Genomic DNA, 56,378 nt, shown 5'->3' with positions numbered 1-56,378 from the left:
ACCGCGACGTCGTCGTCGGTGACGACCGCGCGGACCGTGATGCCGTCCATGCCCGCGAGCTCGGCCGCGGTCTCGAAGTTGAGCACGTCGCCCGTGTAGTTCTTCACGATGTGCAGCACCCCGGCGCCGCCGTCGACGGCCTTGGTGGCTGCGAGGATCGGATCGGGCGTCGGCGAGGTGAACACCGCGCCGGGCACCGCGGCATCGAGCATGCCGAATCCGACGTATCCCGCGTGCAGGGGCTCGTGTCCGCTGCCGCCGCCGCTGACGATGCCGACCTTGCCGGCGATGGGCGCATCGGCGCGCACGACGTGCACCGGGTCGAGCTCGACGCGCACCAGGTCCGCGTGCGCCCGTCCGAATCCGGCGACCGATTCCTCGACCACCTGCCTCGGATCGTTGATGATCTTCTTCACGCTCATCCTCTCCCCCGGGCTGCAGGATGCCGAGCGACCGTGCATCGGCCCCGACGCAGCACTCCCTTCGCAAACCTACGCCAGCAGGTGTCCGGCGTGGAAGAGTCCCGGCCAACTCCCGCGCGGCCATTCCCTGCGAACGTGCCACAGGGATATGGTGACAACTGCACCGCAACGCTGCGGCGCACGCGAAGGGGGTAGCAATGAATCTCGGGATCATCTTCCTTTCGGAGATGGTGGGCACGGCCATGCTGGTCCTGCTCGGTTGCGGTGTCGTCGCGAACGTCGCGCTCGCGAAGAACAAGGGTCACAACGGCGGGTTCCTGATGGTGAACATCGGCTGGGGCCTCGCGGTCTTCGCCGGCGTCATCGTCTCCTACGCGTCGGGTGCCCACCTGAACCCGGCCGTCACGCTCGGCCTCACGGCGAACTTCCTCGGCAAGGGCGAGACGGAGTTCGTACCCGGCATCCCGATCGACGGCGCGTCGATCTTCACCTACATCGGAGCGCAGTTCGTCGGTGCGTTCATCGGAGCGGTGTTCTGCTGGCTCGCCTACAAGCAGCACTTCGACGGCGAGCCCGAACCCGCCAACAAGCTCGGCGTGTTCTCGACGGGCCCCGCGATCCGCTCCTACGGCTGGAACCTCGTCACCGAGATCGTCGGCACGTTCGTGCTCGTGTTCGTGATCCTCGGCTTCTCCTACGGCGGCACGCCCGCCGAACTGGGCGCGATCCCCGTCGCGTTCCTCGTGATCGCGATCGGTGCGTCCCTCGGTGGACCGACCGGCTACGCGATCAACCCCGCGCGCGACCTCGGTCCGCGCATCGCGCACGCCGTGCTGCCCATCAAGGGCAAGGGCGGCAGCGACTGGGGCTACTCGTGGGTCCCGGTGGTCGGTCCGGTCATCGGCGGTCTCCTCGCAGGATGGGCTGCGCTCGTCCTCCTGCCCGTACTCGGCTGAGCGGTCGCCGCTCCTCGCGAGCGGATGAACAGGGCGGCCCGCGCCCACTCGGCGCGGGCCCGCGATCACGTATTCGCGCGCCTCGCGGAGCGGGGCCGCACGCAGAGAGGAAGTCATGGCCGACTACATCCTGGCGATCGACCAGGGAACCACGAGCACCCGCTCGATCATCTTCGACAAGAAGGGGTCGATCATCGCGACGGGGCAGCTCGAGCACGAGCAGATCTTCCCCAAGGCCGGCTGGGTCGAGCACGATCCGATGGAGATCTGGCGCAACACCCGAGAGGTGATCGGCCAAGCCCTCGGCAAGGCGGACCTGACCCGTCACGACATCGCCGCGGTCGGCATCACCAACCAGCGCGAGACCGCGGTGGTCTGGGACAAGAACACCGGCGAGCCCGTCTACAACGCCATCGTCTGGCAGGACACGCGCACGCAGCCGATCGTCGACCGCCTCGCAGCCGACGGCGGGGTCGAGCGCTTCAAGCAGGATGTCGGGCTGCCGCTGGCCACGTACTTCTCGGGCACCAAGATCGTGTGGATCCTCGAGAACGTCGAGGGTGCGCGGGCGAAGGCCGAGGCCGGCGACCTGCTGTTCGGCACGACCGACTGCTGGGTGCTCTGGAACCTGACCGGCGGCGTCGAGGGCGGCGTGCACGCGACCGACGTCACGAACGCCAGCCGCACGCTCTTCATGGACCTCGAGACGCTCCAGTGGCGCGACGACATCCTCGCGGCGTTCGACGTGCCGAAGTCGATGCTCCCCGAGATCCGTTCCTCCTCCGAGGTCTACGGCACCGTCGAGCCGTCGAGCCTCCTGCGGGAGGTCCCGGTCGCCGGCATCCTGGGCGATCAACAGGCCGCGACCTTCGGCCAGGCGGCGTTCGGCCCCGGCGAGTCGAAGAACACCTACGGCACGGGCAACTTCCTGATCTTCAACACCGACACCGAGATCGTGCACTCGAAGAACGGGTTGCTGACCACGCTGGGCTACAAGCTCGGCGACGAGCCCGCCCATTACGCGCTCGAAGGGTCGATCGCCGTCACCGGATCGCTGATCCAATGGCTCCGCGACAACCTCGGCCTCATCTCGAGCGCCCCCGAGGTCGAGGAGCTGGCGAAGACGGTCGACGACAACGGCGGTGCGTACTTCGTGCCCGCCTTCTCCGGCCTGTTCGCGCCCTACTGGCGGCCCGACGCGCGCGGTGCGCTCGTCGGCCTCACGAGGTTCGTGAACAAGGGGCACATCGCCCGGGCCGCGCTCGAGGCGACGGCGTTCCAGACCCGCGAGGTGCTCGACGCGGTGAACGCCGACTCCGGCGTCGACCTCACCGAGCTCAAGGTCGACGGCGGCATGATCGCCAACAACACCCTGATGCAGTTCCAGGCCGACATCCTCGGCGTGCCGGTCGTGCGACCGGTCGTCGCCGAGACCACGGCCCTCGGTGCCGCCTACGCCGCCGGCCTCGCCGTCGGCTTCTGGTCCGATCTCGACGAACTCCGCGCCAACTGGCAGGAGGACTCGCGGTGGGAGCCGAAGATGGACGCCGATGAGCGCGACCGCCAGATCCGGCTCTGGAAGAAGGCCGTCACGAAGACCTTCGACTGGGTCGACTCCGACGTGACCTGATCCCGTCCACGCACGAACTCGGGCCCCGCGGATGCCGCGGGGCCCGAGTCGTGCGTCAAGACGTGCGGGGCGCGCTCACCGTTCGGTCGCAGCGATCCACTCGTCGAGCTTGCGGGCCGCGGCGCCGCTGTCGATCGTCTCGGCCGCGACGACCATCTGCTCGGCGAACCGATCGAGGATCGAGCGCTGCACCTGCGAGGGGTCCTTCGCGAGCTGGAACGACACGAGCCCGGCGGCCGCGTTCAGCACGACGATGTCGCGTACGGGGCCGGTCTCGCCGGCGAACACGCGATGCACGACCGCGGCGTTGGATGCGGCGTCGCCGCCCTTCAGCTGGTCGATCTTCGCGCGGGCGATGCCGAGGTCGCGCGGATCGAGGTCGTGCTCCTTGACGGTGCCGCGGGACACCTCCCACACGTGGCTGTGACCGGTCGTCGTGAGCTCGTCGAGCCCGTCGTCGCCGCGGAACACGAGCGCCGTTGCGCCCCGGGTCTGGAAGACGCCGACGATGAGCGGCACGCGGTCGAGATGCGCGACGCCGACGGCTGATGCCTCGGGCCTCGCCGGGTTGCAGAGCGGGCCCAGGAAGTTGAACACCGTCGGCACGCCGAGCTGCGCCCGCACCGCACCCGCGTGACGGAAGCCGGGGTGGAACGCCGAGGCGAACGCGAACGTGATGCCGGCCTCGTCGAGCACCTGCCCGACGCGTTCCGCGGGCAGCGCGAGGTCGAGCCCGAGGGCGGCGAGCACGTCGGACGACCCGGAGGCCGAGCTCGCCGCGCGGTTGCCGTGCTTGATGACCGGGACACCGGATGCCGCGGCCACGACGGAGGCCATGGTCGACACGTTCACCGTGCCGAAGCGGTCGCCCCCGGTGCCGACGATGTCGAGCGCCATCGGATCGACGTCGAGCGGCACGGCGTGCTCGAGCACGGCGTCGCGGAAGCCGACGACCTCGTCGACCGTCTCGCCCTTCGCACGGAGCGCGACGAGGAAGGCGGCGAGCTGGGCCTCGGTGGCGACGCCCGTCATCACCTGCTCCATGCACCACGCGGCATCCGACACGCTGAGGTCCTCTCCGTTGAGGAGGGCGGTCAGGATCGCGGGCCAGGTCTGTTCGGCGGACATGGAGACGATCCTAGCCACCGATTCAGGGCCGATTCACGGGGTCTTCACACCTCTGGTTAGGGTTGCCTAACCGGCTCGAGCGCGACACGAGTCCCGAGGATGACGAAAACTCAGTGCTGATTTCAGCCATAATGGTCATCGTGACGAGCACCTCTATGACTTTTCAGGCGAGCGCGCCGGTGATCAAGCGACCGAACACCGTGGCGGTGGGCACGATCGTCTGGCTCGGCAGCGAAGTCATGTTCTTCGCCGGCCTGTTCGCGATCTACTTCACGCTCCGCTCGATGTCTCCCGAGCTGTGGGCCGCGCAGGCCGATGTGCTGAACTTCCCGTTCTCGCTGACGAACACGATCATCCTCGTGCTCTCCTCCGTCACGTGCCAGTTCGGCGTCTTCGCCGCAGAGCGCATGCAGCCCTACGCGACCGGCTGGAAGCCGACGCAGTGGGGCATGGTCGAGTGGTTCTTCCTCACCTTCGCCATGGGCGCCGTCTTCGTCGCCGGCCAGGTCTGGGAGTACGCCACGCTCGTCTCCGAGGGTATCTCGCTCTCCTCCGACTCCTACGGGTCGGCCTTCTACCTCACCACCGGCTTTCACGGCCTGCACGTGACCGGCGGTCTCATCGCATTCCTCCTCGTCATCGGCCGGGTCTTCGCCGTGAAGAACTTCGGACACAAGGAGGCGACGAGCGCGATCGTCGTGTCGTACTACTGGCACTTCGTCGACGTCGTCTGGATCGGCCTGTTCCTGGTCATCTACGTCCTCAAGTAAACGCAAGCAGGAGCGCCCACCCAGCATGCCCGTGAACAGGAAGAACCCCATGAACCGCCAGAAGCGACGCACAGGCCGCCGGCACCCGCTCGCGACGGTCGCGCTGCTCGCGATCGGCCTCGTCTTCACCGGTGGCGCCTACGCCGCCCTGAGCGCGGGAACGACCGCGCAGGCCGAGACCGACCTCACCTCGCAGCAGACGATCGACGCAGGCAAGAAGCTGTTCCAGGCCAACTGCGCCACCTGCCACGGCCTCTCGGCCGAGGGCACCGAGACCGGTCCGAGCCTCGTCGGCGTCGGCGCGGCTTCCGTCGACTTCCAGGTCGGCACCGGCCGCATGCCCATGCAGATGCAGGGCCCGCAGGCACAGGTGAAGCCGGTTCAGTTCACCGACGAGCAGGTCAAGCAGCTGGCGGCGTTCGTCGCCTCGCTCGGCCCCGGCCCGGGCATCGCGCCCGCGCATCTCGTCGACGGCGGCGGCGATGCCGCGAACGGTGCCGAGCTCTTCCGCATCAACTGCGCGATGTGCCACAACGTCGCCGGCGCCGGCGGCGCGCTCACCGAGGGCAAGTTCGCCCCCGCCCTCACCGAGACCAGCGGTTCCCACATCTACGCGGCCATGGTCACCGGCCCCCAGAACATGCCGGTCTTCAGCGACCTGAACATCTCGCCCGAAGACAAGCGCGACATCATCACGTACCTCAAGTACGTGCAGGACAACCGCTCCCCCGGCGGATTCGAGCTCGGCTCGCTCGGCCCCGTCGCCGAGGGCTTGTTCATCTGGATCTTCGGTCTCGGCGCGATCGTCGCGATCACCGTGTGGATCACGGCGAAGTCCAACTAAGCGCACGTCGGTACCGAAGTACCTGAAGAAGGAGAACCATGGCCCAGGACGACCACAGCGGAGCTGAGCTCGCCGCTGCCGACTCGTCGCATGCCGAGCACGAATCCGTTGCCTCGCCCGGCACCGCGCTGATCGTTCAGGACGGTTTCACGAACCCCGGATTCCCTCCGCATCGCCCCCGCGTGACCGACGAAGACCCGAAGCGCGAGAAGCGCGCCCAGCGCACCGTCTACACGCTCTTCTACCTCTCGCTCCTCGGCAGCCTGTGGGCGGTCGCCGCCTACATGCTCTTCCCGATGGAGTCGAACAACGTCGGCGACGTGCGCCTGAACAACCTGTTCATCGGCCTCGGCGCAGCACTCGCGCTCCTCGCGCTCGGCATCGGCATCGTCCACTGGGGCAAGGCCGTCATGGTCGACGTCGAACTCGTCGACGAGCGGCACGAGGTCGGCGGCTCGCCCGAGACGCAGGCCGCCGCAGCGAAGGTCTTCGCCGACGCCGACCGCGAGTCGGGCTTCACGCGCCGTGCGGTCATCCGAAACAGCCTCATCGGCGCACTGGTGGTCTTCCCGCTCCCCGCCGTCGTGCTCTTCCGCGGATTCGCCCCCCAGGACCAGCTGCCCGTGCCGCTGCTCAGCCACACGATGTGGCGCAAGGGCACCCGACTCGCGCTCGACCCGAGCGGCGTGGCCATCAAGGCCTCCGACGTCACCATCGGCAGCGCCTTCCACGTGATCCCCGAGGGCCTCGCCGAGCTCGAGCACGGCAAGCTCGAGGAGAAGGCCAAGGCGGCCGTGCTGCTCATGCGCCTCGACCCGAGCGAGCTGAACCAGCTCCCCGAGCGCGAGAGCTGGTCGTACGACGGCATCGTCGCGTACTCCAAGATCTGCACCCACGTCGGATGCCCCGTGGCGCTCTACGAGCAGCACACGCACCACCTGCTCTGCCCCTGCCACCAGTCGCAGTTCGACGTCGCGAACCACTGCGAGGTCATCTTCGGCCCGGCGAAGCGTCCGCTGCCGCAGCTGCCGATCGCCATCGACGACGAGGGCTACCTCATCGCGCAGAGCGACTTCACCGAACCCGTCGGCCCGAGCTTCTGGGAGCGTCATTGAGTACCGCATCGCCCACCACCGGCACGCAGAAGCGTTCGTTCACGACCTCGGCGGCCGTCTACGTCAATGAGCGCACCAGCGTCGCGGGCTTCATCAAGGAGCTCGGCCGCAAGGCGTTCCCCGACCACTGGTCGTTCCTCCTCGGCGAGGTCGCCCTCTTCTCGTTCGTCGTCATCCTGATCTCGGGCACGTTCCTGACATTCTTCTTCCAGGCGTCGATGGCCGAGGTGCACTACGACGGCTCGTACGTGCCCCTCAAGGGCGTCGAGATGTCGGTCGCGATGGCATCGACCCTCGACATCTCGTTCGACATCCGCGGCGGCCTGTTCGTGCGCCAGATGCACCACTGGGCGGCGCTGCTGTTCGTGGCGGCCATCGGCCTGCACATGCTGCGCATCTACTTCACGGGCGCGTTCCGCAAGCCGCGCGAGTTCAACTGGGTGATCGGCTTCACGCTCTTCATCCTCGCGATGGCCGAGGGCTTCACCGGCTACTCGCTCCCCGACGACCTGCTCTCGGGCAACGGCCTCCGCATCATCGACGGCCTGATCAAGGGCATCCCGCTCGTCGGCACCTGGATCTCGTTCCTCCTCTTCGGCGGCGAGTTCCCGGGCACGCAGATCGTCGGCCGCCTGTACTCGCTGCACATCATGCTGCTGCCGGCACTGGTCATCGCGTTCATCGCCCTGCACCTCGTCTTCGTGGTCGTGCACAAGCACACGCAGTACGCCGGCCCCGGCAAGACGCAGCAGAACGCCGTCGGCCCGCCCGTGCTGCCCGTGTACGCGGCGAAGGCCGGTGGATTCTTCTTCATCATCTTCGGCGTCATCGCGCTCATCGCCTCGCTGTTCACGATCAACCCGATCTGGAACTACGGCCCGTACGACCCGTCACCGGTGTCGGCAGGTACCCAGCCCGACTGGTACATCGGCTTCGCCGACGGCGCGCTCCGACTCATTCCCCCGGGATGGGAGTTCGTCTGGCTCGAGCGCACGTGGTCGTTCAACATCCTCGTGCCCCTCATCGCCATCGGTATCTTCATCGTCCTGGTGCTCATGTACCCGTTCATCGAGGCGTGGATCACGGGCGACAAGCGCGAGCACCACATCGCCGACCGTCCTCGCAACGCGCCGACCCGCACGGCGATCGGCGCAGCCGGTGTCACGTTCTACGCCGGCCTCTGGGCCGCGGCGAGCTCGGACATCCTCGCGACGCACTTCCACCTGACCATGGAGGGCGTGATCCACTTCCTCCAGGGCGTCGTCATCCTCGGGCCGTTCGTGGCGTTCTTCATCACCAAGCGCGTCTGCATCGCGCTGCAGAAGAAGGATCGCGAGATCGTGCTGCACGGCTTCGAGTCGGGTCGCATCGTGCGTCTGCCCGGTGGCGAGTTCATCGAGGTCCACGAGCAGCTCGACGAGTACGACCGCTGGCGTCTGGTGAGCTTCGACACGTACGAGCCGCTCATGATCCGCCCGAACGCTCGCGGCAAGATCACGGCCGGTCAGCGTTTCCGCGCCGCGCTCTCGCGGTGGTTCTTCGAGGACCGCATCGCCCCGGTGACCAAGGGCGAGCTCGAGTCCGGCCACAACGGCCATCACTGATCCACGCATCATCGGTTCGGGCACCGTGACCATGTCGTTCGACGCGACCTGGTTCCGGTGCCCGAACTGTTTCTCCCCACTCGAACCGCTCGAACGGCTGGTGCTCGGCTGCGAGAGCGGTCATCGGTTCGACATCGCGCGTCAGGGCACGGTCACGCTGCTCCCACCGCGCGCGCCGCGCACGATCGGCGACGATCATCAGATGCTCAGCGCTCGTGCCGCGTTGCTCGATTCGGCCCTCTACCTGCCGATCGCCGACTCGGTCGCAGCGATTGCGACCAGCCTGTCTGGCCGAGCCCCCGAAGGGGACGCCGTCGGCCCCCGCCTGGTCGATTTCGGATGCGGCACCGGCTACTACGCCTCCCGGGTCGCGGACGACACAGGTGCTTCGTCGGTGCTGCTCGCCGATCGTTCTCCGGTCGCCGTGCGCATGGCGACGCGCACCGTCGAGGGCGCCACTGGCGTCGTGCTCGACATCTGGCGTCCGCTCCCCCTGCGCGATGGCTCCGCTGATCTCGCGCTCAACGTCTTCGCGCCCCGCAATCCCGACGAGTATGCCCGTGTGCTCAGAGCGGGCGGAGTGCTGCTCGTCGTCGTTCCGCGCGAGGAGCACCTCGCCGAACTCCGCCGCGACGGATCGGTGCTCGCGGTGCCGCCCGACAAGGAGCGGGCCGTGTCGGAGGCCCTTGCAGCAGCGGGCTTCGACCTCGCAGAGCACCTACCCGTGCGCTATGAGACAGACGTCACGGCCGAACAACGGGTCATGCTGGTCGCCATGGGCCCGTCGGCGCACCATGCCGCTGCCGGAGGCTCCGAGGCGCATGCACCGCTTCGGGTGACCGTGTCGGTCGACGTCCTAGCGTTCCGGCGTCGCCCACTCCCCTGAGCTGGGCCGGCGGACGGCGCTGTGCGGCCAGCGACCCGCGTTTCGATACTTGGGAATAGATCTGGATGCTCGGAGGCGTTCACGACGCTCCTGTGACGCTCCAGGGCATGCTCAGACTCGCTCTGCTGCCCTCGCACACTGAGGTCATCGGTATGAGGACGTGCAGCCCGGCTCGTCAGACCGCGCTTCTCGCTTCCAGCGGCTCCGTCGCACTCTCCCGATCCCGCTGATCGAGCACGACTGCACGCGCGATCGTCTGCGCAATTCTCAAGCCTCGGCCCGTCATCGCGATCAAATTCCGAGCGGGCGCACGAAAACGGCCCCTGCACGAATGCAGGGGCCGCTCGAGTTGTGGATCAGCGGGCGAAGTTGCCGCGGTAGTACTCGTACACCCAGCCGACCAGGCTGATGACGCCGATGCCGATCGCGATGAACGAGATCCAGAAGCCGACTGCCAGACCGAGGAAGAGCAGCGCCGCCGACGCCGCCAGGGCGATCGGCCACCAGCTCCAGGGGCTGAAGAAGCCGAGCTCGGGGTCGCCATCGTCGATGTTCGCGTCGAGCCGGTCTTCAGGAAGCTCCGCACCCTGAGCCTTGTGCACGCGACCGAGGTAGAACGCGATGAATGCTGCGAGCACCGCGCTCAGCGAGATCGCGACGAGACCGACCCACTCGGGCCCGCCGCCCGGCTCGATGCCGCTCAGCATCGTCCAGACGATGTAGATCGCGGCCGCGATCGCGAAGAACCCGGAGAGGATCCAGAACAGGACCACATTGGCGCGCATCTACTTGACTTCCTTCGTCTCGACGTCGAACACGGGCGCGTCGGGAGCGTCCTTGCCAGCTCCGATGCCGACGGGGATGCCGGCCTCGGGGTGGTTGAGGTCGAACGCCGGAGACTCCGAACGGATGCGCGGGATCGAGGTGAAGTTGTGACGCGGCGGCGGGCAACTGGTCGCCCACTCGAGCGAGCGGCCGTAGCCCCACGGGTCGTTCACCGTGACCTTCGGAGCGCGTCGCGCCGTGATGTACACGTTCAGGAAGAACGGGATCAGCGAGATCGCGAGGATCGCCGAGCCGATCGTCGAGAGCTGGTTCATCCAGGTGATGTTGTCTTCGGGAAGGTACGAGTAGTACCGACGGGGCATCGCCACGACACCCAGCCAGTGCTGGATGAGGAAGGTCGTGTGGAAGCCGATGAAGAGCAGCCAGAAGTGCCACTTGCCGAGCGTCTCGTTCAGCATCTTGCCGGTCCACTTCGGCCACCAGAAGTAGAAGCCGGCGAACATGGCGAACACCACGGTGCCGAACACCACGTAGTGGAAGTGCGCGACGACGAAGTACGTGTCGGACACGGCGAAGTCGAGCGGCGGCGATGCGAGGATCACGCCGGTGAGACCACCAAAGACGAACGTGATGAGGAAGCCGACCGACCAGACGAGCGGGGTCTCGAATGTGATCGAGCCGCGCCACATCGTGCCGATCCAGTTGAAGATCTTCACGCCTGTCGGTACCGCGATGAGCATCGTCATCAATGAGAAGAACGGCAGCAGCACCGAACCGGTGACGTACATGTGGTGCGCCCACACGGTGACCGAGAGCGCCGCGATCGCGATCGTCGCGTAGACGAGGGTCGTGTAGCCGAAGATCGGCTTGCGGCTGAAGACGGGGAAGATCTCGGACACGATGCCGAAGAACGGCAGGGCGATGATGTAGACCTCGGGGTGGCCGAAGAACCAGAAGAGGTGCTGCCACAGGATGACGCCGCCGTTGGCGGGATCGTAGATGTGCGCGTCGAAGACGCGGTCGGCAGCGGCGGCCAGCATCGCGGCGGCCAGCACCGGGAACGCCATCAGCACGAGGATCGAGGTGACGAGCGTGTTCCAGGTGAAGATCGGCATGCGGAACATCGTCATGCCGGGCGCGCGCATCGTGATGATCGTCGTGATGAAGTTCACACCACCGAGGATCGTGCCGAAGCCCGAGAGGCCGAGGCCGAGCATCCAGAGGTTTCCGCCGACACCCGGTGAGAACGTCGTGGAGGCGAGCGGCTGGTAGGCGAACCATCCGAACGACGCGGCGCCCTGCGGGGTGAGGAAGCCGGCGACCGCCATCAGCGAGCCGAACGTGAACAGCCAGAAGGCGAACGCGTTCAGTCGCGGGAAGGCGACGTCAGGGGCGCCGATCTGCAGCGGCATGAGCACGTTGGCGAAGCCGGCGAAGAGCGGCGTCGCGAACATGAGCAGCATGATCGTGCCGTGCATGGTGAACAGCTGGTTGTACTGCTCGCGCGTCTGCACGATCTCGAGGCCGGGCTCGAAGAGCTGGGCGCGGATGATCAGCGCCATGACGCCGCCGATGCAGAAGAAGATGAACGAGGCGATCAGGTACATGTACCCGATGACCTTGTGGTCGGTCGAGGTCACCCACCTGACGAGGATGTTGCCCTTGCGCTCGACCTTCGAGGCCCCGAAGGGAAGGCTGCTCGACTGCGGCCGAGCCGGTGCGGTCGTGGTGCTCATTCGCCTTCGTGCTCCTCTTTCAGTTCGGGCGCGCCCGTACCGGGCAGGTTCTGGTTGCGGTCGTACTCGTTGGAGAGCTGGCCCTCCTGGCCGAGGTCGCGCAGCGAGTCGATGTACGCGTCGTACTCCGCTTCGGAGACGACCTTGACGTTGAAGAGCATGAGCGAGTGGTACTCGCCGCAGAGCTCGGCGCACTTGCCCTCGTACGTGCCCTCGCGCTCGGGGATGAACGACATGTAGTTCGTCTTGCCGGGGAACATGTCCTTCTTGTAGAGGAAGTCCACGACCCAGAACGAGTGGATGACGTCGCGGGACTCGAGCTCGATCTCGACGTTCTTGCCCACGGGCAGATACAGGGTCGGGAGCTCCGACTGCACGAGGGAACCGCTGGGGCCCTCGTCGTCGAGCTGGCCCTGGATGCCGGGCGAGTACACGTCTTCGTTGACGTAGTTGAAGTCCCACGCCCACTGCTTGGCGATGACCTCGACCTTGACGTCGACGTCGTCTGCGGCGAAGCGCTGCTCGATCGCCTCCTGGTCACGTGCCGTGAAGGCGAAGAAGCCCAGCACCAGGATGAGCGGCACGACCGTGTAGAACACCTCGATCGGCATGTTGTAGCGCAGCTGCACGGGAAGGCCGGTCTGGCCCTTGCGGCGACGGTAGGCGATGACCGCCCAGATCGTCAGGCCCCAGGTGATGACGCCGACGACGAGCAGCACGATCCACGACGTGACCCACAGGCCCGAGACGCGCTCGGTGTGGTTCGTGACGGGAGGCTGCCCCTCCTCGAAGCCCGGCAGGAACCCGTTGAGCTGTGCCTGCGTGCACCCCGCGAGAACGAGGCTGAGTGACGCTGCGATCGGGATGGCAGCCCATCGGAGACGGCGATTGTGGCGCACCGGTGACCTTTCGGGAGACTCGAAGGCGCTTCACAGCGAAGCGCATGATCGTTGGACAGCCTACTCCGACTATGCCCCGCCGGTGTGCATCCAGGGCCCGTTTCGGCGCGGAATTCCGCCACCATCTGCGCAAAGAAAGAAAGGGAGGCTGCCGTCGGCAGCCTCCCTTTCGCGGGGTCCTGAATGATCCTCAGTGGAACGAGTCTCCGCAGGCGCAGCTGCCCTGGGCGTTCGGGTTGTCGATCGTGAAGCCCTGCTTCTGGATGGTGTCCTCGAAATCGATCGAGGCGCCGTCGAGGTAGGGCACGCTCATCTTGTCGACGATGACCTCGACGCCGTCGAAGTCGACCACGGCGTCGCCGTCGAGCAGGCGCTCGTCGAAGTACAGCTGGTAGATGAGGCCCGAGCAGCCGCCGGGCTGCACCGCGACGCGCAGGCGCAGGTCTTCACGACCCTCCTGCGCGAGCAGGCTCCGCACCTTGTCTGCTGCGGGGTCGCTCAGCTTCACGCCGTGCGCGGTTTCGGTGATCGTGTCGCTCATGTCTCTCCTCGGTGCGTCGAAGAACGCCTCATGTCTGGTGGAAGTCTAACCCCGCGGGCTGCGAGGAGGCCCGGAATCAGGATGCCGCGCTCCCCCGCGCGTCGAGGCGCGCGAGCAGCAGCGCCTCGCTCAGCAGTGCCCGCTTGAACACGCCGAGGTGCAGCGACTCGTTCGGGCTGTGGGCCCGCGAGTCGGGGTCCTCGACGCCCGTGACGAGGATCTGCGCCCCCGGGAACTCGTCGACGAGTTCGGCGATGAACGGGATCGACCCGCCGACACCGATGTCGACCGGGGGCTTGCCCCAGGCATCCGTCATCGCGGCTCGCGTGTCTGCGACGGCCCAGCCGCTGGTGTCGACGAGGAAGGCCTGGCCGAGGTCGACGCCCTCGAAGCCGAGCTGCACCCCGAACGGCGCGTTCGCCTCGAGGTGGGCGCGGATGGCCGCGAAGGCCTCCTCGGCGTCCTGTCCGGGTGCGATGCGGGCGCTCACGCGCACGAGCACCTCGGGGACGAGGGTGTTGGAGGCGTTCGCGACGTCGGGTGCGTCGATGCCGGTCACCGTCACGGCCGGCTTCGCCCAGATGCGGGAGAGGATGGGGCCGTCGCCGATGGGCGTCACGCCGTCGACCAGGCCGGTCTCTGCGCGCAGCTGCGCCTCGTCGTAGGCGGGCGGTTCGAGGTCGGCCGTCTTGAGCCCCTCGACCGCGACCGAACCGTCGGCGGCCCACAGCGTGTCGAGCAGTCGGATGGCCGCGAGCATCGCATCGGGCACCGCTCCCCCGAACATGCCGGAGTGCGAGGCGTGGGAGAGCGTGCGGATCCGCACGTTGAACGCGACGGCGCCGCGCAGCGCGACGGTGATGGCGGGCGTCTCGAGGTCCCAGTTGCCGGAGTCGGCGACGACGATCGCATCGGCCTCGAGGAGGTCGCGGTTGTCGCGGAGGAAATTGGCGAACGAACGGGAGGCCCACTCCTCCTCGCCCTCGATGAAGACGGCGATGCCCAGGTCGAAGTCGCCCGCGGCCTCGGCGAAGGCGCGGATCGCTCCGACGTGCGCCATGACGCCGGCCTTGTCGTCGGCGGCGCCGCGGCCGTAGAGGCGGTCGCCGCGCTGCGTGGGCTCGAACGGCGATGTCTCCCAGTCCTCGTCCTTGCCGGGGGGCTGGACGTCGTGGTGGGCGTACAGCAGCACGGTCGGGCGGCCGTTGCGAGCCGGCCGGCCCGCGACGACGGCGGGCTGCCCCAGTTCGGATCCGTCCTCGACCTCGGCGCGGCGGATGTCGACCAGCTCGAAGACGCCGGTGCCCTCGAGCAGGGCGGCGATGGCCTCCGCGCTCTGGGCGACGTGGGCCGGGTCGAAGGCGGGCCACGAGACGGACGGGATGCGGACGAGGTCCGCCAGGTCGGCGACGGTGGAGGGGAAGCCGACATCGACGGCGTCGCGGATCGCGGCGACGAGATCGGCGGTGCCGGAGGATTCGTGATCGGTGGGCTGGTGCTCGGTCATGCCGGTAATCTTAAGGGGAACCGATTCGAGGGATCCCCGTGGCAAACAACCCCACCAACAGCGACCAGCCGAGCGCCGAGACGCTCGAAGAGACGCAGACCCGTCTGAAGGCAGGCAAGGGCGCTCCGACGCCGAGCCGCGCCCAGCAGGAGGCCGCCCGCAAGCGCCCGCTCGTGCCCGACGACCGCAAGGAGGCCAAGAAGGCCGCTCGTGCGAAGGAGGCGGAGGCCCGTGAGCGCGCCCGCGTCGGCATGGCCGCCGGCGACGAGCGCTACCTCCCGATGCGCGACCGCGGCCCGCAGAAGAAGTTCGTGCGCGACTACGTCGACGCGCGCTTCAGCATCGGCGAGATCCTCATCCCGGTGATGTTCCTCGTCATCATCCTCACGTTCATCCCGAGCGCCGAGGTGCAGGCGATCGGCATCATCGCGCTGTGGTCATTCTTCCTCGTGGCCGTGATCGACGTGATCATCCTCGGGGCGGTGCTCAGCCGCAAGCTCCGGGCGCGCTACGGCGACAAGGTCGAGAAGGTCCGCTGGTACGCCGCCATGCGCGCGCTGCAGCTGCGCGTGCTGCGCCTGCCGAAGCCCCAGGTCAAGCGCGGGCAGTACCCGAGCTGATCGACTCGCGCGCGAAGCTGCGCGAACACGCGGAAGACGGCCGGCGGCTGATGCCCCGGCCGTCTTCCGCGTCACGGGGCGGTGCCACGGCTCCAGCGGCGCGCGAGGCGTCATGCTCGCCGGAACACGCCGCCCCTGATGAGCGGCACGCGCGTCTCCTCGTCGGTGAGCGAACCGTGCTGGCCGATCATCGACTCCGCCCTGCGGTCGGGCTCGCGCGCGTCGTAGTAGGCGATGCCGGCGCGCGCCGCCACGAGGATGTCGCCGATGCGAGGCCGGACCTCGTCGGCGACGGGCCCGTAGACGCCGGCGTCGATCGCCTCGTCGCGGGACAGCACCCACGAACGGTGCCCCTCGGCCTCGCGCCATCGATCGAGCAGTACGGAGCGCTCCTGCTCCCCCAGTGCGGGCTCGAGGTACAGGGAGAGGAACCGGGGCTCGCCTCCGACGTGACGGACCCCGTCGACGAGGTCGGGTCGCGAGTCGATGAGCACGTGGCGGTGCGCCGGCACGTCGACCACCCCGTGGTCGGCCGTGACGAGGAGCCCGGCCGTCCGCGGCATCCGCTGTTCGAAGCCCGCGATCTCGGCGTCGACCTGTTCGAGCAGCCCCAGCCAGCGGTCGGACTCCCATCCGTGGGCGTGGGAGGCCTGATCGAGCTCGGGCACGTAGAGGTAGACGAGTCGGGCAGCCCCGCCCTGCAGCAGGTCGAGGGCGACCGAGAAGCGGTCGGCGAGCGACGCGGCCACGCGGTACTCGGCCCCGCGAAGCACAGCCCGGGTGAACCCGGAGTCGGCGTAGCGCGCGGCGCCGACGGCGAACGTCTCGACGCCCCGTTCGGCCGCCGTCTCGAACACGGTCTCGCACCGCTGCCAGGTCTCCGGCACCATCGCCGCGTCCCACCCGCTCAGCTGGTTGACGAGCCGGTCGTTCGCCGCGTCGAGCGCCCGGTAGCCGACGAGTCCGTGCTCGCCGGGAAGTCGTCCGGTCGTGAGGCTCGCCAGTGCGGCCGCGGTCGTCGAGGGCAGCACCGTGCGGATCACGTCGCGCCTGGCCATTCGCGACGACAGGAACCTGGCGTGGCCGGCCCTGGCCTGCAGGTTCGAGGCCCCCAGCCCGTCGACCACCACGACCACGACCCCGGATGCCGCGGGCAGCCCGAGCGCGTTCTCGCCGCCCACGAGGCTGGCGAGCGAACTGCCCATCACGTCGGTGAGGCGCGGAACGGCGTCGGTGGGCACCGGTAGCATGGCAGGCATCGCGCCCAGTCTCGCACAGGCAGGGCGCGCCCTTCGTTCCCGCGTGCACCCCACGCCGCCAGCAGCAGAGAACACGGATGACCCGAGCCAAGAACCCGCCCGCTGAAGAACCGATCGTCGAGCGCATCGAAGACGTCGACGTCGCCACCGAGATGCAGGGCTCGTTCCTCGAGTACGCGTACTCCGTGATCTACTCGCGCGCCCTGCCCGACGCGCGCGACGGGCTGAAGCCCGTGCAGCGCCGCATCCTGTTCGGCATGAACGAGATGGGGCTGCGCCCCGACCGCGGCCACGTCAAGTCCTCGCGGGTCGTCGGCGAAGTCATGGGCAAGTACCACCCCCACGGCGACACGGCGATCTACGACACCCTGGTCCGCATGGCGCAGGCGTTCACCCTGCGCGTGCCGCTCGTCGACGGGCACGGCAACTTCGGCTCGCTCGACGACGGCCCCGCAGCATCCCGATACACCGAGGCGAGGCTCACCGCGGCCGCGATCGCGATGAACGACGGCCTCGACGAGGACGTCGTCGACTTCGTGCCGAACTACGACAACCAGTTCATGCAGCCGGCCGTGCTGCCCGCGGCGTACCCGAACCTCCTGGTCAACGGCGCGAGCGGCATCGCCGTCGGCATGGCGACGAACATGGCACCGCACAACCTCATCGAGGTCGTCGCCGCTGCCAGGCACCTGATCGCCAACCCCGACGCCACGCTCGACGAGCTCATGGAGTTCGTGCCGGCCCCCGACCTGCCGTCGGGCGGCACGATCGTGGGCCTCGCCGGCATCCGCGACGCCTACGCCACGGGCCGTGGCAGCTTCAAGACGCGCGCGAAGGTGCGCATCGAGTCGATCACCGCCCGCAAGACCGGGCTCGTCGTGACCGAACTCCCCTATCTCGTCGGGCCCGAGAAGGTCATCGAGAAGATCAAGGACGGCGTCAACGCCAAGAAGATCAGCGGCATCTCCGACGTCACCGACCTCACCGACCGCACGAACGGCCTGCGGCTGGTCATCGGCATCAAGACCGGCTTCAGCCCCGACGCGGTGCTCGAGCAGCTCTACCGCCTGACGCCGCTCGAGGACTCGTTCAACATCAACAACGTCGCGCTCGTCGACGGCGGCCCGCAGACCCTCGGGCTGCGCGAGCTCCTCCAGGTCTACGTCGACCACCGCATCTCCGTCGTCACGCGCCGCTCCCAGTACCGCCTCGCCCGACGTCAGGAGCGCCTGCACCTCGTCGACGGCCTGCTGATCGCGATCCTCGACATCGACGAGGTCATCCAGGTCATCCGCTCGAGCGACGACACGGCGGCCGCGCGCACGCGCCTCATGGAGGTCTTCGACCTCACCCTCGTGCAGACCGACTACATCCTCGAGCTGCAGCTGCGCCGGCTCACGAAGTTCTCGCGCATCGAACTCGAGGCCGAGCGCGACAAGCTGCGTGCCGAGATCGCCGAGCTCGAGATGCTCCTCGCCAGCCGGCACCGCATCGAGGCCCTCGTCTCCGACGAGCTCGGCGAGATCGCGGAGCGCTACGGAACCCCTCGACGCACGCTGCTGACCGATGCGCGACCGGTGGCGACGACCGCGGCCGCGAAGCGAGCGGCGGCCATTCTCGAGCTCGCCGACGTGCCGTGCAAGGTCTTCCTCTCGGCGACCGGCCGCATCGCGCGCGTCGACCTCTCCCCCACCGAGAACGGCGTGCCGGCCATCACCGTTCCCACTCGACGCAGCAAGCACGACGCGATCCGCTCGACCCTCGAGACGACGAGCCGCTCCGAGATCGGTGCCGTCACGAACCTGGGTCGGCTCATCCGCTTCACCCCCATGGAACTGCCCATGCTCCCGCCCAGCTCGGTCCAGCTGGGCGCAGGCGTGAAGGTCGGCGAGTACCTCGCACTCCCCAACCGCGACGAGAAGGTGCTCGCACTCGTCTCGCTCACCTCCGACCGGTCGATCGCCCTCGGCACCAAGCAGGGCATCGTCAAGCGCGTCTCGACCGGCGCCTACCCGAACAAGCCCGAGTTCGAGGTGATCGGGCTGAAGGCCGGCGACGAGGTCGTCGGAGCGGTGCAGGGCGACGAGACCGACGAGCTCGTCTTCGTGGCGTCCGACGCGCAGCTCCTGCACTACGCCGCCGCATCGGTTCGCCCGCAGGGGTGCCCCGCCGGCGGCATGGCGGGGCTCAAACTGGGTGCAGGAGCGCATGCGATCCACTTCACCAGCCTGCCGGCCGCGAGCCTCGACGAGACCGTCGTCGTGACCGTCGCCGCGAGCAACGAGACGCTGCTCGGCGTCGACTCCGGCAGCGCGAAGGTCAGTGCGTTCGCGGAGTTCCCCGGCAAGGGTCGCGCCACGGGCGGCGTTCGCGCACAGCGATTCCTCAAGGGCGAAGATGCACTGCACCTCGCCTGGGTCGGCCCCGGCCCCGCACTCGCGGTCGCCGCCGACGGCACGTCGCGCCAGCTGCCCGACCCAGGCGCGAAGCGCGATGCCTCCGGCCAGCCGCTCGAGGCGCACGTCGCGGCGATCGGCACGCGCGTCGAGTAGGCACGGCCCTCGAACGAACGAACGCGGCGGCCTCACGGCCGCCGCGTTCGTTCGTTCCGCCGCCGGACGGGTCAGGCGTCGAAGCGATCGCTCCGCCGCCGGCGAGTGGTCAGGCGTCGATGCGATCGCGCTCGAGCGCGTCGGCGCTCGAAACGATGAACTCCTTGCGCGGCGCGACCTCGTTGCCCATGAGCAGCTCGAACACCCGGCCCGCCGCCTCGGCATCGCCGAGGCCGACCCGGCGCAGCGTGCGCTGGCGACGATCCATGGTCGTGGTCGCCAGCTGGTCTGCATCCATCTCGCCGAGACCCTTGTACCGCTGGATGGGGTCCTGGTAGCGCTTCTTCTGGCGATCGAGCCCGGCGAGCACCCCGTTCAGCTCGGCTTCGGAGTAGGTGTAGATCGTCTCGTTCGGCTTCGAACCCGGGTTCATGACCACGACGCGGTGCAGCGGCGGAACCGCGGCGAAGACGCGGCCCTCCTCGATCATCGGTCGCATGTACCGGAAGAACAGCGTGAGCAGCAGGGTGCGGATGTGCGCGCCGTCGACATCGGCGTCGGCCATCAGGATGACCTTGCCGTATCGGGCGGTTGCGATGTCGAAGCTGCGCCCCGAACCGGCTCCGATCACCTGGATGATCGACGCGCACTCGGCGTTGCCGAGCATGTCGGCGACGCTCGCCTTCTGCACGTTGAGGATCTTGCCTCGGATCGGCAGCAGCGCCTGGTGCTCGCTGTCGCGCGCGAGCTTGGCCGTGCCGAGCGCGGAGTCGCCCTCGACGATGAACAGCTCGCTGTGCGCGACATCGGTCGAACGGCAGTCGACGAGCTTCGCGGGCAGCGAGGAGCTCTCGAGCGCGTTCTTGCGACGCTGGGTCTCCTTGTGGGCTCGCGCGGAGATGCGCGACTTCATCTCGGCGACGACCTTGTCGAGCAGCAGCGCGGACTGCGCCTTGTCGTCGCGCTTGGTCGACGAGAAGCGCTCGCCGAGCTCCTTCGTGAGCACGTTCGAGACGATCGCGCGCACCGCCGGGGTGCCCAGCACCTCTTTGGTCTGTCCCTCGAACTGCGGCTCGGGCAGGCGCACCGTGATCACCGCGGTGAGCCCGGCGAGCACGTCGTCCTTCTCGAGCTTGTCGCTGCCGGCCTTGAGGCGGCGCGCGTTCTGCTCGACCTGCGCACGCAGGAACTTGAGCAGGCCCTGGTCGAACCCGTTCTGGTGCGTGCCGCCCTTCGGCGTGGCGATGATGTTCACGAAGGACTTCACGACCGTGTCGTAGCCGGTGCCCCAGCGCAGCGCGATGTCGACCGCGCACTCGCGCTTGAGCTCGGTGGGCACCATGGCGCCGCCCTCGGTCAGCACGGGCACCGTCTCGGTGAAGGAGCCGACGCCCGTGAGGCGCCAGACATCGGTGAGCGGCGCGTCGACCGCGAGGTGGTCGACGAACTCCGAGATGCCGCCGTCGAACTGGAACGACGTCGTGTGGGGCACCTCGCCGCGTTCGTCGGTCACGTCGATCGCGAGACCGGGCACGAGGAACGCCGTCTGCCGCGCACGGCCGATGAGATCCTCGGACTGGAATTCCGCACCCTTGGTGAAGATCTGCCGATCGGCCCAGTAGCGGATGCGCGTGCCGGTGACGCCCTTCGCGACCTTGCCGACGACGCGGAGCTCGCTGCGCTCCTCGAACGGCGTGAACGGCGCGTCGGGCGACGGGGAACCCGAGTCCGCGAACGTGCCGGGCTCGCCGCGGTGGAACGACATCGCCCAGGTCTTGCCGTCGCGGTCGACCTCGACGTCGAGGCGTTCGGACAGCGCGTTGACCACCGAGGCGCCCACGCCGTGCAGGCCGCCGGATGCCGCGTACGAGCCGGAACCGAACTTGCCGCCGGCGTGCAGCTTGGTGAACACGACCTCGACGCCGGAGAGCCCGGTCTTGGGCTCGATGTCGACGGGGATGCCGCGCGCGCGGTCGCGCACCTCGACGCTGCCGTCGGGGTGCAACCGGACGCCGATCTCGCTGCCGTGCCCCGCGAGCGCCTCGTCGACCGAGTTGTCGATGATCTCCCAGAGGCAGTGCATGAGACCGCGGGAGTCGGTCGAGCCGATGTACATGCCGGGTCGCTTGCGCACGGCCTCGAGACCCTCGAGCACGGAGAGATGGCGGGCGGAATAGTCGGAGCTCACGTCGCACAAGCCTAGTGAGCGCCACCGACCCTCGCGCACAGCCACTACGCGGTGAGCGAAATGCCCGGCGGATCGGAAGGATCACCGCCCGAGACGTGTTTACATTGATGAACGGATTTCGCGCAGTGAGCCAGGAGGAGGAGCCATGACGCAGTACACCGAAACCGACGGTGCGGTCGATGCACTCGAGACCCCGTACGAGCTCACGGCCCTCGATCGCTGTGACGCCTGCGGAGCCCAGGCCTACATCCGCGTGGTCGTGGGCACGGGCGAGCTGCTGTTCTGCGCCCACCACGGACGCAAGCACCAGGAGAAGCTCTCGCAGATCGCGCACAGCTGGCACGACGAGTCGTCGCGACTGAACGAGCGCGCGTAGCGCTCAGAACCTCGAACGCCCCCGGGAGGACTCCCGGGGGCGTTCGTCGTTTTATGGGCCGAACGACCGGCGAACACTCGACGCGATGCGACGCGCCGGTCAGGCCCCGTCGGTCGTCGGCGTCGCCGCGACGGTCTCGACGCCCGCTGCGGCGAGGTGGGCTCGTCGCGCATCGTCGGCGTAGCCGTCGACCACGCGCGTCTGGTCTCCCGGAGAGTAGACGAGACCGGCGCGCGCGGCGATGGTCTGCAGCATGCGGTCGGCGAGCACCGGGTTCTTCGCGAGCACCGGTCCGTGCAGGTGGGTGCCGATGACCTCGCCCATGACGACGCCCTCCTGCGACGAACCCTGCGCGTTGCCCTGGCCCGAGCGGACCCGGCCGAGCGGCGACCCTTCGGCGCCGAGGTAGGCGCGAGCATGGTTCTCGAAGCCGACGAGCAGTTCACGGGTTCCACGCTCGGCCACGACGAGGTCGCCGGTGATGCGGCCCTCGCGGTGGGGCACTGCGCGCCCGGGGAGGATGCCGAGTCCCTCGATGTTCGTGCCGTCGGGAAGTTCGATGCCCCACGAGAGGAGCTCCCATCCCGTGCCGACGGCGAGGATCGGGACGCCCTCGGTGCCCCAGCGCCTGAGCTCGTCGTGCAGGTCGAGCAGTCGCGAGCGTGCGGCGTCGAGCGCGGCATCCGTGCCGGATCCGATCACCACGGCGTCGACCCGGTCGGGCAGGTCGTCGCGCGACTCGACCGCGACCACGCGCGCGTCGAGGCCCGCCCAGGCTGCCCGACGGGCGAGCACGGCGGCGTTCTCGGCGTCGCCGTTCGTGTTCTGCAGCGACGGCAGGAGCGTCGCGATCGTGAGGGTCATTCCGCTCCAGTGAGTCCGAGGTGCGCCCGCGTGCGCCGCATCGAGTCGGCCGAGAAGACGATCGTCTTCGTTCCGGATGCCGGCGCGGGGCCCGCGAGGAACTCGTCGACCGCGCGGGCCAGGTCGGGCTCGACCCGGTCGATCTCGACGCCGTCGTAGGCGAGCATGAGCGCGGCCTCTGCGGCCTTGGATCCGCTGACGATCGAGACCCGGCCGAGCGACGAGGCGTCGGCGGGCCAGAAGTACGACGGGTCGCGCACGTCGGAGCCGATGGCGAAGAGGATGTCGGAGGTGCCCGGCTCGATGCTGTCGACGTTGAGCTGGTAGCTCGCCGTGTTCTGCACGAGCACGAAGTCGACCTCCTGGCCGCGCACCTGCACGCGTTCGCCGCGACCGAAGACCGCGGGGATCGCGCTGAGCGCGGCCGCCGCGACGGCGACGTCGAATCGCTCGCCGAGCACCGACCTGGCCGTGGCATAGGCCGCGGTTGCGTCGACGCCGTAGTGCGTGCCGCGAGCCGGAAGCGTGACGGCCACGGCTGTGCCGTGATCGTCGATCACCGCGGACCGGCCGTCGACCGACTCGAGGCGCACGCCGTCGCCGGCCGAGAGCCGCTCGTCGGCCGTCTTCGCATAGCCGAGCCCGCGGGGGGCTGCGGCGACGACGGCTTCGGAGACGCCGAAGCGCTCGACCGCGACATCCGCACCGACGCGCGCCGCGAGCTGCTGCAGGTAGGCGTCGTCGGCGTTCACGACGACCGAGCCCTGCGCTCGGGATGCGATGCGGGCGAGCATGCCCGCGACCATCTCGGAGTCGTGGAACCGGTCGACCTGGTCGACCATGACGTTCATGAGCGTCACCGTGCGGGCGTCGACGCCCTGCATGACGAGCGCGCCGTGGCCCTCGTCCATCTCGAGCACGGCCATCTCGCCCGGCACGCGGCCGAGCCAGTCGGCGCGTTCGAGCAGCGCAGAGGTGAGCCCCTGGCTGATGTTGGCGGTCGAGGGGTTCGTGAACACGTCGACGCCGTGGGCGCGGAGGATCGCGACGAGCATCTTCGTGGTCGTCGACTTGCCGCTCGAGCCGGACACCACCACGAGCCCCTGCGGGAAGCCCGACAGGGTGCGCTTCAGGTAGCCGGGCGCGAGGCGGTTGACGACGAGCCCCGGAACGGCCGATCCGCCGCCCGGCTTGCGCAGCCGAGCGGCGAATCGGGTGAGTCGTCCGGCGAGGATCGCCGGCCCGTAACGCAGAGAACCAGCGGGCACCGGCGGCCTACTCGAGGTAGTCGCGCAGCGACTGCGAGCGGGACGGGTGACGGAGCTTCGCCATCGTCTTCGACTCGATCTGGCGGATGCGCTCGCGCGTCACGCCGAACGTGTCGCCGATCTGGTCGAGGGTCTTCGGCATGCCGTCGCCGAGGCCGAAGCGCATGCGGATCACGCCCGCCTCGCGCTCGGAGAGCGAGTCGAGCAGCGACTCGAGCTGCTTCTGCAGCATCGTGAAGCCCACCGCGTCGGCCGGGACGACCGCCTCGGTGTCCTCGATGAGGTCGCCGAACTCGCTGTCGCCGTCTTCACCGAGCGGGGTGTGCAGCGAGATCGGCTCACGGCCGTACTTCTGCACCTCGATGACCTTCTCGGGCGTCATGTCGAGTTCGCGCGAGAGCTCCTCGGGCGTGGGTTCGCGACCGAGGTCCTGCAGCATCTGGCGCTGCACGCGCGCGAGCTTGTTGATGACCTCGACCATGTGCACCGGGATGCGGATAGTGCGGGCCTGGTCGGCCATGGCGCGCGTGATCGCCTGGCGGATCCACCACGTCGCGTAGGTCGAGAACTTGAAGCCCTTGGTGTAGTCGAACTTCTCGACCGCACGGATGAGGCCGAGGTTGCCCTCCTGGATGAGGTCGAGGAACTGCATGCCGCGACCGGTGTAGCGCTTGGCGAGCGAGACCACGAGGCGCAGGTTCGCGCCGAGCAGGTGGCTCTTCGCGCGCTGGCCGTCCTTCGCGACCCACTGCAGCTCGCGACCGAGCTGCGAACGCTTCTCGGCGTCGCCCATGTGCGACAGCTTCTCTTCGGCGAACAGGCCCGCCTCGATGCGCATCGCGAGCTCGACCTCTTCGGCCGCGTTGAGCAGGGCGACCTTGCCGATCTGCTTCAGGTAGTCCTTGACGGGGTCGGCCGTCGCGCCGGTGATGGCGCTCGAGTAGACGGGCACCTCGTCTTCGTCGTCGACCGCGCGCAGCACGAGCGCACCGGTCGGGTGCGGCTCGACCGCGACGGGCTTCTCGTCTTCGTCGTCGGATGCCGCGGCGTCGCCGCCCTCGACCTCGACGTCGGCCTCGATCTCGACCTCTTCGAGTTCTTCGTCGTCGCCCTCGTCGTCGGCGCCCTTGGCGGCGCCGCGGGCCTTCGTTCCCGCCTTCGCGGTGGTCTTCCGCGGCGTCTTGCTCGCGGTCGCGGTCTTCGCGCCGGCCTTGGCCGTGGTCGACTTCGCAGCCGTCGCACGAGCGACGGGCTTCTCGGCCTCGTCCTTCGTGGACGTCGCAGCCTTCGTCGTTGCCATTGGTGAACCTCTCCTACATCGCACGGCGCAGGCCCGGCAGGGGGTGCGGCTCGTGGTGGGTCCGATCGATTTCGGACACTATGAGGACCCATGTCAAGTCCGCGACCTCGGCACGCGATCGTGCCCGCGGACCAGAACGGGTCCTTCTGCCATTATACAGCCGTCAACTGCGCCTCACGTCCACGCGGATGCGCGTTTCGCCCGGATCACGCCCCCGAGCACCCGCAGACTCCCTCAGGACAACGCTCGCCGCGGCATCCGCATTCCCGAGGACTGCTCATGCCCGCGGAATGGAGGCGGCACGCCGGCTCAGCCGCCGAGCGGCGACTCGTCGTCGTGACGGCGCCGCACCGCGAGGAACTTCTCGAGCTCGGCCGCGATCTCGTCGGCCGAGGGCAGTTCGCCGCCCTCGTCGGTGAGCGGTGACCGGAACGAGTTCTCCTGCATGTAGGTGTCGTGGCGCTCCTCGAGCGTGCCCACGAGCTTGCCGAGCTCGCCGTTGCCCGCGACCTGCTCGTCGATGCGCGACACGAAGTCGCGGTTGGCCTCGCGCAGGCTGTCGGTGGGGAGGATGCGACCGGTCGCGGCGGAGACGGCCTCGATGGCGGCGACCGCGGCGGCGGGGTACTCGGTGTCGCCGAGGTAGTGCGGGATGAGCAGCACGAACGAGGCGACGGGGTGCCCGAGGTCCTGCAGCCGCACCTCGACCAGGTGCAGGGCGTTGGCCGGCGCCTCGGTCGTCGGTCGCCACACCGACAGGGACTCGACGAACTTCGCGCGATTGCCGCTCACCGTCATGCTGATCGGGCGCGTGTGCGGCACGGGCATGGGGATGGAGTTGATCCACGTGGTCGACGAGACCTGGAAGCGCTCGATCACCTGGAGCACGGCGGCCGCGAACCGCTCCCACTGGAAGTCGGGCTCGTAGCCCGTGAGCAGCAGGAACTGCTGGCCGATCTCGTCGCGCGCGAGCGAGAGCACCAGCCGCTGCGGGCGGTACTCCGTGATGTGGTCCTCCTCGAAGAGGATGATCGGGCGGCGCGCGCGGTAGTCGAGCAGTTCGTCGGCGTCGAACACGGCGACCTCGACGTTCTCGAGGGTCGCGAGCAGGAACTCCGTCGTCTGCGCGACGGCGGCGCCCGCGTCGGCGAACCCGGTGAGGCCCGCGACGAGCGGCAGCCCGGGCGGCACTTCGACGCCGGGGTTCAGCTCGTAGAGGGAACGTGCATCGCGCATGTTCCAAGCCTACTGAGCGGGCTGGACGCTTCCGCCCGTCTCGGCGATCCCACCGGATGCTCAGAGCGAACACGTACCATGCGCTGCATGAGCGTCCCCGAACTCCGCGTCACCGATCTCCCGCCCGCAGCCTCAGAGGCCGACGTCGTGCTCCTCACGGCCGTCAGCACCCCCGACGGCCCGCAGCTCCTCGAGGCAGACGGCTACGGCTGGGTCGGCCCGCTGCTCGCCGGGCTCGGCGCGACGGGGGCGCCCGACGAGCTCGTGCGACTGCACTCGTCGGTCGATGGCCCGTCGGTGATCGCGGTCGCCGGCGTCGGCGAGCGTGCGGATGCCGCGGCGCTGCGCCTCGCCGTCGGCAGCGCGGTCCGCCAGCTCACCGGGGTCGGGCACGTCGCCGTGGTCGTCCCGACGGCCGTGCCCGACGATGCGGATGCCTCGGCCACCGCCGAGGCGATGCTCGAGGGTGCGGCGCTCGGCGCCTACCTCTTCACCTCGTACCGGTCGGAGCCGAGGACGCCGGTCGCGGTCGTCACCCTGCACGCCGCGGCATCCGCACCGCTGGTGCGCGTCGAGCGCGTTCGCGTGATCGCCGAGGCGGTCGACCGCACGAAGGACCTGGTGAACACCGCACCGGCCGACCTCTCCCCCGCCCGGTTCGCCGAACTGTCGGTCGACGCGGCCGATCGCCTCGGCGTGACGTCGACCGTGTGGGACGAGCACGCGCTCGAGTCCGACGGCTTCGGCGGCATCCTCGGCGTCGGCCAGGGCTCGGCGCGAGGCCCCAGGCTCGTGCGGCTCGAGTACGCCCCCGCGGGCGCGACGACGCACCTCGCCCTCGTCGGCAAGGGCATCACGTTCGACTCCGGCGGCCTCTCGCTGAAGCCGGGCAGTTCGATGGTCGGCATGAAGTCCGACATGGCCGGCGCGGCGACCGTGCTCTCGGCACTGCTCGCACTCGCGGCGCTCGAGACGCCGGTCAAGGTCACCGCGTGGCTCTGCCTCGCCGAGAACATGCCCTCCGGAACCGCCATCCGCCCGAACGACGTGCTCCGCATCCGCGGAGGCAGGACCGTCGAGGTACTGAACACCGACGCCGAGGGACGGCTCGTGCTGGCCGACGGCCTCGTCGCCGCGAGCGAGGAGCACCCCGACGCCATCGTCGACGTCGCGACCCTCACGGGCGCCCAGGTCGTCGCGCTGGGCCACCGCCTCGGCGGGCTCATGGGCGACGACGCGGTCGTGGCGCGCGTGCGGGACGCCGCGGAGTCGGTCGACGAGGCGTTCTGGCCGATGCCGCTGCCCGGCTACCTGAAGGCCTACCTGAAGTCGGATGTCGCCGACCTCGCCAACACCCGGCTCGGCACCACGATCCCGGGCATGCTCGTCGCGGGCGTGTTCCTGCGGGAATTCGTCGGTCGCCGCGAGGACTCGGCGGAGCGGATCCCCTGGGCGCACCTCGACATCGCCGGGCCCTCCTTCAACACCGCGGGCGCCTGGGGCCACACCGGATCGGGCGGCACCGCGATCGGCGTCCGCACGCTCGTCGCGCTGGGCGAGGACCTCTCCGCCGGGTAGTAAGGTCGTATGGGCGAGATCCTCGCCCTTCACTCTGCCCCCGGTCACGCTCCGGGGCAGTCCGTGTCGCAGAACAGGCGCGCAAGGGAGAATCCGGTTTGTCCGAGCAGAACTTCGACATCGTCATCCTCGGTGGAGGCAGCGGCGGCTATGCGGCTGCACTGCGAGCCGTACAGCTCGGCTTCACGGTCGGCCTCATCGAGAAGGACAAGCTCGGCGGCACGTGCCTGCACCGCGGCTGCATCCCCACCAAGGCCCTGCTGCACGCGGCCGAGATCGCCGAGAACTCGCGCGAGTCCGCCAAGTTCGGCGTGCGCACCACGTTCGAGGGCATCGACGTCGCCGGCGTGACCGCGTACCGCGAGAGCATCATCTCGAGCAAGTTCAAGGGCCTGCAGGGCCTCGTCAAGGCTCGCGGCATCACCGTCATCGAGGGCGAGGGCCGCCTCGTCGCACCGAACGCGGTGCAGGTCGGCGATCAGCGCATCGTCGGCAAGAACGTCATCCTCGCGACCGGGTCGTACTCGCGCTCGCTCCCCGGCCTCGAGATCGGCGGCCGCGTGATCACGAGCGAGCAGGCGCTCGAGCTCGACTTCGTGCCCGGCAAGGTCGCCGTGCTCGGCGGCGGCGTCATCGGCGTCGAGTTCGCGAGCGTCTGGAAGTCCTTCGGCGCCGAGGTCACGATCATCGAGGCGCTCCCCCACCTCGTCCCGAACGAGGAGGAGTCGGTCTCCAAGCAGCTCGAGCGCGCCTTCCGCAAGCGCGGCATCGACTACAAGCTCGGCGTCCGCTTCCAGTCGGTCACGCAGCACGAGAACGGCGTCGTCGTGACGCTCGAGAACGGCGACACCGTCGAGGCCGAGCTGCTGCTCGTGGCCGTCGGCCGCGGCCCCGTCACCGCGGGCCTCGGCTACGAAGAGGTCGGCGTCGCCATGGACCGCGGCTTCGTGCTCACCGACGAGCGCCTCGCGACCAACGTGCCCGGCGTCTACGCCGTCGGCGACATCGTGCCCGGCCTGCAGCTCGCGCACCGCGGCTTCCAGCAGGGCATCTTCGTGGCCGAGGAGATCGCGGGCCTCGCCCCGATCGTCGTCGAAGACGTGAACATCCCCAAGGTCACCTACTGCGAGCCCGAGATCGCCTCGATCGGCTACACCGAGGCGAAGGCCGGCGAGAAGTTCGGCGCCGACCAGGTCTCCTCCTACGAGTACAACCTCGCGGGCAACGGCAAGAGCCACATCCTCGAGACGAGCGGCTCGATCAAGGTCGTCCGCGTGAACGACGGCCCCATCGTCGGCGTGCACATGATCGGTGGCCGCGTCGGCGAGCTGATCGGCGAGGCACAGCTCGCGGTGAACTGGGAGGCCTACCCCGAAGACGTCGCCCCGTTCATCCACGCGCACCCCACGCAGAACGAGGCGCTCGGCGAGGCGTTCCTGAAGCTCGCGGGCAAGCCGCTGCACGCCCTCTGACCCTGCATCCCCCAATACGACTGCAATAAGCTAGAAGCGTCCCAACGCTGTGAAGGAGACAAGCGCATGAGCGAATCCGTCAGCCTCCCGGCACTCGGTGAGAGTGTCACAGAGGGCACGGTCACCCGCTGGCTGAAGAACGTGGGCGACCGTGTCGAGGTCGACGAGCCGCTGCTCGAGGTCTCGACCGACAAGGTCGACACCGAGATCCCGTCGCCGGTCGCCGGTGTGATCGAGGCGATCCTCGTCCAGGAGGACGAGACCGTCGAGGTCGGCACGGCACTCGTGACCATCGGCGACGGCAGCGCCGCAGCGGCACCGGCCGAGGCCCCCGCCGCTGAGGCACCGGCTGCTGAGGCCCCCGCCGCCGAGGCTGCGGCCGCACCCGCTGCTCCGGCACCGGTCGAGGCTCCCGCGGCAGCGCCCGCTGCCCCGGCTGCTCCCGTGGCTCCCGCCCCGGTCGAGGCTCCCGCGGCAGCGCCCGCTGCCCCGGCTGCTCCCGTGGCTCCCGCCCCGGTCGAGGCCCCTGCGGCCGCACCCGCGGCACCGGTCGAGGCTCCCGCGGCAGCACCTGCGGCTCCGGCCCCGGTCGAGGCACCGGCCGCGCCCGCCGCTCCGGCAGCCCCCGCGCCGGTCGAGGCTCCTGCGGCGGCGCCCGCTGCTCCGGCAGCACCCGCCCGGGCTGAGGCCCCCGCCGCCGGCGGTTCGCACGCCGGCGCCCCGGGATACGTCACCCCGATCGTGCGCAAGCTCGCCAACGAGCAGGGCGTCGACCTCGCGAGCGTCACCGGCACGGGCGTGGGCGGCCGTATCCGCAAGCAGGACGTCATCTCGGCGCAGGCCGCACCCGCGGCCGCCGCTGCCGCTCCGGCGCGCACCCCGCTCGAGCCGTCGCCGCTGCGCGGCACCACGGTGCCGATGACGCGCCTGCGCAAGGTCGTCGCCGAGCGCGCCGTCGTCTCGATGCAGTCGACCGCTCAGCTCACCTCGGTCGTCGAGGTCGACGTGACCAAGGTCGCGCGCCTGCGCGACAAGGTCAAGGGCGACTTCCTGGCGAAGACGGGCAACAAGCTCAGCTTCCTTCCGTTCTTCGCGCTCGCGACGGCGGAGGCGCTGCAGGCGTTCCCGATCATCAACTCCACCGTCGACGGCGACTCGATCGTCTACCCGGCGCAGGAGAACCTCAGCATCGCGGTCGACACCGAGCGCGGCCTGCTGACGCCGGTGATCCGCAATGCGGGCGACCTCGACATCGCCGGCCTGGCCGCGCAGATCGCCGACCTCGCCGACCGTACGCGCAACAACCAGCTGAAGCCCGACGAGCTCTCCGGCGGCACGTTCACGCTGACCAACACCGGTTCGCGCGGCGCGCTGTTCGACACCCCCGTGGTGTTCCTGCCGCAGTCGGCGATCCTCGGCACCGGCATCGTCGTGAAGCGCCCGGTCGTCGTCTCGACCGACGGCTCCGAGGCGATCGCCGTGCGCTCGATGGTCTACCTGGCCCTCTCGTACGACCACCGCACGATCGACGGCGCCGACGCTGCACGCTTCCTGACGGCCGTCAAGGACCGTCTCGAGTCGGGCGACTTCGAGGCCGACCTCGGCATCTAGTCGAAGATCTCGCGAAGACGCCAACCGGCCTCGTTCCTCACCATGAGGAGCGAGGCCGGTTCTGCATCGTCGAGCCCTGCGACCCGCACGAGCACGGCAGCCCCCATCTCGGTCACGAGCTCGATCCGGCCGACATCGAGTGGGCGGATGCCCGCGCCGCCGTCGCGAGCGGCGAGCACGCGTTCCCAGTCGGCGTCAGCGAGCGGCGACCCCGCCTGCACGTAGGAGGCGAGGCACGCCGGATCGAGATCGGCGAAGCACGCCTCGCGTGCGAGGAGCAACTCGCGCGCGGCCGCGACCGCGTCATCCGGGCCGGCGCCGCCGGGCGCACCGTCGGCGCCATCGCCATCGCCATTGCCATCGCCGTCGGGCGCCGCCTTCGCGTCCGCCTCGTGCGACGAGTCCTCTGAGGATCCGTGGGCTGACTGCGACGCGTCATCCGTGTCGCCCTCATCCGGTGCGCTCCCAACCGACGCCGCATCCGGAACTCCTGCTCCGCCGGTCGATCCGACGCCGGCCCCGTCTGCGGACGGCACGGCCGTGAGCAGGAGCACGAGCGCGGCGGAGCCGATGAGCGCCGCGACCACGAGCGGTCGGCGACGCCCTGAGAACCACGCGCTCGCCCGCCGCCCCATCGCGCCGAGCCGATCGACGTCGGCCGACTCGGCCAGCTGGCCGAGCACCGGTGGGGGCAGTTCGGCGAGCTCGAGCAGTCCGCCCACGACGCCGCTCCGTCGTCGCGGGCGGGCATCGGGGTGCGCCGCCTGGTGCGCGACCGGCTCGGCGGTGATCGGCGCGAGCACCCGAGCGGGCAGCCGCGGCTCCCGCGCCGGCGGCAGGCCCGAGACGGGGGCGGGCGACGCGGCTCCGAACACGGCGCGTTCGAGCTCAGCCTCGAACGGAACGAACGGACGGGCCTCGAGTGCAGCGCGGGCGAGCGCGATGGGGCCGTCGAAGACGCCTGACGGGCGAACCGCTGCGGCGACCTGCTCGACGTACTCGGTGAGCACCGTGAGGCTCTCGCGTCGAAGTGCATGGGCAGCGCCCGGGTCGTCGGTCGGGAGGCGTCGGAGCGCTCCGAGGCCCAGCAGCCGCGGTCGGCCGATCGAGTCGAGCTGCACGTCGCCCGGCGACAGCCGCGTGTGCACGAAGCCCGCCGCGGCCAGGCGGGAGACGCCGGCGACCACCGGTGCGACGAGGGTCACCGCCTCGCCGGGCTCGAGGCTGCGTTCCCGGATGAGCTGCGCGACGCCGACGCCGCCGATGCGCTCGACCACCGCGACCCGCGCCCCCTCGCCCGTCATCGCGACGTCGAGCAGCGCAGGCATTCCCGCGTCGCCCGCGACGTGCATGGCATCGAGCTCGAGGGCGATCGAACGGTCGTCGACCCGCTCGCGGTAGATGCGGAGGACGACGAGGGGCGACTCGGCGGGCGGTGCGGGCGGAGTGCGTCCGTCTGCGGGCCCGGCCGAGCCGCGCGCATCCGTGGGCGGCTCGGCACGCCGGGCGGTCGCGAGGAACACCTCCGCGCGCTCCCCGGCACCGATCCGACGGACGATGCGGTAGCCCGCGACGCCGGCGCCGGCGGTCGCCAGCGGCGGACCGTCGAGCACCGGCCCGCCCGAGGCATCCGCCCGCCGTGCCCGTCGCTCCGACCGCCCGCGTCTCAGCCATCCGCTCATGCCCCAACCGTCGCGCGGATGCCGGAATCAGGGGCGCCGAGGCGGGAGCGCCCACGATTCCCGACGATGCGCTTGCCATGTGGAGGACGAGTCGCACAACCCCGATGCCGACCACGCAACCGCCGCGGCATCCGGCACACGCGATCGTGCCTACACTGGGTGGATGCTCGACTTCGTCGTCGCGGGGCTAAGCGCCAACTCCGTGCCGTACATCGAGGGTCTCGACCTTCAGCGCGCCGTCCATCGCGCGGTCGTCGCGGGCGAACGCCCCGACACCGTCCTCCTTCTGGAGCACCCCTCCGTCTACACCGCGGGCAAGCGAACATCGCCCGACGAACGGCCGACCGACGGCACGCCCGTCATCGACGTCGACCGTGGCGGCAAGATCACCTGGCACGGACCGGGGCAGCTCGTCGGCTACCCGATCCTCCGACTGGCCGAGCCGGTCGACGTCGTCGGATACGTGCGCCGGCTCGAGGCGGTGCTCATCGACGTGCTCGCCGAGTTCGGCGTCGACGGTCATCGGGTCGACGGCCGATCGGGGGTGTGGGTCGGACCGGCGGGCTTCGAGGACAAGATCGCGGCCATCGGCATCAGGGTGGCCGAGGGCGTCACCATGCACGGCTTCGCGCTCAACTGCTCGAACTCGCTCGACCCGTACGCGCGCATCGTCGCGTGCGGCATCCGCGACGCCGGCGTGACCACGGTCTCGCGGGTGCTCGGTCGCGAGGTCTCCCCCGCCGACGTCGTCGACGCGGTGACCGCCCGTTTCCGTGCCGAGTTCGAGGCGGCGGTCGCCGCATGACCGCCGCACCCGACGGGCGCCGCATGCTGCGCCTGGAAGTCCGCAACGCCCAGACCCCGATCGAACGCAAGCCGGAGTGGATCAAGACGCGGGCGAAGATGGGGCCCGAGTTCCGCCAACTGCAGACTCTGGTCAAGAGCGAGGAGCTGCACACGGTCTGCCAGGAGGCCGGCTGCCCGAACATCTACGAGTGCTGGGAGGATCGCGAGGCGACCTTCCTCATCGGCGGTTCCCAGTGCACCCGTCGCTGCGACTTCTGCCAGATCGACACGGGCAAGCCCGCCGAGTACGACGTCGACGAACCGCGTCGGGTCGCCGAGTCGGTCGCCCGAATGGAATTGCGCTACTCGACCGTCACCGGCGTGGCGCGCGACGACCTCCCCGACGGCGGGGCCTGGCTGTACGCCGAGACCATCCGGGAGATCCACCGGCAGTCCGCCGGCACGGGAGTCGAGATCCTCGTGCCCGACTTCAACGGAGAACCCGACCTGCTGCAGCAGGTGTTCGACGCCGAACCGGAGGTGTTCGCCCACAACGTCGAGACCGTGCCCCGCATCTTCAAGCGCATCCGGCCGGCGTTCCGCTACGAGCGCTCGCTCGACGTCATCACCCAGGGGCGCGACGCCGGCCTCATCACGAAGTCGAACCTCATCCTGGGCATGGGCGAGGACCGTGCCGAGGTCTCGCAGGCACTCCACGACCTGCACGGGGCCGGCACCGACATCATCACCATCACGCAGTACCTCCGCCCCTCCCCGCGCCACCTGCCGGTCGCGCGCTGGGTGCGGCCCGAGGAGTTCGTCGAGCTCAAGGCCGAGGCCGAGCAGATCGGATTCCTCGGCGTGCTCGCCGGCCCGCTCGTGCGCTCCTCGTACCGCGCAGGCCGACTCTGGGCCCAGTCGATGCACGCGAAGGGGCGCGAACTGCCCGCCGGGCTCTCGCACCTGGCCGACCCGTCGCTGGGGTTCGCGCAGGCGGTCGGCTGAGGCATCCGGGAGCCGTCTCCGCCCTCGGTGAACGCGGTCGGAGGCGGCCCTTCGCGCCGGTATCCTTGTGCACATGGCACGCACCAAGGATTCGTCCACTCCGAAGGAGCCCGGGCGTCTGAAGCAGATGTGGCAGGTCTTCCAGATGACCCGCCGCTACGACCCGAACGCGCAGTGGCTCATGCTGCTGGTGTTCCTCGCCCCCGTGATCGTCGGGCTCGGGCTCGCGCTCTGGCTGAGCGAGGGCAACGGCTTCACGATCGCGCTGTGGATCGTCGCGGGCGTGCTCGCGGGCCTGCTGCTCGCCCTCATCATCCTCGGTCGCCGTGCCGAGCGTGCGGCCTACGCCCAGATCGACGGCCAGCCCGGCGCGGTCGGTGCGGTGCTCCGCAGCGGCCTGCGCGGCGGATGGATCGGCAACGAGATGCCCGTCGCCGTCAACGGCAAGACGCAGGACGCGGTCTACCGCGCCGTCGGCCGCGGCGGCGTCGCCCTCATCAGCGAGGGACCGCAGACCCGGACCCAGCGCATGCTCGACGACGAGAAGCGCAAGGTCGCACGCGTGCTGCCGAACGTGCCCATCACCCTGATCGCCGTCGGCCACGACGAGGGCGAGATCGAGCTGCACCGCCTGCCCGCAGCCCTGCGCAAGATCAAGCGCTCGCTCACGAAGCCCGAGGTGCTCGCGGTCTCGAACCGCCTCACCTCGCTCCAGACGGCGCTGCCGATCCCGAAGGGCATCGACCCCATGAAGGCGCGCCCCCAGCGCGGCAAGATGCGCTGACCCTCGTCTACCTCTGCCTCGACGCGGCATCCGACTCTGTCGGGTGCCGCGTTCGTCGTCGTGGGCGTCCTGCGGGCCGACACGGACGGCGGATGCCGCGGGCGGCCGCGTACCCGCAGCATCCAGGCGCCCGCGGGCTCGGGTCGCGGTCCGGACGACGCCGGGGCCGACCTGCCAGGCCTCAGGCCCGGACCAGCACCGTTCCGGCGACCTTGTCGTGGAAGCCGCGCTGGTCGGAGTCCCACACGAGCGCGGGCACGACGATCGCGAGCAGCAGCGTGCGCACGACTGGGCGCCAGAGGCCGACCCATCCGCCGGCGATCGGGATGATGCGCAGGCCCATCAGTCGGTGCCCGACGCTGCCGCCGATGGTCGGGATGAACACGACCTGCATGAGCACGAAGATGCCGAGCGTGAGCCACGAGTGCAGCAGCGAGCTGTAGGGGGCGAACAGCAGCGCGATCAGGATCGCGACGCCCCAGTCGATGAGGAGCGCGACGATGCGTCGCCCGACGCGACCGACCGAGTTCGGGCCCTCGTCGGGGAGCCCGAGCCGCTCGCCCGGCCACCGGCTGGGTTCGAGTTGGCCGAAGGTCGTGGGCGTCGCGTCAGGCATCCGTCGATTCTACCGAGGCGCACGCTGCGTAACACGTCTGAAACAATGGCGTCATGGCCGGGTAACCACCACTCGGTACGGTCGACTACGGCTGTGCACGTCCGTCCGGCCTCGCCGGTTCAACTCGCCCCCTTGGAGATTCCACCCCATGTTCAGTGATTCCTCTGAAGTGCTCAAGTTCATCAAGGAGACGGATGTCAAGTTCCTCGACATCCGCTTCACCGACCTCCCGGGTGTGCAGCAGCACTTCAACATCCCGGCGTCGACTGTCGACGAGGAGTTCTTCACGGTCGGCCAGCTCTTCGACGGCTCCTCGATTCGCGGCTTCGCGAACATCCACGAGTCCGACATGCAGCTCATCCCCGACGTGACCACCGCGTACATCGATCAGTTCCGCACTGCGCGCACGCTCGTGATGATCTTCGACATCTACAACCCGCGCAACGGCGAGATCTACTCGAAGGACCCGCGTCAGGTCGCCAAGAAGGCCGAGAAGTACCTCGCGTCGACCGGCATCGCCGACACCGCGTTCTTCGCCCCCGAGGCCGAGTTCTACATCTTCGACGACGTGCGCTACGAGATCAACCAGCACTCGAGCTCCTACTCGATCGACTCCGAAGAGGGCGCCTGGAACTCGGGCCGCGTCGAAGAGGGCGGCAACCTCGGCAACAAGACGGCGTACAAGGGCGGCTACTTCCCGGTCTCGCCCGTCGACAAGACGGCCGACCTGCGCGACGACATCACGCTCAACCTCATCGAGGCAGGCTTCGTGCTCGAGCGCTCGCACCACGAGGTGGGCACCGGCGGCCAGCAGGAGATCAACTACCGCTTCGACACCATGGTGCACGCGGCCGACGACATCCTGAAGTTCAAGTACATCGTCAAGAACACGGCCGAGCAGTGGGGCAAGTCCGCCACGTTCATGCCGAAGCCCCTCTTCGGCGACAACGGCTCGGGCATGCACACGCACCAGTCGCTCTGGAGCGACGGCAAGCCGCTCTTCTACGACGAGGCCGGCTACGGCGGCCTGTCCGACATCGCACGCTGGTACATCGGCGGCATCCTCAAGCACGCTCCGGCGCTGCTCGCCTTCACGAACCCGACGGTGAACTCGTACCACCGCCTCGTTCCCGGCTTCGAGGCTCCCGTCAACCTGGTCTACTCGGCCGGCAACCGCTCGGCTGCGATCCGGATCCCGATCACGGGCACGAACCCCAAGGCCAAGCGCATCGAGTTCCGTGCGCCGGATGCCTCGGGCAACCCGTACCTCGCCTTCGCCGCGCAGCTCATGGCCGGCCTCCACGGCATCAAGAACCGCATCGAGCCGCACGAGCCCGTCGACAAGGACCTCTACGAGCTCCCGCCCGAGGAGGCCAAGACGATCCCCCAGGTGCCGGGTTCGCTCGACGCCGTGCTCGACGCGCTCGAGGCCGACCACGACTTCCTCCTCGAGGGCGGCGTGTTCACCAAGGAGCTCATCGAGACCTGGATCGACTACAAGCGCGAGAAGGAGCTGAAGCCGCTGGCTCAGCGTCCCCACCCGTTCGAGTTCGAGCTCTACTACGGCGTCTGATCTCCGCACCCCCCTGCGGACCCCACAGGAACGGCCCGCATCGCTTCGGCGATGCGGGCCGTTCCGCCGTTCGGCGACGGAGGTCGCGGCTTCTACGGCCTCGGTCAGCGGGCCGCCGTGCATCGGGCTCAGCCCGAGGTGGGCTCGCGGCGCTGCTGCTCGAGGCCGTAGAAGCCGCGCTCGAACACAGCGCGCGCCCGACGCGTCACCGCGAGGTAGTCGTGCTCGAGCTGCGTCGCCGATCCGGGCGGGTATCCCATGATCCGGGCGACGCCCTCGAGCTGGGTGCGCTCGACCGGCAGCACGTCGCTCGTGCGCTCGAGCCAGAGCGTCAGGGCGGACCTGGCCCGTGACGCGAGCAGCCATGCGCCGCGCAGGGTCTCGGCGTCGGGCTCGGCCACGAGGCGATGCTCGACCGCGGCGTCGAGTGCGTCGAGCGTCGAGGTCGTGCGCAGGGCCGGTACCGCCGCGGCGTGCTCGAGCTGGAGCAGCTGCACGTACCATTCCACGTCGCTCAGCGAACCGCGGCCGAGCTTCAGGTGTCTCGTGGGATCGGCGCCCTGCGGCAGCCGCTCGTTCTCGACGCGCGCCTTGATGCGCTTGACCTCGCGCACGTCCTGATCCGAGATCTCCGCGGGGTAGCGGACGGTGTCGGCGAGCTCGGCGAAGTCGGCGAGCAGTGCGGGGTCGCCGGCGACGCCTCGCGCGCGGAGCAGCGCCTGCGCCTCCCACGTGAGCGACCACCTCGCGTAGTAGGCGCGGTAGGCGTCGAGCGAGCGGGCGACCACCCCGTTGCGTCCCTCGGGCCGCAGGTCGGCATCGAGCTCGAACGGCAGTCGGGCGTCTTCGCTCAGTCGCACGAGCTCGGCGACGATGCGCAACGCCTGCGAATGCGCGGCGTCGGGCGCAGCATCCGTCGCCCGGTAGACGTAGATGATGTCGGCGTCGCTGCTGATGCCGAGCTCGCGACCGCCGAATCGGCCCATGCCGATCACGGCGAACTCGATGCCGTCGGGAGCGTCACCGCGGATCGCGGCCACGAGCGCGGCGATGTGGTTCTCGGTGAGGTCGCTCAGCGCCCAGCCGAGTTCCTGCACGGTGCAGACGTCGAGGATCGCGGCCAGCGCGAGCCGCAGCACCTCGCGGCGGCGGATCGCGCGGAAGATCTTGGCCGCGGCCTCGGCATCGGTGTGGCGCTGCAGCACGGCGGCAGTCTCCTCGCGGAGCGCGTCGAGCGATCGCGGACGCAGTTCGTCGAGGTCCTCGAGCCACGCCACGGCTTCGGGGCTGCGCTCGAGGAGCTTCGCCGCGTACCGCGAACCCGACAGCACCTTCGTGAGGTTGAGGGCGGCGTCGGATGAATCGCGCAGCAGCCCGAGATACCAGTGCGTGGTGCCGAGCGTGTCGCTCAGGCGGCGGAACGACAGCAGGCCGAAGTCGGGGTCGGTGCCCTCGGAGAACCACGAGATGAGCACGGGCATGAGGTTGCGCTGGATCTGCGCGCGCCGCGACACACCGGAGGTCAGCGCACCGATGTGCGCGAGCGCGCCCTTGGGGTCGCGGAAGCCGATCGCCGCCAGGCGCGCCTCGGCCTGGGCGCTCGTGAGTTCGAGCCCCGAGGCGGGCAGCGCGGCGACCGCCGAGAGGAGCGGGCGGTAGAACAGCCGCTCGTGCAGGCCTCGCACGCGCTGCCTGGTCGCCTGCCAGACCTCGGTCAGGCGATCCGCGTCGGGCGCGATGCCCGAGGCGCGCGCGAGCCGTCGGAGGCCGGCGGGGTCGCGCGGCATGAGGTGCGTGCGACGCAGCCGCTCCATCTGCAGGCGGTGCTCGAGCACCCGCAGCAGTCGGTAGTCGCGCGAGAACTCGGCGGCCTCCTCGCGACCCACGTAGCCGTTGTCGGCCAGCGCCTCGAGCGCGGGGAGCGTGCCCTTCTGGTGGATCGCATCGTCGGATGCGCCGTGCACGAGCTGCAGCAGCTGCACCGTGAACTCGATGTCGCGCAGGCCGCCCGGCCCGAGCTTGAGCTGCACGGCGACCTCGTCGGCCGGGATGTGCTCGGTGACGCGCTCGCGCATGCGCTGCACGGACTCGACGAAGCCGTCGCGACCCGAGCTCGTCCAGACCTTGGGTGCCACGCCCGCCGCATACCGGGCGCCGAGCTCGGCATCGCCTGCGAGGGGCCGTGCCTTCAGCAGCGCCTGGAACTCCCAGCTCTTGGCCCAGCGGTCGTAGTACTGCAGGTGCGAGTCGAGCGTGCGCACGAGCGCGCCGTCTTTTCCCTCGGGCCTGAGGTTCGGATCGACCTCCCAGAGCGGGGGTTCGATGCCCGGCTCGGAGATGATGCGCATCGTCAGCATGGCGAGGCGGGTCGCGATCTCGAGCGCGCGCGGGGTCGAGACGACCTCTTCGTCGACGGACTCCCCCACGAAGATCACGTCGACGTCGCTGACGTAGTTGAGCTCGCGGGCGCCGGCCTTGCCCATGCCGATGATCGCGAGGGCGGAGGCCGCGACCTCGTCGGCCGGGTACATTCCGGGCGCAGCGGGCGCGCCGTCGACCCGCGAGGCGAGCAGCCGCGCCGCCGCCAGCGCCGCATCGAGCGTGGCTCCGGCGAGGTCGGCGAGGCCCGCCGCGACGGTCTCGACGGCATCGACCGCGTCGACCCTGGTGAAGTCGTACACCGCGATGCGCGCGAGGAGGCTCCGGTACCGCACGCGGAGCGCCGAGGTGACGCGATCCTGCGAGCCCGGCGCGGCAGCCCAGGCTCCCTCGACGGTCGCGAGCAGGAGCCCGCGCGCCTCGTCGGCCGACAGCGGCGGGCCCGGGACCTCCTGGAGGAGCGCCATCTCGGACGGATGCCGCAGCAGGAAGTCCGCGAAGCCCCGCGATCCGCCCACGAGCCGGGCGAACCGCTCGGCGGACGCCGCGGGCGCGAGCACCGCGGCGACCTCGTGCGGAGCGCGCGCGTGCAGGCGCTCGGTGGCGACGAGCGCCTCGTCGGGATCGGCCGCGTTGCCAAACGCCACGAGGAGGTGCTCCTCGTCGAGGCCGGTCAGCGTCGCGAGTGACTCCAGCCTGGCTGCAGCAGCGGAGAGGTCGTCGAACCCGGCACGCGCAAGACGACCGAGGGTTGGTGCTTGGCGTGACATCCGGAGCGCGTCAGAGGATCTCGAGGTTGCGCTGCAGCTCGAACGGCGTGACCTGCGAGCGGTAGTCGCGCCACTCGGAGCGCTTGTTCGCGAGCACGTAGTTGAAGACCTGCTCGCCGAGCGTCTCGGCGACCAGCTCGGACTCCTCCATGTACTCGATCGCATGGTCGAGGCTCGCGGGCAGCGGGTTGTACCCGAGCGCACGGCGCTCGCTGTCGGTCAGGGCCCAGACATCGTCTTCGGCCTCGGCCGGCAGCTCGTAGCCCTCCTCGATGCCCTTCATGCCGGCGGCGAGCAGCAGCGAGAACGCGAGGTACGGGTTGGCCGCCGAGTCGATGGCCCGGTACTCGACGCGGGCGCTCTGGCCCTTGTTGGGCTTGTAGAGCGGCACGCGCACGAGCGCCGAACGGTTGTTGTGACCCCAGCAGATGAAGCTGGGCGCCTCGTCGCCGCCCCAGAGGCGCTTGTAGGAGTTCACGAACTGGTTCGTGACCGCGGAGATCTCGTTCGCGTGCCGCAGCAGGCCGGCGATGAAGTGGCGGCCGATCTTCGACAGCTGGTACTGGGAGCCGGCCTCGTAGAAGGCGTTCGCGTCGCCCTCGAACAGCGAGAGGTGCGTGTGCATGCCGCTGCCGGGGAACTGCGAGAACGGCTTCGGCATGAACGTCGCGTAGACGCCCTGCTCGATCGCGACCTCTTTGATCACGGTGCGGAACGTCATGATGTTGTCGGCCGTCGTGAGCGCGTCGGCGTAGCGCAGGTCGATCTCGTTCTGGCCGGGGCCCGCCTCGTGGTGGCTGAACTCGACCGAGATGCCGAGGTCTTCGAGCATGCGCACCGAGCGCCGACGGAAGTCGTGCGCCGTGCCGCCCGGCACGTTGTCGAAGTAGCCGGCCGAGTCGACGGGCTGCGGGCCCTCCGGACCGAACTTCGACGACTTGAGCAGGTAGAACTCGATCTCGGGATGCGTGTAGAACGTGAAGCCCCGATCGGCGGCGCGCGCGAGGGTGCGCTTCAGCACGTTGCGCGGGTCGGCCACGGCCGGCTCGCCGTCGGGCGTCGTGATGTCGCAGAACATGCGAGCGGTGGGGTCGATGTCGCCCCGCCACGGCAGCGTCTGGAAGGTGGTCGGGTCGGGGTAGGCGAGCAGGTCGGACTCGTACGTGCGGCTGAGTCCCTCGATGGCCGAGCCGTCGAAGCCGATGCCCTCGGTGAACGCGCCCTCTACCTCGGCCGGGGCGATCGCCACCGATTTGAGGGTGCCGACGACGTCGGTGAACCAGAGCCTGACGAACTTGACCCCCCGCTCTTCGATCGTCCGAAGAACGAAGTCACGCTGCTTGTCCATCCACACCCTCTCTCGCTCTACTCAGGGTAGCGGTAAGCGAGCGCTCGGCGGGCCGTTCGGCGCGGCACGTGTGCGAGACTTTCGACATGTCAGAGCAGCCTGGAGCCCCTGCCGTCCCCGACCAGCCGAGCGCGGCCGGGCAGGCCGAACCGGTCACCGAGACGACGCCGTACGGCGGTGCCGCCCCCGGCGGGCCCAAGCGGGTGCGCACCCGGCACTTCCAGAACGCCAAGCGCGACGGCATCAAGATCACGGGCCTCACGAGCTACGACCAGCTCACCGCTCGAATCTTCGACGAGGCCGGCATCGACTTCCTGCTCGTCGGCGACTCGTCGGGCAACAACGTGTTCGGCTACGAGACCACGCTGCCCGTCACCGTCGACGAGCTGATCCCGCTCACGCGGGCCGTCGCGGGGGCCGTCAGGCGGGCGTTCGTCATCGCCGACATGCCCTTCGGCTCCTACGAGGTGGGCGCCGAGGAGGCGCTGCACACCGCCATCCGGTTCATGAAGGAGACCGGGGCGCACGCCGTCAAACTCGAGGGCGGCGTCCGCAGCGCCGAGCAGATCCGCAGGGTCGTGCAGGCCGGCATCCCGGTCATGGCGCACATCGGCTACACGCCGCAGAGCGAGCACGGCCTCGGCGGGCACATCATCCAGGGTCGCGGCGAGGGCGTCGCGCAGCTGCTCGCCGACGCCGAGGCGGTGCAGGATGCCGGTGCGTTCGCCGTCGTGCTCGAGATGGTGCCGTCCGATGCGGCACGCCAGGTCACCGAGCGCCTCGACATCCCCACGATCAGCGTGGGAGCCGGCCCGCACACCGACGGGCAGCTGCTGGTGTGGACCGACTGGGCGGGCCTCACGACGGGGCGCGTGCCGAAGTTCGTGCGGCAGTACGCCGACCTCGCGGGCATCCTCGGCAAGGCCGCCGTCGAATGGCGCGACGACGTCGCGAGCGGCGAGTACCCGAGCGCCGAGCACAGCTACGAGTGACGCGGGAGCGCCGCCCCGCCGAGCCCGGCGCGCGGCGACTCAGTCGTCGGCTGCGTCTTCCGCAGCCCACTTCTCGCTGTTCGCGCGGAGCTTCTCGAGCGCGTGCTCGGCCTCTTCGCGCGTGTCGAACGGGCCGGCACGATCGACGGAGGGCGATTGGAAGCCCTGCTCGACGGCGCCCGTCTTGAGGTTGTACCAGAACCGGTGTTCGATGTCCTCGGCCATAGGCTTGATCCTATGCCGAAGGATGCCGCTGGCCACCTGATTCCCGGACGACTCTCGCCGACGCGCCAGGTTCCGTCGACGATCGCCCGCCCCGAGTACGTGGGCCGGGCGGCGCCCGCGCAGAACACCGCGGGAGACCGGTACTCCCCCGACGAGGTCGAGCGCATCCGAGCGGCGGGCCGCATCGCCGCCCGTGCGATCGAGGCCGCCTCGGCCGCGATCCGCCCGGGCGTGACGACCGACGAGCTCGACCGCATCGCGCACGAGTTCGTCGTCTCGCACGGCGCGTACCCGTCGACGCTCGGATACCGCGGCTATCCGAAGTCCTCGTGCACCTCGGTGAACGAGGTCATCTGCCACGGCATCCCCGACGACACCGTGCTCGAAGACGGCGACCTCGTGAACATCGACGTCACCGCGTACCTCGACGGGTACCACGGCGACCTCAACCACACGTTCCTCGTCGGCGATGCGAGCGAGGAGGCGGCGCTGCTCGTCGAGCGCACGCGGGAGGCGCTCGCGCGCGGCATCCGCGCCGTCGCCCCCGGTCGGCAGGTGAACGTCATCGGCCGCGCGATCGAGGCGTACGCCAAGCGCTTCGGCTACGGGGTCGTGCGCGACTACACGGGCCACGGGGTCGGTCGCGCCTTCCACACCGGACTCGTGATCCCCCACTACGACGCGCCGCAGTACGACACGGTCATCGAGCCCGGCATGGTCTTCACCATCGAGCCGATGCTCACGCTCGGCGCGATCGAATGGGACGTGTGGGCCGACGACTGGACGGTCGTCACGCGCGACCGCTCGCTGACGGCGCAGTTCGAGCACACGCTCGTCGTGACCGACCGCGGCGCGGAGATCCTCACCCTCCCCTGAGCGAGCCTCGCGGCCCGCCGCGATAGTGTGGCGGCATGGCGACCAAGCACGCGATCGGGATCGACATCGGCGGAACGGGCATCAAGGGGGCGGTCGTCGATCTCACGACGGGCGCTCTGGTGACGGATCGACGCAAGGTCCTCACTCCCGAAGGGGGCGAGCCCGACGGCATCATCGCCTCGACGACCGAGCTGCTCGAGCAGGTGGGCGCGGACTTCGACCTCGAGGGGCTGCCGCTCGGCGTCTGCTTCCCGGCGATCGTCAAGCGCGGTCGCACCCTCTCCGCGGCGAACGTCTCGAAGAAGTGGATCGGCCTGCCCGCCGAGGAGCTCTTCGAGCAGGCGCTCGGCCGCGACATCCACTTCATCAACGACGCGGATGCCGCGGGCGTGGCCGAGCTGCGGTACGGCGCCGCAGCAGGCGTCGACGGGCTCGTGATCCTCACCACGCTCGGCACCGGCATCGGCTCCGCGCTCATCTACGACGGCGTGCTGATCCCGAACTCCGAGCTCGGACACCTCGAGATCGACTCCGACGACGCCGAGCACCGGGCCGCGTACTCGGCCATGGAGCGCGAGGACCTCGACTGGAAGCACTGGGCGAAGCGCCTGCAGCGCTACTACTCGCACGTGGAGTTCATCTTCTCGCCCGACCTGTTCGTGGTCGGCGGCGGCGTCTCGAAGCACCAGGAGCAGTTCCTGCCGCTGCTCGACCTCAAGACCCCGATCGTGCCGGCCGTGCACCGCAACAACGCGGGCATCATCGGCGCAGCCGCACTCGCACTCGACTGAGTCGCACAGCACGCAGACACGCCCGTCCGCCGGAGGGCGACTCGGGCGGACGGGCGTGTGTGCGTGAGCGGGCCGGCTGATACGCCGGGTTCTGTTCACCGGGCGCTTGCGCGACACCGGCTGGACGACCATCTCTCTCGGAGACACGTTGCCGTGCCCCTCCAGCGGCCTACCCGAACACGGGACGGGCAGCCCCATGGTGTTCTGTCTGGCCTTGCTCCGGACGAGGTTTACCGAGCCGGCCGCGTCGCCGCGGCCGCTGGTGGGCTCTTACCCCACCGTTTCACCCTTACCGAGGGCCGAAGCCCTCGGCGGTCTGCTTTCTGTGGCACTGTCTCGCGGGTTGCCCCGGGTGGGCGTTACCCACCGTCCTGCCCTGCGGAGCCCGGACGTTCCTCGGCATCCGATCGCTCGGATGACGCGGCCGTCTTGCCGACCCGCTCACACGCTCAAGCGTACAGGCCTCAGATGCCCGACTCGTCGGTGCGCACGAGGATGCGGTCGCACTCGGGGCACAGCAGCACCTCGTCGGGCGCGGCGCGGCGCACGGTCTCGAGGTCGGAGCCGGTGAGCGTCATGGTGCAGCCGCCGCAGGTGCGCTGGCGCAGCAGTGAAGCGCCCACGCCCGCACCGCGGGCGCGGCGCTGCTCGTAGAACGCGAGCAGCTCGGCGGGCACCTCGCCGGCGACGACCACGCGGTCGCGCTCGGCGCCGTCGCGCTCGACCACGAGTCCGGCGGATGCCTCGTCGCGCTCGGCCTCGAGGGTCGCCGTCTCGGCCGCGATGCCGGCGCGCTCGCCGTCGATGCCGGCTACGACGCCCTCGGCCGCCTCGACGCGCTCCATGACGAAGAGCTCCTGGTCTTCGAGATCGGAGAGCCGCTTGCGCAGCGACACGAGCTCGGAGTCGAGGGCCGCCACGTCCTTCGTGGAGGACGTGTGCTGCAGGCGGTCGCTGTCGCGCGCGATGCGCGCCTCGACGACCGCGACGTCGGACTCGATGCGCTTGAGCTCGGCACGCGCGTCTTCGAGCGAGCCCTGCGCCTCGGCGCGACGCGAGCGCACCGCGGAGTCGCGGGCCGCGAGTTCGGCGATCGGAGCCGACTGGGGCAGGCTGCCGAGCCGATGCGCGATCTGCGCCAGTCGGGTGTCGACGGCCTGGAGGCGCAGGAGGTGCTGCTGGTCGGCGGGGCTTGCCTTCACGTGGTGCTCCTTGTGGGATTCGCGGTGGGAGTGGTCATCATTGCACGACCTGGAAGTCCCAGGGGTCGGTGCGGAGCTCGCTCACGCGGAGCTCGAGATCGGGGTGGGCGTCTGCCAGTTGGGCGGCCGCGGCATCCAGCCACAGCCATTCGCTCGCCCAGTGCGAGACGTCGAGGAGCGCGGGGCCGCCTCCGAGCCGGGACTGCTCGCGCGATTCGGATGCCGGGTGGTGCCGCAGATCGGCGGTGATGTAGGCGTCGGCGGCGCGCACGGCGGGGTCGCCGAGCAGCGAATCGCCTGCGCCGCCGCAGACGGCGACGGTCTCGACGGGGTCGTCGAAGCCGCCCGCGACGCGGACGCCGGTGGCCGTCGGGGGCAGCACCTCGGCCAGCTGCCGCGCGAGGCTGCCGAGCGTGGTCGGCTGTGCGAGGCGGCCGACGCGCCCGAGCCCGTGGCCTTCAGCGGCACCGGGGCCGGCGCTCGGCACGATGGGGCGCGCGTCGACCAGCCCGATGCGCTGGGCGAGCACCGCGGAGGTGCCGCGCTCGACGACGTCGGCGTTCGTGTGCGCCGCCACGAGCGCGCAGTCGGCCCGGATCAGCCGAGCGAGGATCGACCCCTTGTAGCGGTCCTCGGCGACCGTGGTGACTCCGCGGAGCAGCAGCGGGTGGTGGGCGATGATGAGATCGGCGCCCCACTCCAGCGCCTCGTCGACGGTCTCGCCGACGGCGTCGACCGTGAGGAGCACGCGCTGCACCGTCGCACGAGGATCGCCCGTGACGAGGCCCACCGAGTCCCACGCCTCCGCGCCCGCGGCAGGCCACAGCCGTTCGATCGAGGAGAGGACGTCGGCGAGGGCAGCGGGCACGTGCCAAGCCTACCGTCGCCGTCAGGGCGACGGCCTGCCGGGCCGACACCGCGATGGTGGGCCCTGCCGGGCTCGAACCGACGACATCCACGGTGTAAACGTGGCGCTCTACCAACTGAGCTAAAGGCCCGCCGCGTGAGCGACGCATCCGCCATGCTATCGTGCGTTCCGCAGCGCACCCGACGGATGCCGCGGGTGCCGGATCGCGACTCGTGCGACGCCGTGCGGGCCGGCCGCCTCAGTGGCCGTCCAGCGCCGTGAGCGCCTCGCGGTACTGCTCGAGGCTCCTGGCCTCGCCCGGGCCCGTCGCGAAGCTCGCGCGGATCACGCCGTCGAGGTCGATGACGAAGGTGGCCCTGGCGGCGTACCCGCGCTCGTCGAGGAACGCGTCGTACGCCCGGGCGACCTCGCCGTGCGGCCAGAAGTCCGAGAGCAGCGGGAATCCGTATCCCTGCTCCTCGGCCCAGGCGCGGAGTGCGAACTTCGAGTCGACGGAGACGCCGAGCAGCTGGACGCCGGCGTCGTCGAAGAGCCGGAGATCGTCGCGGAGCGCGCACAGCTCGCCCTCGCAGGTGCGCGAGAACGCGAGCGGGAAGAACACGAGCACGACCGGTCCGGCCGCCAGGCGGTCGGCCAGGCGGACCGTCTGGCCGAGCTGGTCGACCAGCTCGAACCCGGGGGCGCGGGCGCCGGTGGGCAGTGGCATCCGTTCTCTCCTCTGCTTTGTGGAACGCTGAGCGAAGGCACAGCGTACCCGGCCGAAACGTTGTTGGAATGTCACTAGTATGTCCAAGTGTGATCGGTCGAAAACCCGGCCGTTCGTCGTGCGCGCGCAACAGATGCGCCCGGCAGAAACTGCCGTAGAGAAAGGTCGACTGTGACTGTCAACGACCAGGACCCCTACTCCGTCGAGGCCATGGATTCCGACCCCGACGAGACATCCGAGTGGGCCGAATCCCTCGATGCGCTCGTGAGCGAGAAGGGCCATCAGCGCGGTCGCGAGATCATGCTGAGCCTGCTCAAGCGCTCGAAGGAGCTGCACCTGGGCGTGCCGATGGTGCCGACCACCGACTACCTGAACACGATCGCTCCCGAGAACGAGCCCGAGTTCCCCGGCGACGAGGACATCGAGCGCCGCTACCGCGCCTGGCTCCGCTGGAACGCCGCCGTGCTCGTGCACCGCGCGCAGCGGCCCGACATCGCGGTCGGCGGCCACATCTCGACCTACGCGGGCGCCGCGTCGCTCTACGAGGTGGGCCTCAACCACTTCTTCCGCGGCCAGGACCACCCCGGCGGCGGCGACCAGGTCTTCTTCCAGGGCCACGCCTCCCCCGGCATGTACGCCCGCGCGTTCCTCGAGGGCCGCCTGAGCGACGCCGACCTCGACGGCTTCCGCCAGGAGAAGTCGCGTGCGCCCCACGGGCTCTCGTCGTACCCGCACCCGCGCCTCATGCCCGAGTTCTGGCAGTTCCCGACCGTGTCGATGGGCCTCGGCCCGATCAACGCGATCTACCAGGCGCAGCTCAACAAGTACCTCACCAACCGCGGCATCAAGGACGCCTCCGACCAGCAGGTCTGGGCGTTCCTCGGCGACGGCGAGATGGACGAGGTCGAGAGCCGCGGACAGCTGCAGGTCGCCGCGAACGAGGGCCTCGACAACCTCAACTTCGTCATCAACTGCAACCTGCAGCGACTCGACGGCCCGGTGCGCGGCAACGGCAAGATCATCCAGGAGCTCGAGAGCTTCTTCCGAGGCGCCGGCTGGAACGTCATCAAGGTGGTGTGGGGCCGCGAGTGGGACTCGCTGCTCGCCGCCGACCACGACGGCGCCCTGCGCAACCTCATGAACGTCACGCCCGACGGCGACTACCAGACCTACAAGACGGAGTCGGGCGCCTACGTGCGCGAGAACTTCTTCGGCCGCGACCCCCGCGCACTCGAACTCGTCTCGCACCTCAGCGACGACGAGGTCTGGGGCCTCAAGCGCGGCGGCCACGACTACCGCAAGATCTACGCGGCGTTCAAGGCCGCGACCGAGCACAAGGGCCAGCCCACGGTCATCCTCGCGAAGACCATCAAGGGCTACGGCCTCGGCAAGAGCTTCGAGGGCCGCAACGCGACCCACCAGATGAAGAAGCTGACGCTCGACAACCTCAAGGGCTTCCGCGACGAGATGCGCATCCCGATCTCCGACGCGCAGCTCGAGGAGAACCCCTACCTTCCCCCGTACTACCACCCGGGTCAGGGCGACGAGGCGATCCAGTACCTGCAGGAGCGCCGCCGTGCGCTCGGCGGCTACGTGCCCGAGCGCCGCTCGAAGCACGTCGCGGTCTCGCTGCCCGACGACTCGGCCTACGCGATCGCCAAGAAGGGCTCCGGCACGCAGGAGATCGCCACCACGATGGCGTTCGTGCGACTGCTGAAGGACCTGATCCGCTCGAAGGACTTCGGCAACCGCATCGTGCCGATCATCCCCGACGAGGCGCGCACCTTCGGCATCGACGCGTTCTTCCCGACCGCGAAGATCTACAACCCGAACGGCCAGCACTACACGTCGGTCGACCGCGAACTGCTGCTCGCCTACAAGGAGAGCCCCCAGGGCCAGATCGTGCACGTCGGCATCAACGAGGCCGGCGCGTTCGCGGCGTTCACGAACATCGGCACGTCGTACGCGACCCAGGGCGAGCCGCTCATCCCGGTCTACGTCTTCTACTCGATGTTCGGCTTCCAGCGCACGGGCGACGCCATGTGGGCGGCGGGCGACCAGATGGCGCGCGGCTTCATCATCGGCGCGACCGCCGGTCGCACCACGCTCACGGGCGAGGGCCTCCAGCACGCCGACGGGCACTCCCCGCTGCTCGCGTCGACCAACCCGGCCGTGGTCGCCTACGACCCCGCGTACGGCTACGAGATCGGGCACATCATGCGCGCGGGCCTCGAGCGCATGTACGGCGGCCAGCACGAGGACCCGAACGTCATGTACTACCTCACGGTGTACAACGAGCCGATCGTGCAGCCCGCCGAGCCCGAGGGCGTCGACGTCGACGGCATCCTCCGCGGCATCCACAAGGTCGCGGCGGGCAACGGCACCGGCCCGTCGGCGCAGATCCTCGCGTCGGGCGTCGCCGTGCCGTGGGCCCTCGAGGCGCAGCAGCTCCTCGCCGAGGACTGGGGCGTGTCGGCCGACGTCTGGTCGGTCACCAGCTGGAGCGAGCTCCGTCGCGACGGCCTCGCCGCCGACGAGCACAACTTCCTGAACCCCGACGCCGAGGCGCGCGTGCCGTACGTCACGAGCAAGCTGGCCGGCGCGAACGGTCCGTTCGTGGCCGTGTCGGACTACATGCACGCCGTGCCCGACCAGATCCGCGCGTACGTCCCTGGCGACTTCGCGACGCTCGGCGCCGACGACTTCGGCTTCTCCGACACGCGCGCGGCGGCCCGTCGCTTCTTCAAGATCGACGGCCCGTCGGTCGTGGTGCGCGCGCTCGAGCAGCTCGTCGCCCGCGGCGAGATCGACCGCTCGGTGCCGGCGCAGGCCATCGAGAAGTACCGCCTGCACGACGTCAACGCCGGAACCACCGGTTCCGCCGGCGGCGAGAGCTGACCCGGAGGTGGCGAAGCCCCGTACCAAGGCGGAGACCCTCGCATGGTTGCGAACCATCGCGGGTGAGTTGTCGACCCAGACGCTGAAGCGCCTGGAGGACACGCTGCCCTGGTACGGGGACATGCCGCCCAGCCGGCGGTCGGCGGTCGGGCTGGTCGCCCAGGCCGGTATCTCGTCGTTCATCGCCTGGTTCGAGGACCCTCGCTCCACGCCGTGGATCGCCGCCGACGTGTTCGGCGCGGCGCCTCGCGAACTGCTCCGCTCGGTGAGCCTGCAGCAGACGCTGCAGCTCATCCGGGTGACGGTCGAAGTCGTCGAGGACCGCGTGAAGGACGGAGGCGAGCCCCTGCGGGAGGCGATCCTGCTCTACTCGCGGGAGATCGCCTTCGCGGCGGCCGACGTCTACGCCCGCGCCGCGGAGGCCCGCGGCCTCTGGGACGCCAGGCTCGAGGCGCTCGTGGTGGACTCGATCCTCTCCGGCGAGTACGACGACGAGCTGCCGAGCCGCATCGCGGCACTCGGCTGGCACGGCCACGGCGAGGTCGCGGTGCTGGTCGGCACCGCACCGAAGCAGCTCGACGTCGACCACGTGCGCCGGGTCGCCCGGCACATGCAGGCCGACGTGCTCATCGGCGTGCAGGGCAACCGGCTCGTGCTCGTCATCGGGCGGTCCGAGCAGCTCGGGCGCCAGCCCGACGAGGTCGGCACCTCCCCCGCGATGACCTTCATGGAGTTCGCGACGGCACTCGAAGGCCACTTCGGCCCGGGCCACCTCGTGCTGGGCCACGAGGTGCCGAACCTCGTCGACGCGTCGAAGAGCGCGAAGGCGGCACTCGCCGGATTCGCAGTGGCGCGGTCGTGGCGCCACGCCCCGCGCCCGGTGCACGCCGACGACCTGCTGCCCGAGCGGGCGCTCGCGGGCGATCCACTCGCCCGGGCGACCCTCGTGCACCGCATCTATCGGCCGTTGCAGGCGCATTCGACCGAGCTGCTCACCACGCTCTGGAGCTACCTCGACAACGGCCGTTCGCTCGAGGCGACGGCGCGTGAGCTCTTCGTGCACCCGAACACCGTGCGCTACCGCCTGAAGCGCGTCTCCGACGTCATCGGGTGGGACGCCACGGGCGCGCGCGAGGCGCTCATCCTGCAGTCCGCGCTCATCATCGGGTCGATGAGCGACCACGAGAACCCGACACGACGTCGCCCCTGAGCCGCGCCCGCTGTGGGACGCGCACAAGGCTTTTTCCGAGAGCTTGTCGCATCGGCACACACGCCCGCCCCGCCGGCTTGGCAGACTAGGGACGTGATCGTCGTCGTCTGCCCTGGTCAGGGCTCCCAGACCCCCGGATTCCTCGCCCCCTGGCTCGAGGACGCCTCGCGCGCCGAGCAACTCGCCTCCTACTCCGCCGCGGCCGGCGTCGACCTGGCGCTGCACGGCACCGAGAGCGACGCCGACGCCATCCGCGACACCGCGGTGGCCCAGCCCCTCATCGTCGCCGCCGGCCTGCTCACGCTCGACGCCCTGCTCGCCGACGGCCGCCGCGAGAACATCGGCGGCATCGCCGGACACTCGGTCGGCGAGATCACCGCGGCCGCCGGCGCGGGCGTGCTGTCGGCCGACGACGCGATGCGCTTCGTCGGTGAGCGCGGCCGCGCGATGTCGGATGCCGCGGCGCAGACGCCGACCGGCATGAGCGCCGTCCTCGGCGGCGACGAGTCCGCGCTGCTCGCCCGCCTCGCTGAGCTCGGCCTCGAGCCCGCCAACTTCAACGGCGGCGGCCAGATCGTCGTCGCCGGCGCGCTCGACGCGCTCGAAACGCTCAAGGCCGAGCCGCCCGCCGGCTCCCGCGTGATCCCGCTGCAGGTCGCCGGGGCGTTCCACACGCGCTACATGGCTCCGGCCGTCGCGCACCTCGCCGACGTCGCCGCGACCCTGAACCCCGCCGACCCCGCGCAGACCCTGTGGACCAACAACGACGGCCGCGTCGTGGCATCCGGAACCGAGTTCGTCGACCTGCTCGTCGGGCAGGTCTCGTCGCCCGTGCGCTGGGACCTCTGCATGGCCTCGTTCGCCGACGCGGGCGTCACGGGCATCATCGAGGTCGCGCCGGCCGGCGCGCTCGTCGGCCTCGCCAAGCGCGCGCTGAAGGGCGTGCCCACGGTCGCCGTGAAGACCCCCGACGACCTGGCCGCCGCGATCGCGCTCATCGAGCAGGCCGCCTGATTCGCCGCACGGCCGAACGCACCGAGAGAATGTCGAACATGACCAAGCCCACCCTGCAGCAGTCCCACGGCCCCGCCTACACGCGCATCTACGCCGTGGGCGCCGCCCGCGGCGAGAACGCCGTGCCGAACGACGACCTCATCGGCCCGATCGACTCCTCAGACGAGTGGATCCAGCAGCGCACCGGCATCATCACGCGCACGCGCGCCGGCGCCGACGTCTCGGCGCTCGACCTGGCCACCGACGCTGCGCGCGAGGCAATCGAGAAGTCGGGCGTCGCGCCCGAGCTCATCGACCTCGTGATCGTCGCGACCATCTCGAACGTGCAGCAGACGCCGTCGATGGCGGCCGTCGTCGCCGACCGGGTCGGCGCGAACCCCGCAGCGGCCTACGACGCGAACGCCGCCTGCGCGGGCTACGCCTACGCCGTGGCGCAGGCCGACGCGCTCATCCGCACGGGCGTCGCGCACTACGCGCTCGTGATCGGCGCCGAGAAGCTCTCCGACGTCGTCGACCCGACCGACCGCACGATCTCGTTCCTGCTCGGCGACGGCGCAGGCGCCGTGGTCATCGGGCCGAGCGACTTCCCGGGCATCGCCCGGACGGTCTGGGGCTCCGACGGGTCGAAGGCCGGTGCGGTCGGCATGAACTCCACCCTGGTCGACTTCCGCGACGGCTCCGCCGAGTGGCCGACGCTCCGCCAGGAGGGTCAGACCGTGTTCCGCTGGGCCGTCTGGGACATGGCGAAGGTCGCCAAGCAGGCGCTCGACGCCGCGGGCGTTACCAGCGCCGACCTCGCCGCGTTCATCCCCCACCAGGCGAACATGCGCATCATCGACGAGTTCGCCAAGCAGCTGAAGCTGCCCGAGACGGTCGCCATCGCACGCGACATCGCCACGACGGGCAACACGTCCGCGGCATCCATCCCGCTCGCGACGCACCGCCTGCTCGAAGAGCACCCCGAGCTTTCCGGAGGCCTCGCCCTCCAGATCGGCTTCGGCGCCGGCCTCGTGTTCGGCGCCCAAGTGGTGGTTCTGCCCTGAACCGCCGACCCCTGTCCATCTAGACTGACTCTCGGTCAAACGAGACACCCTCAAGGAGAAGAACCATGGCATTGTCCACCGAAGAAGTGCTTGCCGGCCTGGCCGAGCTCATCAACGACGAGACCGGCATCGCGACCGAGACGGTTGAGCTGGACAAGTCGTTCACCGACGACCTCGACATCGACTCGATCTCGATGATGACCATCGTCGTCAACGCCGAAGAGAAGTTCGACGTCAAGATCCCCGACGAAGAGGTCAAGAACCTCAAGCTCGTCGGCGACGCCGTCGACTTCATCGTCAAGGCCTCCGCCTAGTCGATGCGTGGAGCGGGCCGGCGTGCGAACGCCCGGCCCGCTCGACCAGTCTGATCGTTTTCCTCCCCATCGGAGTCACTCTCGTATGACCAAGAAGATCGTGATCACCGGCATCGGTGCGACCTCGCCGCTCGGCGGCACCGCACGTGAAAGCTGGAACGCCCTGCTCGCCGGCGAATCCGGTGCTCGCACGCTCGAGCACGACTGGGTCGCCGAATACGACCTGCCCGTGCACTTCGCCGCCTCGGCGAAGGTCCGCCCCGAAGAGGTGCTCGAGCGCCCCGTCGCCAAGCGCCTCGACCCGTCGAGCCAGTTCGCGCTGATCTCGGCGATGGAGGCGTGGGCCGACGCCGGCGCCCCCGAGGTCGCTCCCGAGCGCCTCGGCGTCGACTACGCGACCGGCATCGGCGGCATCTGGACCCTGCTCGACGCGTGGGACACCCTGCGCGAGCGCGGACCCCGGCGCGTGCTGCCCATGACCGTGCCGATGCTCATGCCGAACGCGGCATCCGCGGCCATCTCGATGCACTTCGAGGCGCGCGCGTTCGCCCGAACGGTCGCCTCGGCCTGCGCGTCGAGCACCGAGTCGCTCGCGAACGCCTACGAGCACCTCCAGCTCGGCCTCGCCGACGTCGTCATCGCCGGCGGCTCCGAGTCGGCGGTGCACCCCATCACGCTCGCGTCGTTCTCCTCGATGCAGGCGCTCTCCAAGCGCAACGACGACCCGGCGCACGCGTCGCGGCCGTACAGCGTCGACCGCGACGGCTTCGTCATGGGCGAGGGCGCGGCCAGCCTGGTCATCGAGACCGAGGAGCACGCCCTCGCGCGCGGCGCCCGCATCTACGCGGAGCTCGCGGGCGGCGCGGTCAGCGCCGACTCGTACCACATCACGGCGAACGACCCCGAGGGCCGCGGCGCGAGCCGTGCCGTGCTCGACGCCCTCGCGCAGGCCGGTGCCACGCCCGACGAGGTCACGCACATCAACGCGCACGCCACGAGCACGCCGGTCGGCGACATCGCCGAGTACACGGCACTGCTCAACGTGTTCGGCGACCGCGTTCACGAGATCCCGGTCTCGGCGACGAAGGCCTCCACGGGTCACCTGCTCGGCGGCACGGGTGCGCTCGAGGCTGTGTTCACGGTGCTCGCCCTCGAGAACCGGGTCGCTCCGCCGACGATCAACCTCACGACGCAGGATCCGGCGATCCCGCTCAAGATCTCGGGCGAACCGCAGCCCCTCGGCGACGGCCCCCAGGTCGCGATCTCGAACTCGTTCGGGTTCGGCGGCCACAACGCGGTCGCGGTCTTCCGCTCGATGTGACGAGCGTGCGGATGCCGCATCCGCACGTGAGCAGGGCCCCGGTGTCTCACGACACCGGGGCCCTGTTCGTCGACGGCCGACGGGTTTCGTCCGTGCGTTCACCGGGAGAGGCTCTCCGACGACCGCGGGACGCCAGCGCGACGGCCGAGGCCTGTTCACGGCATACGGCTCACCCGACCTGGTGCAGCCACACGACGGGGGCGAAGTCGCTCGCGTGGCGGAACGGCTCGAGCTCGTCGTCCCACGCCTGCCCGAGTGCGAGTCGCAGTTCCCGGTGAAGCTCGACGGGGTCGGTTCCGGCCACCTCCATCGCGTACCGGATGCGGTCCTCGCCGACCACGGTGTTGCCCGCGACGTCGGTCTGCGCGAAGAAGACGCCGAGGTCGGGCGTGTGCATCCACCGGGCGCCGTCGGAGCCGGGCGTCGGGTCTTCGCTCACCTCGTAGCGCAACTGCTCCCAGCCGCGCAGGGCGGACGCGATCTTCGCCCCGGTGCCCGCCTCGCCCTCCCAGTGGAACTCGGCGCGCATGAGTCCGCGATAGACGGGCTGATCGGCCCACTCGAAGTTTACGGCGGTGCCGAGGGCGCGACCGGCGGCCCACTCGACATGCGGGCAGAGTGCGCGCGGTGCGGAGTGCACGAACAGCACTCCTTGCGCGGGGCGCACGACCCGCGTCAACGTGTTGGCCATCTCCGTCTCCGTTCTCGAGGTGCGTCTTCCCCTACGACCTCGGGAGCCACGGATGGCAGGTATTCGATTCTCGACGTGACCGTCACGGGCGATTATGCCGCGGATCCGCGCGCCTGACAAGGTTCTCGCCGCGCGC

48 protein-coding genes, 1 tRNA gene and 1 other RNA gene (1 of these 50 running past the window's edge) are annotated in these 56,378 nt (G+C 69.9%); 26 read left to right on the top strand and 24 right to left on the bottom strand.

The window, feature by feature from the left end; all coding sequences use genetic code 11:
* Nucleotides 1-416: the 5' end (the start) of a dihydroxyacetone kinase subunit DhaK gene (gene dhaK / locus ACFVS8_RS01885; RefSeq protein ID WP_387057015.1), read on the bottom strand. The gene continues 586 nt to the left of window position 1, outside the view; 416 of the gene's 1,002 nt are visible here — the first part of the coding sequence; its start codon is at nucleotides 414-416; the stop codon falls past the left edge of the window.
* A 203-nt stretch (nucleotides 417-619) separates the two neighbouring features.
* Between dhaK and ACFVS8_RS01880 the strand changes: the two genes are divergently transcribed.
* Nucleotides 620-1,378, top strand: coding sequence for an MIP/aquaporin family protein (locus ACFVS8_RS01880; protein ID WP_387057013.1), 759 nt, complete (start codon nucleotides 620-622; stop codon nucleotides 1,376-1,378).
* A gap of 115 nt (nucleotides 1,379-1,493) precedes the next feature.
* On the top strand, nucleotides 1,494-3,008 hold the full coding sequence (gene glpK / locus ACFVS8_RS01875) for a glycerol kinase GlpK (protein WP_387057011.1): 1,515 nt from the start codon (nucleotides 1,494-1,496) through the stop codon (nucleotides 3,006-3,008).
* Nucleotides 3,009-3,083: 75 nt separating this feature from the next.
* Here glpK and trpD read toward each other — a convergent pair whose 3' ends face one another.
* The gene (gene trpD, locus ACFVS8_RS01870) at nucleotides 3,084-4,136 is read right to left on the bottom strand and encodes an anthranilate phosphoribosyltransferase (RefSeq protein WP_387057009.1); all 1,053 of its coding nucleotides are present in this window, start codon (nucleotides 4,134-4,136) and stop codon (nucleotides 3,084-3,086) included.
* 131 nt (nucleotides 4,137-4,267) lie between these two features.
* On the opposite strand from trpD, the gene ACFVS8_RS01865 reads away from it, so the two are divergent.
* The 5 genes from ACFVS8_RS01865 to ACFVS8_RS01845 are packed head-to-tail and all read left to right on the top strand — an operon-like array spanning nucleotide 4,268 to nucleotide 9,355.
* Entirely contained in the window at nucleotides 4,268-4,906 is a 639-nt protein-coding gene (locus ACFVS8_RS01865; protein ID WP_387058147.1) for a heme-copper oxidase subunit III, read from the top strand.
* Nucleotides 4,907-4,955: 49 nt separating this feature from the next.
* Nucleotides 4,956-5,750, top strand: a complete 795-nt coding sequence (locus tag ACFVS8_RS01860; protein WP_387057007.1) for a c-type cytochrome — start codon at nucleotides 4,956-4,958, stop codon at nucleotides 5,748-5,750.
* A gap of 38 nt (nucleotides 5,751-5,788) precedes the next feature.
* Nucleotides 5,789-6,865 (top strand): Rieske 2Fe-2S domain-containing protein, encoded by a 1,077-nt coding sequence (locus ACFVS8_RS01855; RefSeq protein WP_387057005.1) that lies wholly within the window; start codon nucleotides 5,789-5,791, stop codon nucleotides 6,863-6,865.
* Nucleotides 6,862-8,469: a cytochrome bc complex cytochrome b subunit gene (locus tag ACFVS8_RS01850; RefSeq protein ID WP_387057003.1), complete on the top strand. Its 1,608-nt coding sequence runs from the start codon at nucleotides 6,862-6,864 to the stop codon at nucleotides 8,467-8,469. The genes ACFVS8_RS01855 and ACFVS8_RS01850 overlap by 4 nt, the downstream gene beginning before the upstream one ends.
* 31 nt (nucleotides 8,470-8,500) lie before the next feature.
* Nucleotides 8,501-9,355: a putative RNA methyltransferase gene (locus ACFVS8_RS01845; protein WP_387058145.1), complete on the top strand. Its 855-nt coding sequence runs from the start codon at nucleotides 8,501-8,503 to the stop codon at nucleotides 9,353-9,355.
* Nucleotides 9,356-9,711: 356 nt separating this feature from the next.
* Here ACFVS8_RS01845 and ACFVS8_RS01840 read toward each other — a convergent pair whose 3' ends face one another.
* From ACFVS8_RS01840 to ACFVS8_RS01820, 5 genes are all read right to left on the bottom strand, one after another.
* Complete coding sequence (locus tag ACFVS8_RS01840; RefSeq protein ID WP_387057001.1) at nucleotides 9,712-10,140, bottom strand: cytochrome c oxidase subunit 4; 429 nt, start codon at nucleotides 10,138-10,140, stop codon at nucleotides 9,712-9,714.
* On the bottom strand, nucleotides 10,141-11,877 hold the full coding sequence (gene ctaD, locus ACFVS8_RS01835) for a cytochrome c oxidase subunit I (RefSeq protein ID WP_387056999.1): 1,737 nt from the start codon (nucleotides 11,875-11,877) through the stop codon (nucleotides 10,141-10,143).
* A complete protein-coding gene (gene coxB, locus ACFVS8_RS01830; protein ID WP_387056997.1) occupies nucleotides 11,874-12,776 on the bottom strand; it encodes a cytochrome c oxidase subunit II in 903 nt (300 codons plus the stop codon). The genes ctaD and coxB overlap by 4 nt, the downstream gene beginning before the upstream one ends.
* 190 nt (nucleotides 12,777-12,966) lie before the next feature.
* The gene (gene erpA, locus ACFVS8_RS01825; RefSeq protein WP_387056995.1) at nucleotides 12,967-13,317 is read right to left on the bottom strand and encodes an iron-sulfur cluster insertion protein ErpA; all 351 of its coding nucleotides are present in this window, start codon (nucleotides 13,315-13,317) and stop codon (nucleotides 12,967-12,969) included.
* Between the two features lie 76 nt (nucleotides 13,318-13,393).
* Nucleotides 13,394-14,824, bottom strand: coding sequence for a dipeptidase (locus tag ACFVS8_RS01820; RefSeq protein ID WP_387056993.1), 1,431 nt, complete (start codon nucleotides 14,822-14,824; stop codon nucleotides 13,394-13,396).
* Between the two features lie 38 nt (nucleotides 14,825-14,862).
* On the opposite strand from ACFVS8_RS01820, the gene ACFVS8_RS01815 reads away from it, so the two are divergent.
* Entirely contained in the window at nucleotides 14,863-15,444 is a 582-nt protein-coding gene (locus ACFVS8_RS01815; protein ID WP_387056991.1) for a DUF3043 domain-containing protein, read from the top strand.
* 110 nt (nucleotides 15,445-15,554) lie between these two features.
* On the opposite strand, the gene ACFVS8_RS01810 is transcribed toward ACFVS8_RS01815, so the two are convergent.
* Entirely contained in the window at nucleotides 15,555-16,703 is a 1,149-nt protein-coding gene (locus ACFVS8_RS01810) for an alkaline phosphatase family protein (RefSeq protein ID WP_387056989.1), read from the bottom strand.
* Between the two features lie 77 nt (nucleotides 16,704-16,780).
* On the opposite strand from ACFVS8_RS01810, the gene ACFVS8_RS01805 reads away from it, so the two are divergent.
* Complete coding sequence (locus ACFVS8_RS01805) at nucleotides 16,781-19,255, top strand: DNA topoisomerase (ATP-hydrolyzing) subunit A (RefSeq protein ID WP_387056987.1); 2,475 nt, start codon at nucleotides 16,781-16,783, stop codon at nucleotides 19,253-19,255.
* A gap of 109 nt (nucleotides 19,256-19,364) precedes the next feature.
* On the opposite strand, the gene ACFVS8_RS01800 is transcribed toward ACFVS8_RS01805, so the two are convergent.
* Nucleotides 19,365-21,443, bottom strand: a complete 2,079-nt coding sequence (locus tag ACFVS8_RS01800; RefSeq protein WP_387056985.1) for a type IIA DNA topoisomerase subunit B — start codon at nucleotides 21,441-21,443, stop codon at nucleotides 19,365-19,367.
* Nucleotides 21,444-21,588: 145 nt separating this feature from the next.
* Between ACFVS8_RS01800 and ACFVS8_RS01795 the strand changes: the two genes are divergently transcribed.
* Nucleotides 21,589-21,819 (top strand): hypothetical protein, encoded by a 231-nt coding sequence (locus ACFVS8_RS01795; RefSeq protein ID WP_387056983.1) that lies wholly within the window; start codon nucleotides 21,589-21,591, stop codon nucleotides 21,817-21,819.
* A 99-nt stretch (nucleotides 21,820-21,918) separates the two neighbouring features.
* On the opposite strand, the gene ACFVS8_RS01790 is transcribed toward ACFVS8_RS01795, so the two are convergent.
* The 4 genes from ACFVS8_RS01790 to ACFVS8_RS01775 form a co-directional block, all read right to left on the bottom strand.
* Nucleotides 21,919-22,683 carry a type 1 glutamine amidotransferase gene (locus ACFVS8_RS01790; protein ID WP_387056981.1) on the bottom strand — a complete coding sequence of 255 codons (765 nt, stop codon included), beginning with the start codon at nucleotides 22,681-22,683 and terminating at the stop codon, nucleotides 21,919-21,921.
* Nucleotides 22,680-23,951 carry a Mur ligase family protein gene (locus ACFVS8_RS01785; RefSeq protein WP_387056979.1) on the bottom strand — a complete coding sequence of 424 codons (1,272 nt, stop codon included), beginning with the start codon at nucleotides 23,949-23,951 and terminating at the stop codon, nucleotides 22,680-22,682. Before ACFVS8_RS01785 ends, ACFVS8_RS01790 begins: the two co-directional genes overlap by 4 nt.
* Before the next feature lie 7 nt (nucleotides 23,952-23,958).
* Nucleotides 23,959-25,251 carry an RNA polymerase sigma factor gene (locus ACFVS8_RS01780; protein WP_387056977.1) on the bottom strand — a complete coding sequence of 431 codons (1,293 nt, stop codon included), beginning with the start codon at nucleotides 25,249-25,251 and terminating at the stop codon, nucleotides 23,959-23,961.
* Between the two features lie 309 nt (nucleotides 25,252-25,560).
* A complete protein-coding gene (locus ACFVS8_RS01775) occupies nucleotides 25,561-26,487 on the bottom strand; it encodes a proteasome assembly chaperone family protein (RefSeq protein ID WP_387056975.1) in 927 nt (308 codons plus the stop codon).
* A gap of 87 nt (nucleotides 26,488-26,574) precedes the next feature.
* Between ACFVS8_RS01775 and ACFVS8_RS01770 the strand changes: the two genes are divergently transcribed.
* From ACFVS8_RS01770 to sucB, 3 genes are all read left to right on the top strand, one after another.
* Nucleotides 26,575-28,065 carry a leucyl aminopeptidase gene (locus ACFVS8_RS01770; protein ID WP_387056973.1) on the top strand — a complete coding sequence of 497 codons (1,491 nt, stop codon included), beginning with the start codon at nucleotides 26,575-26,577 and terminating at the stop codon, nucleotides 28,063-28,065.
* 98 nt (nucleotides 28,066-28,163) lie between these two features.
* Nucleotides 28,164-29,537 (top strand): dihydrolipoyl dehydrogenase, encoded by a 1,374-nt coding sequence (lpdA, locus tag ACFVS8_RS01765; RefSeq protein ID WP_387056971.1) that lies wholly within the window; start codon nucleotides 28,164-28,166, stop codon nucleotides 29,535-29,537.
* Nucleotides 29,538-29,603: 66 nt separating this feature from the next.
* Entirely contained in the window at nucleotides 29,604-31,148 is a 1,545-nt protein-coding gene (gene sucB / locus ACFVS8_RS01760) for a 2-oxoglutarate dehydrogenase, E2 component, dihydrolipoamide succinyltransferase (RefSeq protein WP_387056969.1), read from the top strand.
* Here sucB and ACFVS8_RS01755 read toward each other — a convergent pair.
* The gene (locus ACFVS8_RS01755) at nucleotides 31,145-32,830 is read right to left on the bottom strand and encodes a hypothetical protein (RefSeq protein ID WP_387056967.1); all 1,686 of its coding nucleotides are present in this window, start codon (nucleotides 32,828-32,830) and stop codon (nucleotides 31,145-31,147) included. The two genes, sucB and ACFVS8_RS01755, sit on opposite strands and share 4 nt — an antisense overlap.
* Before the next feature lie 163 nt (nucleotides 32,831-32,993).
* Here ACFVS8_RS01755 and lipB point away from each other — a divergent pair, with 163 nt between their 5' ends.
* The 3 genes from lipB (at nucleotide 32,994) to ACFVS8_RS01740 (ending at nucleotide 35,405) form a co-directional block, all read left to right on the top strand.
* Complete coding sequence (gene lipB / locus ACFVS8_RS01750; protein ID WP_387056965.1) at nucleotides 32,994-33,635, top strand: lipoyl(octanoyl) transferase LipB; 642 nt, start codon at nucleotides 32,994-32,996, stop codon at nucleotides 33,633-33,635.
* Nucleotides 33,632-34,621, top strand: coding sequence for a lipoyl synthase (gene lipA / locus ACFVS8_RS01745; protein ID WP_387056963.1), 990 nt, complete (start codon nucleotides 33,632-33,634; stop codon nucleotides 34,619-34,621). Before lipB ends, lipA begins: the two co-directional genes overlap by 4 nt.
* 73 nt (nucleotides 34,622-34,694) lie before the next feature.
* Nucleotides 34,695-35,405, top strand: a complete 711-nt coding sequence (locus tag ACFVS8_RS01740) for a DUF4191 domain-containing protein (protein ID WP_387056961.1) — start codon at nucleotides 34,695-34,697, stop codon at nucleotides 35,403-35,405.
* A gap of 181 nt (nucleotides 35,406-35,586) precedes the next feature.
* Here the strand turns inward: ACFVS8_RS01740 and ACFVS8_RS01735 are convergent, their stop codons facing one another.
* Entirely contained in the window at nucleotides 35,587-36,021 is a 435-nt protein-coding gene (locus tag ACFVS8_RS01735; protein ID WP_387056959.1) for an RDD family protein, read from the bottom strand.
* A gap of 148 nt (nucleotides 36,022-36,169) precedes the next feature.
* Between ACFVS8_RS01735 and glnA (ACFVS8_RS01730) the strand changes: the two genes are divergently transcribed.
* Nucleotides 36,170-37,594: a type I glutamate--ammonia ligase gene (gene glnA / locus ACFVS8_RS01730; RefSeq protein WP_387056957.1), complete on the top strand. Its 1,425-nt coding sequence runs from the start codon at nucleotides 36,170-36,172 to the stop codon at nucleotides 37,592-37,594.
* A gap of 128 nt (nucleotides 37,595-37,722) precedes the next feature.
* On the opposite strand, the gene ACFVS8_RS01725 is transcribed toward glnA (ACFVS8_RS01730), so the two are convergent.
* Both ACFVS8_RS01725 and glnA (ACFVS8_RS01720) read right to left on the bottom strand, forming a co-directional pair.
* The gene (locus tag ACFVS8_RS01725) at nucleotides 37,723-40,743 is read right to left on the bottom strand and encodes a bifunctional [glutamine synthetase] adenylyltransferase/[glutamine synthetase]-adenylyl-L-tyrosine phosphorylase (RefSeq protein ID WP_387056955.1); all 3,021 of its coding nucleotides are present in this window, start codon (nucleotides 40,741-40,743) and stop codon (nucleotides 37,723-37,725) included.
* A 10-nt stretch (nucleotides 40,744-40,753) separates the two neighbouring features.
* Entirely contained in the window at nucleotides 40,754-42,091 is a 1,338-nt protein-coding gene (gene glnA / locus ACFVS8_RS01720) for a type I glutamate--ammonia ligase (RefSeq protein ID WP_387056953.1), read from the bottom strand.
* An 86-nt stretch (nucleotides 42,092-42,177) separates the two neighbouring features.
* Here glnA (ACFVS8_RS01720) and panB point away from each other — a divergent pair, with 86 nt between their 5' ends.
* Nucleotides 42,178-43,083 (top strand): 3-methyl-2-oxobutanoate hydroxymethyltransferase, encoded by a 906-nt coding sequence (panB, locus tag ACFVS8_RS01715; RefSeq protein WP_387056951.1) that lies wholly within the window; start codon nucleotides 42,178-42,180, stop codon nucleotides 43,081-43,083.
* Nucleotides 43,084-43,122: 39 nt separating this feature from the next.
* Here the strand turns inward: panB and ACFVS8_RS01710 are convergent, their stop codons facing one another.
* Nucleotides 43,123-43,308 carry an SPOR domain-containing protein gene (locus tag ACFVS8_RS01710; protein ID WP_387056949.1) on the bottom strand — a complete coding sequence of 62 codons (186 nt, stop codon included), beginning with the start codon at nucleotides 43,306-43,308 and terminating at the stop codon, nucleotides 43,123-43,125.
* 12 nt (nucleotides 43,309-43,320) lie between these two features.
* Here ACFVS8_RS01710 and map point away from each other — a divergent pair, with 12 nt between their 5' ends.
* A complete protein-coding gene (map, locus tag ACFVS8_RS01705) occupies nucleotides 43,321-44,184 on the top strand; it encodes a type I methionyl aminopeptidase (RefSeq protein WP_387056947.1) in 864 nt (287 codons plus the stop codon).
* A 35-nt stretch (nucleotides 44,185-44,219) separates the two neighbouring features.
* Nucleotides 44,220-44,975, top strand: a complete 756-nt coding sequence (gene ppgK, locus ACFVS8_RS01700; RefSeq protein WP_387056945.1) for a polyphosphate--glucose phosphotransferase — start codon at nucleotides 44,220-44,222, stop codon at nucleotides 44,973-44,975.
* 64 nt (nucleotides 44,976-45,039) lie between these two features.
* Here the strand turns inward: ppgK and rnpB are convergent.
* The 5 genes from rnpB to ACFVS8_RS01675 form a co-directional block, all read right to left on the bottom strand.
* Nucleotides 45,040-45,415: RNase P RNA component class A (rnpB, locus tag ACFVS8_RS01695), an RNA gene on the bottom strand.
* Between the two features lie 24 nt (nucleotides 45,416-45,439).
* The gene (locus ACFVS8_RS01690; RefSeq protein WP_387056943.1) at nucleotides 45,440-46,177 is read right to left on the bottom strand and encodes a zinc ribbon domain-containing protein; all 738 of its coding nucleotides are present in this window, start codon (nucleotides 46,175-46,177) and stop codon (nucleotides 45,440-45,442) included.
* Nucleotides 46,178-46,214: 37 nt separating this feature from the next.
* Nucleotides 46,215-47,045, bottom strand: a complete 831-nt coding sequence (locus ACFVS8_RS01685) for a Nif3-like dinuclear metal center hexameric protein (RefSeq protein WP_387056941.1) — start codon at nucleotides 47,043-47,045, stop codon at nucleotides 46,215-46,217.
* Nucleotides 47,046-47,099: 54 nt separating this feature from the next.
* Nucleotides 47,100-47,175: transfer RNA gene (locus ACFVS8_RS01680), tRNA-Val, on the bottom strand.
* 108 nt (nucleotides 47,176-47,283) lie between these two features.
* The gene (locus ACFVS8_RS01675; RefSeq protein ID WP_387056939.1) at nucleotides 47,284-47,751 is read right to left on the bottom strand and encodes a peroxiredoxin; all 468 of its coding nucleotides are present in this window, start codon (nucleotides 47,749-47,751) and stop codon (nucleotides 47,284-47,286) included.
* Between the two features lie 171 nt (nucleotides 47,752-47,922).
* Here ACFVS8_RS01675 and aceE point away from each other — a divergent pair, with 171 nt between their 5' ends.
* From aceE to ACFVS8_RS01645, 6 genes are all read left to right on the top strand, one after another.
* Complete coding sequence (gene aceE / locus ACFVS8_RS01670) at nucleotides 47,923-50,649, top strand: pyruvate dehydrogenase (acetyl-transferring), homodimeric type (RefSeq protein ID WP_387056937.1); 2,727 nt, start codon at nucleotides 47,923-47,925, stop codon at nucleotides 50,647-50,649.
* A gap of 67 nt (nucleotides 50,650-50,716) precedes the next feature.
* A complete protein-coding gene (locus tag ACFVS8_RS01665) occupies nucleotides 50,717-51,859 on the top strand; it encodes a PucR family transcriptional regulator (protein WP_387056935.1) in 1,143 nt (380 codons plus the stop codon).
* Nucleotides 51,860-51,952: 93 nt separating this feature from the next.
* The gene (locus ACFVS8_RS01660) at nucleotides 51,953-52,873 is read left to right on the top strand and encodes an ACP S-malonyltransferase (protein WP_387056933.1); all 921 of its coding nucleotides are present in this window, start codon (nucleotides 51,953-51,955) and stop codon (nucleotides 52,871-52,873) included.
* A 38-nt stretch (nucleotides 52,874-52,911) separates the two neighbouring features.
* Complete coding sequence (locus tag ACFVS8_RS01655; RefSeq protein ID WP_387056931.1) at nucleotides 52,912-53,916, top strand: beta-ketoacyl-ACP synthase III; 1,005 nt, start codon at nucleotides 52,912-52,914, stop codon at nucleotides 53,914-53,916.
* A 65-nt stretch (nucleotides 53,917-53,981) separates the two neighbouring features.
* The gene (locus tag ACFVS8_RS01650; RefSeq protein WP_387056929.1) at nucleotides 53,982-54,230 is read left to right on the top strand and encodes an acyl carrier protein; all 249 of its coding nucleotides are present in this window, start codon (nucleotides 53,982-53,984) and stop codon (nucleotides 54,228-54,230) included.
* Nucleotides 54,231-54,315: 85 nt separating this feature from the next.
* Nucleotides 54,316-55,551: a beta-ketoacyl-[acyl-carrier-protein] synthase family protein gene (locus ACFVS8_RS01645; protein ID WP_387056927.1), complete on the top strand. Its 1,236-nt coding sequence runs from the start codon at nucleotides 54,316-54,318 to the stop codon at nucleotides 55,549-55,551.
* Nucleotides 55,552-55,720: 169 nt separating this feature from the next.
* On the opposite strand, the gene ACFVS8_RS01640 is transcribed toward ACFVS8_RS01645, so the two are convergent.
* Complete coding sequence (locus tag ACFVS8_RS01640; RefSeq protein WP_387056925.1) at nucleotides 55,721-56,242, bottom strand: DUF3145 domain-containing protein; 522 nt, start codon at nucleotides 56,240-56,242, stop codon at nucleotides 55,721-55,723.
* Between the last annotated feature and the right edge of the window lie 136 nt (nucleotides 56,243-56,378).

It is taken from the genome of Agromyces sp. NPDC058110 (assembly GCF_042884735.1).
In the GTDB taxonomy this organism is placed as follows: Bacteria; Actinomycetota; Actinomycetes; order Actinomycetales; family Microbacteriaceae; genus Agromyces.
Note: the sequence above shows the minus strand (reverse complement) of the source record. Positions and strands in the feature narration are given on the sequence as shown.

Excerpts from the sequence above, each read along its gene's own strand:
- ACFVS8_RS01880 (WP_387057013.1), top strand. The coding sequence starts at position 620 with ATGAATCTCGGGATCATCTTCCTTTCGGAGATGGTGGGCACGGCCATG.
- glpK (WP_387057011.1), top strand. The coding sequence starts at position 1,494 with ATGGCCGACTACATCCTGGCGATCGACCAGGGAACCACGAGCACCCGC.
- trpD (WP_387057009.1), bottom strand. The coding sequence starts at position 4,136 with ATGTCCGCCGAACAGACCTGGCCCGCGATCCTGACCGCCCTCCTCAAC.
- ACFVS8_RS01865 (WP_387058147.1), top strand. The coding sequence starts at position 4,268 with ATGGTCATCGTGACGAGCACCTCTATGACTTTTCAGGCGAGCGCGCCG.
- ACFVS8_RS01860 (WP_387057007.1), top strand. The coding sequence starts at position 4,956 with ATGAACCGCCAGAAGCGACGCACAGGCCGCCGGCACCCGCTCGCGACG.
- ACFVS8_RS01855 (WP_387057005.1), top strand. The coding sequence starts at position 5,789 with ATGGCCCAGGACGACCACAGCGGAGCTGAGCTCGCCGCTGCCGACTCG.
- ACFVS8_RS01845 (WP_387058145.1), top strand. The coding sequence starts at position 8,501 with ATGTCGTTCGACGCGACCTGGTTCCGGTGCCCGAACTGTTTCTCCCCA.
- ACFVS8_RS01840 (WP_387057001.1), bottom strand. The coding sequence starts at position 10,140 with ATGCGCGCCAATGTGGTCCTGTTCTGGATCCTCTCCGGGTTCTTCGCG.
- ctaD (WP_387056999.1), bottom strand. The coding sequence starts at position 11,877 with ATGAGCACCACGACCGCACCGGCTCGGCCGCAGTCGAGCAGCCTTCCC.
- erpA (WP_387056995.1), bottom strand. The coding sequence starts at position 13,317 with ATGAGCGACACGATCACCGAAACCGCGCACGGCGTGAAGCTGAGCGAC.
- ACFVS8_RS01820 (WP_387056993.1), bottom strand. The coding sequence starts at position 14,824 with ATGACCGAGCACCAGCCCACCGATCACGAATCCTCCGGCACCGCCGAT.
- ACFVS8_RS01810 (WP_387056989.1), bottom strand. The coding sequence starts at position 16,703 with ATGCCTGCCATGCTACCGGTGCCCACCGACGCCGTTCCGCGCCTCACC.
- ACFVS8_RS01805 (WP_387056987.1), top strand. The coding sequence starts at position 16,781 with ATGACCCGAGCCAAGAACCCGCCCGCTGAAGAACCGATCGTCGAGCGC.
- ACFVS8_RS01795 (WP_387056983.1), top strand. The coding sequence starts at position 21,589 with ATGACGCAGTACACCGAAACCGACGGTGCGGTCGATGCACTCGAGACC.
- ACFVS8_RS01790 (WP_387056981.1), bottom strand. The coding sequence starts at position 22,683 with ATGACCCTCACGATCGCGACGCTCCTGCCGTCGCTGCAGAACACGAAC.
- ACFVS8_RS01780 (WP_387056977.1), bottom strand. The coding sequence starts at position 25,251 with ATGGCAACGACGAAGGCTGCGACGTCCACGAAGGACGAGGCCGAGAAG.
- ACFVS8_RS01775 (WP_387056975.1), bottom strand. The coding sequence starts at position 26,487 with ATGCGCGATGCACGTTCCCTCTACGAGCTGAACCCCGGCGTCGAAGTG.
- ACFVS8_RS01770 (WP_387056973.1), top strand. The coding sequence starts at position 26,575 with ATGAGCGTCCCCGAACTCCGCGTCACCGATCTCCCGCCCGCAGCCTCA.
- sucB (WP_387056969.1), top strand. The coding sequence starts at position 29,604 with ATGAGCGAATCCGTCAGCCTCCCGGCACTCGGTGAGAGTGTCACAGAG.
- ACFVS8_RS01755 (WP_387056967.1), bottom strand. The coding sequence starts at position 32,830 with ATGAGCGGATGGCTGAGACGCGGGCGGTCGGAGCGACGGGCACGGCGG.
- lipB (WP_387056965.1), top strand. The coding sequence starts at position 32,994 with ATGCTCGACTTCGTCGTCGCGGGGCTAAGCGCCAACTCCGTGCCGTAC.
- lipA (WP_387056963.1), top strand. The coding sequence starts at position 33,632 with ATGACCGCCGCACCCGACGGGCGCCGCATGCTGCGCCTGGAAGTCCGC.
- ACFVS8_RS01740 (WP_387056961.1), top strand. The coding sequence starts at position 34,695 with ATGGCACGCACCAAGGATTCGTCCACTCCGAAGGAGCCCGGGCGTCTG.
- ACFVS8_RS01735 (WP_387056959.1), bottom strand. The coding sequence starts at position 36,021 with ATGCCTGACGCGACGCCCACGACCTTCGGCCAACTCGAACCCAGCCGG.
- glnA (WP_387056957.1), top strand. The coding sequence starts at position 36,170 with ATGTTCAGTGATTCCTCTGAAGTGCTCAAGTTCATCAAGGAGACGGAT.
- ACFVS8_RS01725 (WP_387056955.1), bottom strand. The coding sequence starts at position 40,743 with ATGTCACGCCAAGCACCAACCCTCGGTCGTCTTGCGCGTGCCGGGTTC.
- glnA (WP_387056953.1), bottom strand. The coding sequence starts at position 42,091 with ATGGACAAGCAGCGTGACTTCGTTCTTCGGACGATCGAAGAGCGGGGG.
- panB (WP_387056951.1), top strand. The coding sequence starts at position 42,178 with ATGTCAGAGCAGCCTGGAGCCCCTGCCGTCCCCGACCAGCCGAGCGCG.
- ACFVS8_RS01710 (WP_387056949.1), bottom strand. The coding sequence starts at position 43,308 with ATGGCCGAGGACATCGAACACCGGTTCTGGTACAACCTCAAGACGGGC.
- map (WP_387056947.1), top strand. The coding sequence starts at position 43,321 with ATGCCGAAGGATGCCGCTGGCCACCTGATTCCCGGACGACTCTCGCCG.
- ppgK (WP_387056945.1), top strand. The coding sequence starts at position 44,220 with ATGGCGACCAAGCACGCGATCGGGATCGACATCGGCGGAACGGGCATC.
- ACFVS8_RS01675 (WP_387056939.1), bottom strand. The coding sequence starts at position 47,751 with ATGCCACTGCCCACCGGCGCCCGCGCCCCCGGGTTCGAGCTGGTCGAC.
- ACFVS8_RS01655 (WP_387056931.1), top strand. The coding sequence starts at position 52,912 with ATGACCAAGCCCACCCTGCAGCAGTCCCACGGCCCCGCCTACACGCGC.
- ACFVS8_RS01650 (WP_387056929.1), top strand. The coding sequence starts at position 53,982 with ATGGCATTGTCCACCGAAGAAGTGCTTGCCGGCCTGGCCGAGCTCATC.
- ACFVS8_RS01645 (WP_387056927.1), top strand. The coding sequence starts at position 54,316 with ATGACCAAGAAGATCGTGATCACCGGCATCGGTGCGACCTCGCCGCTC.
- ACFVS8_RS01640 (WP_387056925.1), bottom strand. The coding sequence starts at position 56,242 with ATGGCCAACACGTTGACGCGGGTCGTGCGCCCCGCGCAAGGAGTGCTG.